Here is a 55,571-nt window from a genome sequence, read left to right on the forward strand (position 1 = left end):
TGTCATCGACCCTGTGTCCACACGCTCTATTCAATCCAGTAGTTAACCAAAGCGGCTTCCGCAAATTCACCAAGCTCAGGATGGTCGCTGAAATGGTACAGAAACTTTAACACGGCCTCGTTCTGTGCCCGCGTCAATTGGTTGTGTCTGACGTCAGCGCCAATGGGACAGTTTAGGTCGATTTGATAAGAGAGGGTTTCTGGCTCATCGTAACCGCCAAGGAGTGGAGATGAGAAAGAAACCCGGAACCAAGCAGAGCCATGGTGAGAAGATCGCATGCGCTCACCATAGATGAAAACATACTTAAACAACAAATACGGTCGGTTGCGCGAAGTGGTTCCGATCTTCAGCCGCTGTCATCGAACCCTTGGCGTTCACAGCCGAAGTTGGAGCGGAGGCATTAACGTTTTACCCAAAGCTACTGAAGTTTCCCATTCGCCGGCCGTGGGCTATGCTTCATCCATGTCAAACGCCTCTGAACGACGGCTGACCGCTATTCTGGCTGCGGATGTGGCAAACTATTCCAAACTCATGGGGGAGGATGAAGCTGCCACATTGACCGCGTTGCGCCGTTTTCGGAACGACATTCTTACTCCGGCAATTGGTGCGCATCGCGGCAGGGTGATAAAAAGCATGGGAGACGGCTGGCTGGTTGAATTTCCCAGCGTGGTCAATGGCATCGAGTGCGCGATGGCTGTCCAAAACGCACTGACCGATGATCCCCGGATCACGTTGAGGATGGGATTGCACAGCGGCGATGTAAGTTTTGCCGATGAAGACGTCTATGGCGACGGCGTCAACGTGGCCGCACGCCTTCAGAATCTGGCAGAGCCAGGTTCACTGGTGATTTCGGAAACTGCGCGGCGCAGTCTTGACGCCAGGCTTTCGGATCACTTCACCTGTCTCGGTTCCCAGAAACTCAAAAACATCGCAGAGCCTTTGGTCGCTTATGGTTGGGGAATGTCAGCGTCAGCCGTCCAGAGCTACCTTTTTGCGGTGCCGGAACGACCTTCGATTGCAGTTCTGGCCTTTGACAATTTATCCGACGACGCGGATCAGACCTTTTTTGCCGAAGGTATCGCCGAAGAAGTCATTGCCGCGTTGTCCCGGTTTCACTGGTTCTTCGTGATCTCTCGAAATACCAGCTTTTCCTACCAGGGCCGCGCCATCGGGACAGAGCAAATCGCCCGCGATCTGGGCGTGCAGTACGTACTTGAGGGCAGCGTTCGAAGAGTCGGCAACAGGGTTCGTGTCTCGGTGCAACTGATCGACGCGATTGCAAACCACTATGTCTGGACCGATCGATTTGACGGCGTGATTGAAGACATCTTCGATCTGCAGGACGAGATCACGCAGAAAATTGTGGGCGCTGTTGCACCTGAATACCTGACTGCTGAAATGCAACGCGCAAGGCGCAAGGTGATCCCCCGGATGGATGCCTGGGAATTGTCCGCGCGCGCCCATTGGCATATCTCGCAGTTCACAAAAGCAGACGTAGCCGAAGCCCAGAACCTGCTCATGAAAGCCATCGAGTTGGACCCGCAAAGCTCATTCGGGCTGGCGGATTTGTCATTTACGCATCTGATGCAATGCGTGAACGGCTGGAGTGTTGATCCTGACGCTTCCAAGGCCGAGGCGGTGAGGCTGGCGCAACGGGCGGTTTCGATGAACGGCCGCGACGCGTATGCCATGGCCCTACTTGGTGCGGCAGATTTGTTTTCAGGCCATCATCAGGACGCCGTAAGAAAGTTGCGGGAGGCCATTGACCTCAACCCCAACGACCCACATGCCTATGCTTTGCTTGCCAGAGCTCAGGTGTATCTGGGCGACGGCAAGGAAGCGCTCAATAGTATCATGGCCGCGATCAGGCTCAGCCCGCGCGACCCTTTGATAGCTTTGTGGTACTCCATTCACTCACTTTGCGGGTTTGTGGCAGGCCGGCACGAAGAAGCCATCGCGTGGGCCGAGGCGTCAATCCGGGCCCAGCCAAACCGCAGCAGCACTTATCTTGATCTTGTCGTGAACAATGCCATTTGCGGCAAGCTCGATGAGGCGAGGCAGGCTGTTCTCGACCTAAAGCGTCTTGACCCCGGCGCCTCTCTTCAGTTGGCAGAGCGCACACATCCCTTCGCACGATTGGAAGATCGCGAACGCTATCAACAGGGTTTGCGCGCAGCCGGGTTGAACCGGTGAACGCGGCCCAAACCAGCCGTTCATCACGAGATAAGTTGCCGCATTGCAGCTTCCCCAAAGCGGAAGTTGATCGATTGCGCAGCATTTCCAACATTAACGTACACTCATCGGACAAAACGAACTCGTGCAAGCGCAGCTTCAACTATTGCCACGCGACCTTACTTGCTCCGGGTTCGGCGCTTTTGCACCTGTTAATCGCCACCACTTCGGCGCTTCGCAACGTCTGACAGACCCCGGGCCAGCAGGTCGAATACGATCCGGATACGACGGCTGGTCTGTAACTCCCGATGGGTGACCAGCCAGATTGGAAACTCAAGCGAAGGGAAATCCGGCAAGACCTTCTCTATGCCAGATTCAGCCTCGCCCAACGTTTCGGGCTGCATAGAGACGCCGTAGCCCGCTTTCACCAATTCCCATGCGACGACACCGCTCTCGCTCGACATCACGAAGCTCTCTGCGCGAACGGGCACGCCCATGTTGTGCAGTGGGGCCATTAGCCGCTCGGGGTCGGCATTGCCGACGAAATCGAGTGCAGCCACATCGCGCGGTGTCCGTGGGCGGCTTGCACGATCGAGATAGTCGGTCGCGGCATAGAGAGTGGCGCGAAAGTCGCCCAAGTGCCGTGCGATCAGGTCCGGCTGATCTGGACGGACGTGGCGTATCGCGATGTCCGCCTCGCGCTGCGTCAAATTCTGCATTTCACTCGACGCAAGAATGCGGACGCGGATGCCCGGCGCCATCTGTCTCAACGGCTTGAGAACGCCCGGCAGGATCGCTGCTGACAAGAGGTCCGTTCCCGTGACCGTTACCTCTCCGGTGACATCCTGAGATTTACCGTCGGCCACCATCGAGATGAGCGTCGCAGCCTCGCCCATCGTGCGCATGTGATCAATCAGGTCGCGCCCTGCTTCCGTCAAGGTAAGACCACGGACGCTGCGTTCTACCAGCGTGACGCCAAGTGCCTCCTCCAACGCACCGATCTGCCGTCCTATCGTCGGCTGTGTTGTCTTTAGCACGCGCGCCGCGCCGCTGAACGAGCCTTCCTCCGCTGTCGCGAGGAAGGCGCGCACCTGGTTCCAATCGAAGGAGATGGCCTGCCAGTTCATTCATGAGCGTATAGCAGGTGGACGAATTTAAGCAATCGACCTTTCATGAGCGCATGGATGATACCGGCTGCGAAACGAGATCGGCCCGGTCTCGGCAACCGAAAGCGACACAGTGTATTCCGCAGTTTCTTACGACTGGCACATCCGCGCTGCTTCAAACCTTAAGTGTAACATGCAAAGGAAACCGACATGACTGCCCAAGCCTTCTGGGACCGGCATGCGCCCAAGTACGCAAAAAAGCCCATCGCCGATATCACCGCCTACAAAGAAAAGCTGGAAGGCGTCACTGAGCTTCTTCGATCGACCGATCGCGTTCTTGAAATCGGCTGCGGCACAGGCGGCACAGCCAGGAAGATCGCCCCTGTCGTCGCTCATGTGACCGCAACCGACCTCTCTGCCGAGATGATCCGGATCGCCCGGTCACGATCAGGAGGAGATGCCGCGGGAAACCTAGAATTTCTTCAGGCGGAGGCGGCGCAACACTTTCATGGCCCACCATTCGAGGTCATTTGCGCGTTCAGCCTACTTCACCTGGTGGATGACATACCCACCGTGCTGGATTCAGCATTCCACCAAATGAAACCCGGCGGTCACTTCATATCAAAGACGGTTTGTCTGAAGGACGCGCCGCGCTGGATGCGAGCCATGGTTCGTTTGCTCATGGCCCTGCGGATCGCGCCTAATGTGATCATCTTGAGTCGCGCTGAATTGACCCGGCACCTGATCCGGGCCGGGTTCGAAATCGAGCAGACGCGGTACTTCGGAAAGAACCGACTGAGCCCCTTTATCGTTGCCCGCAAGCCCGCCTGAGGCAGAACGACACCTTATTCTGAGAGACTGAAGCATGTACTTTATCAGCCGTCGCGAATGGGCGTTCTTTGCCCTCGTGTTCCTCTACTCTTTCATTCCGGCAGTCGTCGGGCTGGTCCGGATTCCAGAACTTTTCGGCGCTCCGGCGATCATACCGCCGAACCCGCGTGCGGTGATCGAGCCCCTCCCGATCACATTGCATATCCTCGGCAGTTCAGTTTTCTGCCTTGTGGGGGCTGTGCAGTTTTTGCCGAGCCTGAGGCGCTACCGCCCCGCCCCGCATAGGACCCTCGGGCGGGTCGTAGTGATAGCGGGATGCGTCAGTGCGCTCACCGGGCTTTGGATGACCTTAGCTTACGCATTTCCCGAAGCCCTGCAGGGTCCACTTCTTTACGGGGCGAGGGTCACGCTTAGCCTTGCAATGGTCGCCCTCATCGCATGGGCCATCGTCGCGATCCGGTCGCGAAACGTCGCTGCGCACCGCGCTGCGATGCTGCGCGCTTATGCCATCGGCCAAGGGGCCTCAACGCAGACCGCGCTCTTTCTGGTCACGATGGGCCTCTTTGACACTGAGCCGTCGGGGTTTTCGCGAGACCTCCTGATGGTTGGGGCGTGGGCCATCAACCTTGCGATTGCGGAACTCCTGATCCCCCGCGCCTTTGCAACGCGCACATCCGGTGCCGTGATCTGAACCCAATCGTGCTCCCGGCCTGATACCGGCAAACTCCAGAAACACAGAAAGAAGACACCAAAATGAGACGGCTCGATCCCCATATTCTTCTTTCGGCCCTGTGGCTATTCATACTGCTCAACATCATCTTTCGTGACATTCACCAGTTTGTTCTCGCGTCCCATATCGAGACACTGCTGACAGGCCATTATAACGGCATCGAGATCACCGAAGGGCTGATGCTTCTCGGCGGTTTCCTGGTCCAGGTGCCGATTGCGATGGTGCTCTTTTCGCTCCTGCTAACCCGCAGGATCGGTCGCCCTGTCACCTTCCTTGCAGTGATCGTCACGACGGGTACGCTCCTTTCCTCGGCCCCCACCGACATGGATGACACCTTCCACCTCGCTATCGAGATCGTGGCTCTAATGGCAATTCTCTGGACTGCATGGACGTGGCCCGAGCACGAACACACCGCGCCGCAATCCGACGCAAGTTCTTCGTAAAAAAATGTGTGCGCACCGCGGACACTATGAATGAGTAATAGGACTAAAGAGATGTTGGCAGAAACGCCTTTAGACGATGCGGTCGATCTTTATGACAAACTCGCACCTCGCTATGACAAACTTCATCATCGCTGGCTGCGTCATGCAGGCGGCGAGGCGCAGGCCGCCCTGGAAGGCCTGGTGCGTGCACTTGCGTTGCCGAATTCGAAATTTTTGGACGCTGGCTGCGGCACCGGCAACCTGGCACGTAGATTGATTGCCGAGGGCATGCCGCCGAATTTGATGACCCTTCTCGACCCGTCTGTGGCCATGCTTGCGCGCTGCGCCGACATTCCTGTGCCAAAGATACAAGGACGGTTGGAGTCCTTGCCGTTTGAGGATGGCACCTTCGATCTTGTGACGTGTGCTTGGGCTTTGGAAACCGTCCCCGATCCCCATCTGGCTTTGAGTGAGCTTTGCAGGGTTGTTCGAGCCGGCGGCGCGCTTTGTCTCGCGTTCTGCGCAGATGAGCCTGCCCGTGGCTTTGCCGACAGCCTAATGCGCCAAGCGCTTTTGTTTCGCGGGACTGGCCGGTTTATATCCCGCTCCCGATTGATGCAGGCAATCGAGCGTTTCGAAAATTTTGAAGTGCGGGCAATTCCGAGCCATGGTCCGGCCTCGACCCTGCTTGCAAGGCGGTCTGGCGCAGCAACCCAGGCGCCTTTGTAGCCGGGCTTAGAGTAGAAAATAACGCCCACAGAATCACGGAGAGCATGCATGATCGGATATGTTACCCTCGGAACCAACAACTTCGAGGCCGCGCTGAAATTCTACGACGCCTTGTTTTCAAGCGTGGGCGCAAACCGCCTTTGGAAACACGGCGATATGGCCGCATGGGGGCGCTCGCGGGCCGAGCCTGCGTTATGCCTTGCTTGTCCGTTCAATGGGGAACCGGCAAGTGTTGGAAACGGGGTGATGGTCGCTTTGAAAATGACCAACAGAAAAGCCGTCGATACGCTTCACGCCAAGTGCCTCGAACTTGGCGGAACAGATGAGGGCCCCCCCGGCCCGCGCGGAGATCATGGTTTCTACGGAGGGTATTTCCGGGATCTGGATGGCAACAAACTGAATGCCTATGTCGCAGCGTGACAGCAGGCATAGAGTTGGCTGCTGAAATATCGCGTTCAGAGGATAATGAGCGACGAGCACATCGAAAGACGCCGCAATGAGATCTGAAATAAAATTCGTCCGATTGTCGGAAATCGACCCAGCCGAAATCTTGGCGCACATGTCCGACCCTCGTGTGGCCGAGCATATGCCGCTTCTGAAATTTACTTGGAATGCCGAGACAGTGGCGCGGTTTGTCGCCAAAAAGGAAGAGTGTTGGCGCCGTGATGGACTTGGACATTGGGCATTTTTGTCCGATGACCGATATGTCGGCTGGGGTGGATTTCAAAAAGAAGGAGTCGAGTGGGATTTCGGACTGGTCTTGCGGCCCGACACGTTTGGCCTCGGGCCGCGCATCTCGCGAAAGGCGATCGACTTTGCAATTTCCGATGAACGCATCCCGTATGTGACCTTCCTTTTACCACCGTCACGCACGAACCTGCGGGCACTCGACAGACTTGGTGCTTGGCGGGTTGGCGAAGTCGATTATGACGGCGCGACCTTCCTCAAATTTCAACTTGCGACAGAGTGACAGCATTGTCCGATTTCTGGTACATCGCCAGCTCCAGAGTGTGTTGTAACTCGCGGCCCTTTACCGACATTCGACATTTTTTCAGATGTTACTAGTCGACTTCCTGAATGCCGCCGTTGTGCACAGAGCAACATTTTGAGTTGCTGAGCGACAGCAATGCCTGAAAAGTGCTGTTCGAAGTAATAGCACAAACGGACTGGTGAACAAAAAGCCTCGTCAACCCTCTTACAACAATGCTCACTTGATGAGATATGAAGAGAGTAGTTAAGCGGCTAGCATGCCGAGCCGTGAAACAGTATAAAACGTTTCTTGCACAACAAGACAGGGATCGCGGGTCACCGCCATGAGGTCATTATCGAACCCCGCCGTGGCAGTCGATAATGTTGTCCGTCCGAAAGTCCGTGAATACTTTACGGACCGGCGGGCTGAGGTGGATGTGTTTGTGGCAAGGCATTTCACCTGGCCCGGAACACTTCTCCTTCACCGGTCGGCACTCGGCTGGGACATTTTGCGCGCCCCGATGAATGTGGTGCTGTCGCCAATCCTGGTGCTGACGCGGATCGCGGCATACCTTTGCCGCCGTGCCCAGTGGCGTGGCGGCTCGGACTGGCTGACCTCACGGCGAATCCTTCTGCGCACCACTGTTGCGCGCAGGGTCGAGGCCTGCGTCCTGACCGATCTTCTCCAACTGTCGTTGGTGCAGGGGGCTGCGGCTCGTAGTTCGGACGAGCTTTCGCGTGCCATCCTTGCTGCACCGAAGTTTCGCGAAATGATCCGAAAACGTGAGAGCGCGGCCGATGCGGAGGCCCTCGGCCATCGAATGGCGGGTGCGATTTCCGAGTATGCAGCTACTCGGTCTGCCGTTGCCGAGATGACTACTGTGCTCTGTGCACTTGTTGTCGGTGCACTGGTCTTTCAGGCGCTAACACCGGGCATGATCTCGATGGCGCCGGGTGTTGCTGATGCCATGGCAAGCACAAATGCTATCACGGAGTTTCCGCTGGGTCAGACAATTGGCGGGATTTGGTACGGTTTTTTCCCGACGGGCGCATCGCCCTGGCTTACCACCGTCACCATGGCGGGGCTTGTCATGATCGGATCGGTTTTTGCCGCGTTCGCAGGTGTGTTTGCCGACCCTGTTCAGAGTCGCCTTGGCATTCACCGCCGCCGCCTTCTTCGTCTAATCGATACGCTCGAGGTGGAACTTACCGGGCTAGGACAGAGCCCTTTCGTCGCGCGTGAGCATTTCTACGCCCGGCTTTTGGACCTCTGGGATGCCGGTGCGGGCGTATTCCGCATTTTCCGGAACTGACGCGCAGACTTGGAGGCGAGGCTCGGGCCGTTACCAGTCATTCATCGTGCCCCTCACCGTCGCAGCGCAGCTTTCGTATTGCGCCATTCGTGCAGAGCGCAGCATTTCCACCTCGGCAATGACCGGGTCGCAGGGACAAAGCTGCCGTTTGGTTAAATATTATGTGCTTGGCATCCGACCCCATGTTTTGAATCACGCTATTGAATGTCCATACCGTTTCTGGGTGAGATAAATGCTCTCTGACGTCAGCGATCAACTTTTCCAGATGAGCCTTTGGCACACCCAAATCATCAATAATCCTTTTTTTCATCGACTCGACGGTTGATGGCATGTAGTCCCGCCAAGCATCCTGCGCACGCGTACCAATGAGGACCGGATTGTAACAAACATTCTCGAGACCGGCGCGCATCAGAAGCCGATATAGCCGATGTGCGATGGGATCGCCGCCGCCATCAGGAAAGCACGCGACAAATATGTCTGCCAGTTCGCGCCAAGCCGGATGTTCTGGATAGCACATAAGCGTGTGAAAATCTGCTTCTTGTATTGCCACGACGCCTCCGGGTGCTACCAGTCGAACTGCCTCGCCAACAAGCTTCTCCGGACTCCCCGCAGTGCTTGCCAAGAATCGGATATGCACCAGATCGAATGTTTTGTCCGGAAGACCGGTTGCATACGCGTCGCCCAAAATGAACTCGCAATTATCGGGCGCGTCGGCGCGCGCTATCGCGAGAAATTCTTCGTCACCATCAAGTCCTGTGACGTGACCGCTGGAGCCAACGAGTTCAAGGAGATAATGTGTAATACCTTCAGGGCCGCAGGCTAGGTCTAGACATTTCCAGCCCGAGGTCACACCAATGGATTTAAGCAGCCTTATTGTCGATTCCGACAAAGCAGTGTCTTGGGCTTTCAGGCGCTCTACCTCGCCCTTGCGATGCTGAATTGGATACTGACCTGACGAATACTCTACGTGTTCCATACTAGCCTTCCCTGTTCCAACACATCTAGGAATATCACTTTGCGTTCAATGGGGCTATTGGTTCACGAAGTCTGCTTTGCCCAAATACAATTAACCGGGCTCATTCCGGACCTCAGTGTTGTTGCAGCACAGGCCCCTGCCCCCCCTGTCAACTGGCCACGCAGACGGCCCAAAGGAGACATCCACCACCAGGTCGAGATGCTGTGGCGCGGCCCTTCGATCCGGGCATTCGCTGCGAACGCGAAACTTGAAACCGATCGAACTCACAAAACGCAGGACAAACCGGACTTGTGCGATTGCGGCAATTGCTGACGCAGCATTGATTTGCTGTCGCAGCGCATTCATCGCTGCGTTGCAGCTGTTGTCGCCAGACCGGTCATTCAAAGCTATGATGATGCGATACTATCAAACTCTAGTTTCGCGGCACATAGGATCAGCAACTTAGACACCGAACAAAGCCAACGTTTGCGTTGTCGCAGGCAGCGCAGCAGGACTGGCCATGCGGGCCTTCAGCCAGTAAGCAAATTCTCGTTGTGGCTCACGCAGGTGGCGGGGAAGAGGGAGTAAGTCGCGGTCGTGGAATTTTTCATTAAGTCGAGATATTGCAGAGATTGGAACTTTGGTTCCTGCTTCGTGTTTGAATTGATCAGGAACGAGGCACCAATAGTGCTCCTATTTGTTGTTATGCTTTTTTGACGAGCGTAATCTTGTTTTTCTGACAGGAAATTAACGTTACTGCCGAACGCGATAGCCGGAAGCAATGATCTTGTTTATCAGAACAGCGGCGGCCTGGTGCATGTCCTTTTCATCGTTATTGCCGACCGCTGCTTCGTGGGCAGCGGCTGCGTCACGCAAAACTCCCACTATCTCATGTTCGGGCAGGAGCTCACGATCTTTTATTGCAAGCAAAAGCGCTTCGCAGATTGAGAGTGCGGCCATTCCTGAGTGGTCTTGCCGGTCGGCCATGGTAGAGGTCCTTTTGTAACAGGCGTCCAAGCAAGGAAGCGCCACGATGAATTGCATCATACTGGCATAGATTGCTGTATACTTAACTGATCGAAAGCAGTCTTGGCGTCGGATAGTTTCGCGGGCTGCTCATCGATGAAGGAAGAACACTTGCGCGCTATCAAAAACAGTCCACTCACCCGAAAGCTCTTAAACTTCGTCGCTCTGACTGAGGTTGAACTTGCGGTATTAGCACGCCTGCACAAACGCCGCAGAACCTTTGAAGCGGGACGTGATCTTGTGCATCAAGGGCAATCAGAGCAGGCTGCCTACATTCTGGCCTCGGGCTGGGTTTGTTCCTACAAAACCCAGACAGACGGGTCGCGTCAGATCGTCGATTTCCAAATACCGGGTGACTTTCTGGGCTTGCGGAGCGTTCTGCTGCACACCTCGGATCACAGCATAGAACCAATTATGGAAATCCAAGCCATTGAGGTAGTAGTGGATGATCTCCTGGAAGCATTTGCGCAAACGCCCCGGCTGGCGACAGCAATTCTTTGGGCGGTCTCCCGAGATGAAGCGATGGTGGTTGAGCACCTGGTCAACATAGGACGGCGCGATGCGGGTGAGCGCATGGCGCATTTTCTTTTAGAACTTGGTGTGAGGCTGACTCAGGTCGGGATGGCAACCAAGACGGGATTCACTTGCCCCCTGACACAATACCATCTTGCCGATGCGCTGGGACTGAGTGCTGTACATGTTAATCGTGTCCTAAGGCAACTGCGGGAGAAGGGGCTGGTTACTTTTCAATCCGGGCAAGTGGCATTTGATGATTATGACGGACTGGTGACGTTGGCAGGTTTTGACCCCGCTTATCTGGATCAGGCCGGGCCACTGTTGAAGCAATAGGTTCACCCCTCGGGCGATGCCGGGATTTTGATGATAGTTGCCTGGTTAGAGACGCCATTCGCTTCGGTAGATTCGGGATTTCACTGAAAAAGAAGCGCAAGATAAATACAGTCCGATTGCGGTACTGGATTTCCTGCGCTTCTCAAATACTCGTTAAGAACACGCCAGCAAATATCCCGCCAACACACATCAGGTTGCCGGAATCCAAACATCGTTGCACTGACGCAGGTTAGTCAATTTTTGGCAGTACCTGATCCTCGGGCACCAAATGCATTTGAGATTCCAACAAAATCTCAGGTCTTTGGTCGCAGACTAACATCGATCAGCGCGCGTCTGCCATTTGCACATTATTCTAAATTACAACGCCAGTACTACCGCGGCGCTTACGAGCGTGTACCGCGGCAGACTGCGCGGGGAAGATCCAACAAACTATATGGAGGACCAAGGTGAGCACGAGATCGTCCAGTTCCTTGGTGACGTTTTCAAATCCGTTCTCTTTGTCCGGCTACCCGGATGAACTTCCTGCAGGCGAGTATGAAGTAGTCGTTGAAGAAGAACTACTACAGGGCCTGAGTTTCGAAGCATATCGCAGAACCGGAACCTACCTGACAGTTCAGGGCAAAGGCAGCAAGCCAGGCCGCACGGAAATGCGCCCAATTGACCCAGAAGATTTTGAACTGGCGCTCAAGCACGACCAGGCCTTGGCCACATCTAACAATGACAGCGATGCGGCGCTTTCCCCGCAGGAGGAATAGATTATGAACACGCCCGAATGGCTTAAACCCGGAATCTACGGCGCCGTGGTCGGAGGGGTTTTCGTAGGCGTCGTTGGGTTTTCTTGGGGTGGATGGATGACCGGCGGTGGTGCGGACAAGATGGCCAACGCCATGTCCCGCGACAATGTAATCGCTGCGTTGGTTCCGATCTGCGTCGACATGGCGAGAACTGACGCCCAACGCGCCGAAAAAATAATTACGATCAAAGAAGCTTCTTCTTTCAAGCGAAAGGATGCCGTTATGGCAGCCGGCTGGGCAACGGTACCGGGATCCCAAACCCCTAACAAAGATCTGGCGCAGGCCTGCATTGAGGGGCTGAACCTGGATGGATCGTAACTCAATCACTCAACATTCGGACAACGCCGTTTGCACCAGGTCAAATCGAAAAAGTCAGCACTGGTTTTACTCTCACTTCATGACGGCGCTGTTTGTTGGCGTTTTCAGCTGCTTGACGGGCTCCCTTATCTCATCAAATCCCGCATCGGCCGAAACAAATTCGATCCCGGATAACGCGCATCCCAAAAAGTATGGCGACGGTTGGGAATGCGATTTGTCCTATCGGTTGGAAGGCGAAGAATGCGTGGCCATTGCCGTCCCAGAAAATGCCTACCCGACAAACAGAACCTATGGTTCGGGCTGGGCATGTACACATGGCTTTGTTGAAGTTGGTGGCACGTCATGCATTGAAGTAATTGTGCCTGAGGGCGGATACCTCGATCCATCAGGTGAGAGGTGGCGGTGCCTGCGTGGGTACACAAGGGTAGACGATAGCTGCCAGAAAATCGTGGTGCCGGACAACGCCTACCTAGCGAACAGCACTTATGGATCTGTATGGATTTGCAATCGTGGCTACGAGATAGACGGAGAAGCGTGCGTTGCAGTAGCAGTGCCGGAAAACGCTTTTCTGAACGCATCAACCAGCGGGCGCCCCTGGACCTGCGAGCGTGGATATTTTGAGCGCGACGGAAGGTGCGATGCCGTCATCGTGCCTGAAAATGCTTTCTACGATGACGCGATCCATGGAGTTGGATGGAAATGCGAACGTGGCTACAAGGCGTCCGGTGATCGCTGCAACGCAATCGAGCTACCGGCAAATGCCCATCTCGACCGATCCGGCAATGGGTGGCAATGCCACAGAAATTATCATCGGTCAGAAGGGCTGTGTGTTCTGAACAAGTGAGGTTTCAGGCAGAGAGCCCACTTTTCCAAACTTCACAATTTGCGCCCGTTCTTACACAGGACGGCGCGTTTCACACTCCAAAAAGGAACAGATATGAAACCCGTACCTATTGCGTCGGATGCCAAGCAGTTCAGTGCCAGCGATGCGCAAAAGCTACCACCTGCACAAGCAGTTATTCCAGAGCTTCACCGCAAGACACTTGTGACAGATACACCGACTGCAATTGTGTATTGCGAAGGAAACTTCGCAAAGATCGATGGCAAGACGGCTAATGGTCTCGTTCGACATTCACAGGCCTATCGCGTTCTTTCGGTGATCGACAGCACGTATGGCGGTTGTGACAGTGGCAAAGTGCTTGATAATGTCGCCAATCAGGTTCCCATCTTCGATGATCTTGATGCCGCTGTCGCTAATGAAGCTACAATCCCCGACACGTTTATTTACGGAATGGCGCCAGCCAGCGGAAGAATGTCCCTTGAGGATCGCGAAGTTGTTGTAGATGCGATAACGCTCGGAATGAACATCGTGAGTGGACTGCATGAATTCCTTAGTGATGATAAAGAGCTCGCCGGATTTGCCAAAATTCACGATGTCACGATACGGGACATTCGCAAGCCGCGGCCCAATCGCGACCTGCGCCTGCTAGATGGCAGTGTTGGCGACGTCCAAGCGATCCGCATCGCGGTGTTCGGCACCGATTGTGCAATCGGAAAGCGAACAACCGCGACAATCCTGACAAATGCTCTTAACGCGCATGGGATCAAAACAGTTTTGGTCGGCACCGGCCAGACAGGATTGATGCAGGGCGCCAAGTATGGTGTCGCGATGGATTCGGTACCGCCGCAGTTTTGTTGTGGCGAGCTTGAGCGCGCTGTTGTTGCGGCATCTGAAGGTGAGCGCCCCGATGTCATAGTGATCGAGGGTCAGGGCGCGTTAAGCCATCCGGCCTTTTGCACATCAGCCTTCATTCTTCGAGGCAGTCAGCCACATGCAGTAATTCTTCAACACGCGCCTAAGCGAGAACGTCGATGCGACTTCCCAAACATGACTATGCCCGATCCTTGCGATGAAATCACCCTGATCGAGGCGTTTGCGAACACAGAGGTAATTGGCATGACGATCAACCATGAAGGAATGAATGAAGTTGAGATTTCAAAGGCGATCACAGACTATAACTGCAAATTGTACCTCCCGGTCACTGACGCATTGAACCGTCCTTCATCAAACTTGGTGAACATGGTTCTTTCTGCCTTTCCGCACTTGCAGCCCGCACCTGTAAGGTCGATTGAATGAACAAGCTGCGTATCGACGTTGATCTAGAAAAAATCCGGTACAACACACGGTTCCTGGTCGACCACCTTAGACCCCGCGGAATTACGGTGACAGGTGTGACAAAAGCCGTTTGCGGTCATCCGGCGATTGCGAATGCTATGCTTGAAGGTGGCGCGACAGGGCTGGCAGACGCGCGGATCAGCAATGTCATGCGTATGCGCAATGCTGGAATCTCGCGCTCCATTTCCTTGATCCGAACACCCATGCTGAGCCAGGTCGCGCAAGTCGTTGATAACTGCGATGTCAGCTTCAACACAGAGATGGACATTATCGCCAGCCTGGCCATCAATGCGCTGGGAAAGAACATTACTCACAATATTATCCTGATGGTGGAAATGGGGGATATGCGGGAAGGCATCTTGCCTGAACACCTTGGAAGCACTGTGTCCCAAATTCTTAGAATGGAAGGTATTTCTCTGAAGGGGGTTGGCGCAAACTTTGCCTGTCTGGGTCATGTGGCACCCTCTGTAGGAGCAATGGAAATGCTTTCGTCGCTTGCCGTCGACACCGAACTTGCAAGTGGACCCGCTCTGGAAACAGTGTCAGGCGGCGGCTCTGCCAGTTTGCTATAGGCGCTTGGAACGGGGGCGACCGGAAAGATCAACAATCTGCGTCTGGGTGAGGCCATCCTGCTGGGAACTGATCCCGTATCGGGATACGCGATCGACGGGCTTTACTCAGATGTTTTTACGCTTTGGGCGGAAGTGATCGAAACGAAGACCAAATCAAATCCAAATCCCATGCAAATGAATTATCCTATACCTTCAATGCAGTGTGTGACTTTAGACAGTCCTTCGAATGCTCGGTCGATCCTTGCCATTGGACTCCAGGACACCGATGCGGCGGGTCTAGTTTTCCCTGCTGGCGTCACGTTCGTCGGAGCCACCAGTGATCATATCGTTGTTGAAACCACTGATTGTCCGGCTCGCGCTGGTGGCGAGATGAAGCTACGAATGAAGTATAGCGCGCTTTCGCGTAGCATGGCAGCACCTGATGTTGCAAAGGTCTTCCGTGGTGCTAGCGCATTGGCAGAAATCAGCGCTGCGAACAATGATCGCCCATACTCGAAGTGAAGGTAGCGCACCAAGATCGTCGGCGATTAAACCCAAACCTAAGTCAACCGTCTTATTCTACAGCTTTGCGTAGTAAATTAGGCCATCAATGCCTATATTGGTGGTATCCGCATTCACTTTTCACACCCCATCTGGGCTCGTGGGTGTTGCGGACAATCAAAGGATCAAAATGATGTCTTTCAAAGACCTGACGACCAGAGCGGCTGCCGCGCTGAAGGAAAACGATGCGAGCGCACCGAAAAAAGAAGTTACGTCTGAAGCGCCTGACGTCGTCCCCGAAAAACCAAAGCCTAAACCTCAAAACTGATAATTCCCTGCCGGGAGTGGGTGGCTTGTTCTTGTTTACATCTCCGAGCGAGCGCTATCAGCAAAGGAGAACTACTTAGATGGAACAAATAGTCAGCAAGACAATCGCAGTCTTTTCCAGGCCGTTTACTTTCCCTGGCTTCGACGAATTACTCCCGGCGGGCGAATACGAAATAGAAACTGAGCTTTCCGCACCACCAGATTATTTGGATCCAGAAGCCTGGAAAGCATCAGTGCTAATCGGTCTGCATCCACGGAAATCTCATCCCGGTCTGGCGCGTACCTTGACCGTTTCTCTTGCTGATTTGGACAGAGCACGCGCAAAAGATAAATTGTCTGCGAAAGAGTTGTCACAATTCCTGCTCGACCAACTTTTGGACGATCCGATGGTGCAGCTGATCATGGAAGCTGATGGTGTGTCTGAGACACAACTTCGGCACCTCTACTCGGGCTCGTTCATTTCTGAAGCAGACGACAAATCATCAAGTAAACGAGCCCTGCGGCAAGTGTGCGGAAGCGGCTCTCGGTATGCCTTCGCTGTCCAAGCTGCCGAGAATGACGGAATGCCGGTTCGTCCGAATAAGACCCCTCGGATTGTAGGCCGCCCGATAGGACAGACTGAAATGGGCAGCTCTTTCAAACTCAAGGCATAGGACTCGGTACTTTCATTTCCAGCTGCAGAGTAAACCAAAACAGAATCCGAGGCCAAGAACTGATGGAAGACTTCGACAACGATGCAGATACGATCATGGCTCGCGCCCACAACGACGTGCCGCAAGAACGCCCGTGCCTACGTTGCAGAACGCCATTCTGGAGTGAAGGGTTCGGAGAGCGGATTTGTCGACGCTGCAAGGGGTTGAACGCGTGGCGAAACGGCGTGTCGGTAAGCCCCGGGCTAGCTCGGCGTCGCTGATGAACTGACGACAGCCAACCGGCTTCTTTGATCATATCCCATTTTAACTTATTGGTACTGATCCGGGCCTTTTAACGTGGAACCCGATCGGTAATCGGTGCTGAAGACGAAGCGTACGCGCGGTTTGGACTCAAACCGTTCTTATGCGTAGTGATATGGGCTCAAGCCGCCTAATGCACACACTTAAACCATGCCAGTATTCATAATCGGACAGCAGGCATTCACGCCGCTTGTACTATTCGGTGGTCAGCGCGGTGCTGTTGCTTGGGTGCGGAGGGTGGATCGGAGTGCAAAATATGCCAAGAGTCCAACTACCTGCAGTCACCCCAAAACCCAGAGCTTGGAACAAGGGGCGGATCATCGGTCAGAAACGACCGCTACTCCCAAAACAGGTCTGGGCGATCCGTGCCCGGCTCGAACTGTCGGGCAACCTGCGCGATCTTGCGCTTTTCAACGTGGCCATCGACAGCAAACTGCGAGGGTGCGATCTGGTGAAACTGGCGGTTTCTGATCTCGTCAAAGATGACCGCGTGCGAGAGCGAGTTTCTGTGATCCAGAGCAAAACCAAGCGGCCCGTTCAATTCGAACTGACGGAAAACACGCGCGAAACTGTATTGGTATGGGTAAAATCACCGGAAATGTTTGCTAGCCGGTTCATGTTTCCAAGCCGATTCCATGATCGACCACACATCTCGACGCGCCAGTATGGCAGGCTGGTTCGAGACTGGGTGACCGCAATCGGATTGGAACCGAGCGGATATGGCACGCATTCGCTTCGCCGAACCAAAGTAGCTGAGATCCACCGCAAGACAGGAAATCTCCGCGCGGTCCAACTTCTGCTTGGGCACACAAAGGTCGATAGCACCGTGCGATACCTGGGCGTTGAATTGGAAGACGCGCTAAGCATTGCAGAGCGCATAGACATCTGAGACAGTTTGGCGAGCGGCGCTGTCGGTCGCCAATCCATAGTGGTTCTAGTTCTTTTACGCAGGAGTGGGACGTAGCGTGCCCTGAGCGGAAGTGTCAAAATCTTGTTGCGTACGCTCGCAGCACAGTTTTCTCGGCTCAGGCGCAATTTACAGGGTGCGGGACCGAGCGGCCATTTGATCACGCCGCGAGTACTTGTGCAGAAGCGGCGCGAAAATCGCTGCGTTGCAGCCAATGTTATCAGGCCAGTCATTCATAGTCACGGGGAAGCCTTGATCACATACTCCTCTTTCGCCGCACTCAGGCCAGACAATTTCTTTCGGTAGTTCACCAAGGATCTTGGTCACCGGCAGTTTCAAAAACTACCTGCCCTGGCGGTACTTGCATTGCGACAAGGGAAACTTCCTTGACTCTATTCTGGCTAAGGACCACAAAAGTGCATTGGTGAAAGTTACTCGTCGCCGCGATGCTGCCGGCTTCGATGATCCAATGGCCTTCAGAATAACTGTAGCATGTGCCCCAGCATAGGAACGGGTTTCGCTGGGGTCTTCGCTATGAGCTCGTTCCTCGCAAGCATTCGCAACTGTCACCTGACAAGCCCCAGTCATCGCGTGAACCATGAAAGAAGGCGCCGTATGAACTGCACATGGCTCATAAATTGCGTGTTTGATGCCCGATAGATCAGGTCTCAGGCTCCTTTTCAATCAGTCATTCATCGTGTTTACGCGCTGCATTCTTTGTTTGATCCCGACACTCTTGGTGTTGCTCTCCGGAACGCAGCTTCCTGCCCAAGTCGCAGGCAATGCTGATGGATCGGTCTGTGACGAAGGCTTCGAAAACAAGAACGGATCGTGTCAAAGAACAGACGTACCAAAAAACGCATATTTGACGGGTAGCTCCTATGGCAGCGGCTGGGAATGCAATCATGGTTTTCAAAACGTTGGAGAACTCTGTGAGGAAATAAGAGTTCCGGAAAATGCCTATCTTGCCTCAACCGGAGATCGGTGGGAATGCAACCGGTTGTTCCAGCGTATCGGGGACGAGTGTGAAGAGGTGATTTCACCTCAAAATGGGTACGTCGAAACTAGGTTTGGCGTACAAGAAATACACTGCAACTGGGGATTTCGTAAGGAGGATCAGGATTGTGTTGCGATTAATGTCCCGAGCAACGGCCGCCTGACTGACAAAAACAGCGCGGATGGTTGGGTGTGCCTCAGAGGTTACAGGGCAGCGGAGAGTAGCTGTGAACCTGTGGCAATTCCACAGCATGCATATCTTGCGCCTGAAACCTTTTCTGGATGGAAATGCAAACGAGGTTATCGCGCAAACCGGGACAGATGCATTGCGATCCTTGTCCCTTCAAATGCTCACTTGAATCGGAGAGGTGACGGTTGGGAATGCAATCGGCCGTTTACACGACAGAACGATAAGTGCACCGAAAATGTGCCGCGACAATAGGTTGGTGGGAACCAATACCTCCTGACATATCCGGAAGGACGAATCCGTGAACCATAACTCGATTGACGAAAACCTGGGTAAAATACTCAAAGCCGAAAAGGCGCAACGCTGGTCCTACAGCATAAAGATGTTTGTCGCATTGGCGGTGATTGTTGCGGCCATAATTGTGGTGGTGTTTCTCTGATGCGTAAAAGCACCCCTCAGGTTAGCCTCCGGCACCCAATATCGGCAATTCGCGACCTAGAACAAAGAGCATTTCAGGAACGCAGTGTTCGTAAGTCGCGGAACGCTGACGTAGCCGGTGTGATTGAGGAACAGTTTGGCAAGTACTTGATTAAGGCCGGCATTCTGAGCGGTAACAGCGTTGCGCGCGCATTCCCCAAGCCACCAGCTAAAACGCAGGCAATGATTGCCGATGCAGTTGGTGAAACACCAGCGTTGGCCATTGAAGCCTTAAAAGGAATTCTCGAAGAACGAGACAGGAAACGTAGCGGTCAACGACGTTTGGAAGGAAACTCAGGCACGCTCGTTCCCAGTGAAAGAGAATATGCCGAGGCATTGCGACAGATTAGGCTCACCCCTGCGCAGGTCACAATGCTCAAAGCACTTACAATCGCAGGCAAGGACGGTCTGACCATTGGTCATTTGTCTCAGGCGGCCGGTTACAAATCGCGCGAGGCCTCCATCAAGGTTTTCAAGAAAATCGGACTATTGATCGCAGAATATCTGGAACTGGACCTACCCGAAGCCGGATCGGTGCAGAATGATGGCGCCGCTCAGGTCCTGGCGTTTTCTCACATCGAAAGTGACGATGAGCCAGCAACTTGGATTATGCATCAGGAACTGCGCGACGCTGTTCGTTCGGTTCTATGACGTACGTTCCAGCCCCCGCTTTTGTAGAGAACTCTGAACCGGAACAAATGCACGAAAGGTTGCACACGTAGCTTATGCTGGAGAAGAAACCATACCCGCTCGACCTGATCTATGTACCTGTGAAGCGTGCAAAAACACTTGAACAGCAAAAAGTCCTGACGCTGGCCGAAGATATCCTGAAGAACGGCCAGAAGACCCCGATTCAGATACGCGCGGACAACAAGAGGTTCGTGCTGATTGAAGGCCTTCACCGGTTAGAGGCCATTCGCGCCCTCGGCGGTGATACGGTCGACGCCTTTTTGGTGCGCGCCAGATTACACTAAACTCTTGTTGGGATTGGCGTTCGACAAAGCCTGAGAAAACGTCAGCAGGCGCTGACTTTCTTCATCCCAAAGATGCAATCGTGCGCAATGAAGGCTCTCATATAGAGTAATACGCTGGCAATTTTCCAACTCGGAATGGTCACGCAAAACCTCGTTTAGCCGATAAAACGGTATGCGGCTGGCAAGGTGGTGAACATGGTGCACACCGATATTGGCAGAGAACCACCGCAGGATGCCTGGCAGGGCGTAGTGAGAACTTCCATAGAATGCGGCGTTCTGAAGATTCCACACTTCTTCCCGTTCCCAGGTCGTGTGTTCAAACTGGTGTTGAATATAGAATAGCCAAATACCAATCGATGCGGCGACGATCATGGTTGGCAGGAAAACATACGCTAAAACCTCAATGCCTCCGGCCCAAAAAATCAGAGCCAGGACCACCGCAATCGCGGCGTTTGTTCCCATTGCACTTGCCCAATACAGCCAGCCTGACCGCATGAAACCAAAGGGCAAGCGATTTTGAAAAAAGAACGTGTAGACCGGTACGATACAGAACAGGAAGAAGGGGTTCCGGATTAACCTGTAAGCGGCACGCCCGAACCAATTCCGTTTCAGGTATTCCTCAATGGTCAATGTAGGAATGTCACCCATACCACGCCGATCAAGGTTACCGGTTGAGGCATGGTGAATCGCATGGCTTTGCCGCCAGACGTCATAGGGTGTCAGGGCGAGAACACCCAGAACCCGGCCGGTCCAATTGCAAACGGTGCGGCTTCTAAAGAAAGATCCGTGACCACAATCATGCATGATGATGAAGATACGCACCAGAAATGCGGCGTCCAGGATGGCCAATAGAACAGTGACCCAGATACTAAGGGATAGCGCAAACCACGCTGCGCCCCATAGCGCGAAAAAGGGGATGACAGTGATTGTCAGTTCAAAAACGCTACGCTTCGTATCGGGCACACGGTATTGCGCGAGCGCCCGGGTCAATTCCTGCTGTTGCAACTGACTTGTTCTCCAAGGGCTTTTAGCAGCCCATTGTGCAAACGGGCACCCCATAAGGGTGCCCGTAAAAGGTCAGGCCAGTGCCAGATTGGCGGCGCTGTCGCGCCCGTCACGGCCAGCTTCGACGTCAAAAGTGACCTTCTGGCCGTCCTTCAATTCGCTGATGCCGGAACGCTCAAGTGCTGAGATATGCACGAACACATCGCGCTTGCCATCTTCAGGTTCGATAAAGCCAAAACCTTTGGTCGAGTTGAACCATTTTACTGTGCCATTTGCCATGGTGGAAGTCTCCTAATACTTGCCGCCCGCATCATTGCGGCGACTCGGCGTGGTCGGTCTGAATCGAAAGACTGAACGCCGAGTTTGGGAGACAGCAGGTCGAAAAAGAAAAACGTAAGCCCTGTGTATATGGACTTCGAGTACACACGATACAAGCCTTGATACAACGGAAAGCAACAGAAGACCTAAGTCTGCCCAGCCCAATTTGGGACAAAGATAAGCAGAACCATTGCTCTGTGGTTCGGAAATCAGAGGTCGGCTTCCGATAAAACCTGCCGAATGCGTATGCAGCAAATTGATTGCTCAGGCACGGCAGGTAGGGCTCACTGTCCGAAATCGCCGCGTGCTTCAAGAACACCGCGGCAAGGCACAAATGTTCATTGAGTGATTGAAACATTGCTAAATCAACGAGTTGACCTCTCTAACGAACGGTAGATTCTGCGCGGCCCGAATCTTGGGTCATGCTGCGTTGGCATAGGGCGACTGCGAGCCTCAAAGTGCCATTAGTAGGTCCGTATCTGCGCAAGCATCGGGCAAGAAACGTTCCCGATGTTACAGTTGGCCGTAAGTTCATTCAGGGCGGCCTCCAATCGCTTAAGTTCGATTATCTTCATACGCACATTGGAGATATGAAGCTCGGCCAGTTCCTTAACGGATTGGCAATCCTCGCTATCACCTTCGGATAGGTTGAGAAGCACCTTTGCATCGGCAAGCGAAAAACCCATGTCTCGGCACTTCCTTAGAAAACGAAGCCGTCCAACATCGTGCGCGGAGTACATGCGTCGATTATTCGATGCCCTTTCTGGTTTCGGCACGATCCCTTCGCGTTCGTAATAGCGGATAGTTTCAATTCCGACTCCGCTTTGCCGGGATGCTTCCCCAATCGCAAACATGTGAGATTTCCTGCCTTGATCCTGTAGTGGCTACAGACGTTATACGAGAAGTTGCTGTCTCTACAACTCCGCGCGTCATGGTTCTGAGGGAAACGGAATGCAGAAATACCTTAGCCTCAGCTATTTGGGATCGCTATCAGCGCTTGGCGTCGCGACTTGCTGCGTTTTGCCCATGACAATGATGTTTCTGGGGCTGGGCGGCAGTTGGTTGGCAATCTTTGGGAAGGTTGCGGCAGCGAGTTACCATGTGCTGACGATTTCAACGGCGCTCGTCGCGATATCGTGGCTGGTATCTTATCGGCGCGGTTCCTTGCCGACGTTGAAATGGCGGCTTGCAGGAACAACTCTAATGACCGGCGTGGCTTGGGTTGTTGTGTTTAACGAGGCACGGATTAACGATTACCTGATTATGCAGATGTGAGACTATGACAAAACAAACTGTAGTCCTAGAAAGCACCCTGATTTGCCCGAAGTGCGGCCACAGCGAAACCGAGCAAATGCCAACGGATGCTTGCCAGTGGTTCTATGAATGCAAGTCGTGCAAAACAGTTTTGAAGCCGTTGGAAGGCGACTGTTGTGTTTACTGTTCATATGCCACGGTCCCGTGTCCACCAATTCAGCTAGGCGATAGCTGTTGCGGATGAAGTGAAGGACGGTTTTGTTGAGCGAACTGTGAGCTGCCGCCGCGAGCATCGCTGCTATTTGCATGAATGACAGTTTTTTCCGCTGCTTGGCCGCACAAGATATTCGGCAGTTGCAGTGTTGTTACTGCTGCAAACGCATGCAGCAATAAAATCCAGGGTACAGGTTGGGCTCAGTGCTGACCTCGGAGCCAGCGCGGCATTGGATCACATGTCGGCGGAACCAGCGACAGGCCGGCCCAGAGCCGACATCCAACCCGCTATGTTGATGCTGCGGTTGTAACCCGCTTTGCGGACTTTCGCTGCGTCTATGTGACGGTACCGAATGCAAACGCATCAAATCGTTAGACTTTGGTGCTGGGAGTAAGACTAACCAATAAGCACCCATCCAGGACGCGCAGAAACTCGTGTCGAATTTACCAGAGTTGATCCGTTTGACAGGCCCAACAATCCATTGATTATGTGCGCATGACCAAAGCTCAACGACCGCCAAAGCCGAAAACTGTTCCCTACACCCCGGAGCCGGACCGCTATGAGAGGATGGTGTATCGGCGATGTGGGCGGTCAGGTATTAAACTCCCTGTTGTCAGCCTGGGTCTGTGGCACAATTTCGGTGCAGACTCCACACACGAAAACAAGCGCGCCATGTGTCGGACGGCGTTCGACTATGGGATCACACACTTTGATCTGGCGAACAACTACGGACCTCCACCCGGTTCGGCCGAAGAGGCATTTGGTGAAATCCTCAAATCGGATTTCGCGGGCCACAGGGATGAATTGATAATTTCCTCTAAAGCGGGCTACGACATGTGGCCCGGACCTTATGGCGAATGGGGGTCGCGCAAGTACATGATCGCTTCTTGTGATCAATCACTCGCGCGCATGGGGCTTGATTACGTCGACATCTTTTATTCCCACCGTTTTGATCCCGATACTCCGCTCGAAGAAACGATGGGCGCGTTGGATCATATCGTGCGGTCGGGTCGCGCACTGTATGCAGGAATCTCGAGCTATAACTCCCAACGCACGCGCGAGGCGGCGAAGATTCTCAACGACCTTGGGACGCCTTGTCTGATTCACCAGCCTTCCTACAATTTACTCAACCGGTGGGTAGAACGGGACGGATTGCTCGATACGCTGGACGATCTGGGTGTAGGATCAATTGCGTTCACGCCGTTGGCACAAGGCATTCTGACGTCAAAATACCTGCGCCATATTCCGGATGGCAGCCGTGCCACGCAAGGAAAGTCACTGCTTGACGGCATGATCAACGAGCGGTCTTTGGCAAGTGTCCGAGCTCTGAACGACATGGCCGAGGCACGTGGGCAGACCCTGGCACAATTGGCGCTGGCCTGGGTGCTAAGAGGCGGTCGCGTGACGACCGCACTTATTGGTGCGTCCCGCCCGGAACAAATCGTCGATTGCGCAGGCGTCGTCGAAAATCTCGACTTCAGTGCTGACGAGTTGGCCAGGATCGACGAAATCAGTTCGGAAGAAGATATCAATTTGTGGGCGCGGTCGTCTGAAACAGAATGACCAATCTTAGAAGTGCTAAAACCCGAGACCATTTGGAGTTTGAGATTATTGGCGGCTTCAACTTATGCAGCTCGGCCAAATTACTATCGAGACTGACCGGCCCAGAGCTCCTGCCCACCACCGGTCTCCGCTACTGCATTGCGGCCCGTGAGTCAGGGCATTCGCTGCGCCTGCTAAATCGGGCGGCTTTCGAATTCACACTGTGCGGAAGGAGCTGGCGTTCGCCGCGGGTGTGACGTAGTGAAGGCTGAACGGCGGTTACCGCCATATTGCTTTCGCCAACGATAGAATGTCTGCTCTGCAATCTGCACCTGACGGATGGCATCCACGCGTGGCATCCCCTGTCCGCAAAGCACCTCAACCTGCCGTAACTTAGTGACAATCTCTTCCGACTTGTGACGCTTGATTCCCATATTTGATCCTCCGTTTCCTAACTATACGGGCGGACCAACTCAGGGGGGGAGGATCAAGATGTTGCTAGTTTTCAGCTTGGACGCTCATTGTTGTTCGTCGTCAGAGTTTTCCGAAGAGTAAGGGCCAAATGTTCAAGGACAACGCGCAGTTCTTCAACTCTGGAAGTGACACGTCAGAGCATTTCTGTGAAGCAGACCGGATTGCATTGGATTCAAAAAAAGAAGTGCATTTCAGCGCCGGACACCGCGTTTGGCTTTCGCGGGGCGCATAAATTTCTTTTTGGGGCGTATATTCGACACTAAAAGTTTCCAAAGCTGGATTAAGGAGAAGTGCATGCCAGTATCTGGGCCGCCGCTAACTGTATCGGCGGATTTGACAGACTTGCTTCGCCAGGGTTTGTCAACAAACCCCGACGGGGTCGCGCTTTATGCGTTGGGTAGAGCTCTGACTTGGCGAAAGGTTGATGCCGCCTGTACTCGGCTTTCTCGGAGTTATCTGAACCTAGGATTGCGGCCAGGTGACCGCGTGGCATCTATTATGCCGAACCGAGTGGCGCTGGTGATCCACTATCTGGCATGTATGCGGGCTGGTTTGGTGGCAATGCCACTCAATTATCGTTACGCGGCTGCGGACATTGACTATGCGCTCGGTTTGGCGACGCCCGCAGCGCTTTTGGTGCATAGTGAGCGGGTCAATGATATTTCCGCTGTCTCTGGCATCGCGCGATTGTCAGTGGGGTTGATAGCGCATGCTGGCAAAATGGAGGGCGCGTTTGACTTTGAAGACCTTTTGGACGCTGACAGTGAAGAAGCTCTGCCTGAAGTTTCGGCGGAGGCTCCGGCCTTCATATTTTTCACCTCCGGGACCACTGGCAAGCCGAAAGGTGTAACGCATAGCCACGCCAGTATGGGAAGTATGGTGGCGAGCAATGCCCAAGGGTTGGGACTGGGTCCTCAGGACGTTGTGCTGCCGGCTTCGTGGATTTCTCATACCGCCGGGCTGCGGCTTACGTTCGCGGGGCTTTGGTCCGGTGCCAAAACGAATGTCGCACGGAGTTTTACCCCTGACGAGCTTTTGGGGTTGTTGCGAAAGACTCGACCGACAGTTGCGCAAATCCTGCCCGCACCCTTGGCGTCATTGCTTACCGCGCCCGGCGCAGTACGAAAGGATTTTACTTCTCTGAAAACAATGATGGCGGGAGGCGACAAACCCTCGCAAGCGGTGGTCAAAGCGTTCGACGCGCTGGCTGGTGTGCCGATTGGATCTTTCTACGGAATGACGGAGATGGGAACGTCGCATTCTAACACACATGGAGGAACCAATAAGGTTGGCGCAGTAGGACTGAACAATCCGGGATATGTCTCGGAACTGCGCAATGAGGCCGGGCAGGAGGTTTCCGTTGGGGCGGACGGTCGGCACTGGGTCAAGAGCCCCAGTATGATGACCGGGTATTGGAACAATCCGGAGGCAACAACAGGGGCGTTTCGGGACGGTTGGCTCGACACCGGTGATCTGATGCAGCGGGACGCGGATGGCTATTTCTGGTTCCGTGGGCGCCAGAAACAGATCATTGTGCATGATGGCTCGAATATCAGCCCGGCAGAGGTTGAAGATGCGTTAACAGCGCATCCAGCCGTCGAGGCAGCAGCGGTGGTTGGTGTGCGAGACGAGATGCATGGCGAGGATGTTTGGGCCTTTGTGAGTTTGGCCGAAGGCCTCGCACAAGTTGACTCCAACGATATAATTGACTTCGCGCGGGACCGCATTGGCTACAAAGCGCCAGATGTCGTAAAGGTATTGAATACACTCCCGCTAACAATGGGTGGCAAACTTGACCGGATGGCGCTGAAGCAACTGGCCGCAGAAGAGAGCGGTCCTGCGCACGTGTTTTAAGTCTTCGTCAGTCGGAAGGTAGTCGCAGCCAAATCCCGCGCTATTCTCTGCGGGAAAGATTGTGCAATGTCTTGAGTACCAAGCACCGAATGCTGCATCATTTAACCAATGGCCAATGCCGCCAAAAGCTAACACTGCTAAAAGAGCAAAGGCGGCCCAAAGCGGACGCTAGCATTTCTCTCAAATGCTGCTGCTGCGCCCGCAATGCGGACATTCGCTGTGTGAACGACGTCGAAGCAAGTAAAACATCAATTGGCGAACAAACTGCCGAATTTCACGCCGCAAAGCTCAAGGCTTACATAACGGCTACCTGCCGAGCGAGTTCCTGAAATCGTACGAAAAGGGCAAAACGCTGTTTGTGTTTTCCAACTGTCGGACCGGCAACCGGTGCGTATCTTTTTGCAACGCTAGACATTGCGTCCATACTCATGGCTAGGTCGCTGTAACAACCGGAGGCACAGGCGCCAAGCATTGCGGCACCGAGTAGAACCGGTTCTTCGGAGTCCGGGCCGGCAACCGCAACACCTACCGAGTCTGCAAGCATTTGTCGCACGGCGTCGTTCCGCCCCGCACCGCCAGAGACTACAACATTCGAAATGGGCGCACCTTCGCGGGCTTGCGTTTCGATGATTTGGCGCAATCCGTAACCGAGCCCGCAAAGCCCGGCAACATAAAGCGCGACCAGACTGTCGAGTGAAGTGTCCATGTCTAGACCCGCGATGACTGCTCGTGTGCGGGGATCTGCATACGGTGCGCGATTTCCAAGGAACTCCGGAACGACATGTAGACCATCGGCAAGGTCGACCAAATCGCTGGCAGACCCGACTTGCATCAATGCCCTGTCCATCAACCAGTCCGGCAGAGACTTTCCGTCTTGAACCGCCACCTTCGCCGCATCAACTGCAGCGGGGTGCATGCTGATCAACCTGTCGATGGCCGCCCCTGCAGCGGACTGGCCGCCTTCGTTCAACCACATGCCGGGGATCATCGCCGAGTGGTATGGCCCCCAGACGCCAGGAACGAACACCGCCTCGGACGTTGTAGTCATGGTGCAAGAGGACGTACCAAAAACGTAGGCCATATTCTCGGTCACCGGTCCGAGGCCTGTGGCCCCGACCGTACCAACACCTCCAGCGTGAGCATCGATGAGCCCCGCACCAACGGCTGTGCCCGGTCGGAGACCAAGCACCTCGGCTGCCTCCTCCGTCACGCCTTGTGCGAGTCGTGTCCCCGGCTCAACAATCTCCGTACCGACACGACGATACTGCTCATCAACCAACTCTCCGAGACCAATCTGCCGAAAATACCCGTCGTTCCACCCGCCCGTGCCCGCGACATAGGTCCACTTGCATGTGACCGTACAGGATGACCGCGCGAGCGATCCGGTCGCCTTCCACGTCAGGAAGTCGGTTAAATCCAAGAAATGCCCCGCCTGTGCAAAGGTCTTAGGCCGATGGCGCTTTAGCCAGAGAAGTTTGGGGGTCTGCATTTCTGGCGAGATGGTGCCGCCGACATAGGAAAGGACATCGTGATTTGTAGCGTTGATGTCTTCCGCCTCGGCAACGGCGCGGTGATCCATCCACACGATGATGTCGCGCTCTTGGTCCTCGCTTGATCCAACTGGCAGCGGCTCACCAGAGCTGTCCAGAACAACAAGAGAACACGTCGCGTCGAACCCAACGCCGTCAATTTCACGCGGAGCAATTCCGGCGGCTGCAATCGCAGTGCGCGAGGCGTCGCCGACTGCTGCCCAAATCTGTGAAGACGATTGTTCGACAAAATCAGCGCCGTCCCGGTAGACCTCGACGTCGGAATTTCCGGTCCCAAGCAGTCGGCCGTCTTCATCGAAAACGCCCGCACGCGCGCTGCCAGTTCCAACATCGATTCCCATAAAACAGGGCATTTTGCTCCTCCTCTTCCCGGTCAGTTGCGTGGACGAGCCGCGTCTTCACTGCCCTCCGGCTCCGGACCTTGGCCGTAGCTCATGCGCTGCATCTGATCGATCACTCGCTTCATTTCTGCGTCCGAAAGGATCGGAGGATCACCCAACGGCAAAGCCTGCACGTATAACCTTGCCAAGGTTTCGACCTCGGTCGCCAACCAAAGCGCGGAATCCAAAGTCTTACCGAGCGAGATCTGGCCATGTTGACCAAGCAGGCACGCAAGACGCCCATCAAGTGCACTGAGCGCCGTATCGGACAGTTCCTGCGTGCCGAAGGTGGCATATTCGGAACAGCGAATGGTGGTGCCTCCGGCGATCCCGACCATGTAGTGAAAGGCGGGGATCTCGCGATGATGACAAGCCAGGGTTGTGGCATACACCGAATGGCAGTGCAGAACGACTTCGATATCAGTGCGGTTCTGCAAAATGTCACGGTGAAAGCGCCATTCCGAAGAGGGCCGTCGCCCCGCGTAAGTGCCAGCAAAGTCCATTTCGACAAGGTCTTCTGGTGTCATGGTGTCATATGGCAGCGATGATGGCGTGATTAGAAAGCCCTGGCCGCAACGGGCCGACAGATTGCCTGACGTGCCCTGATTGATGCCTGTGGCGTTCATCTGCCTGCAAGTTTCAACCATACGCTCCCGTAATTCGGCTTCAGTCATTCTCTGCTATTCCTTTTTCGTCTGCGGCTCTGCGCCAGTGTTGGAAGTACGCTGCCAGGCCGGGTATGGCGAGGGGCTCCACCGGTTCAATCGATACGCACCGTGGGTTTTTCCGGACCTCGTGGTCGGCCAGGCGCACAGCACCTGTAACAACGCCGTGCGGTTCATCCGAAAGAACGGTTTCTCTGGTGCCACGCAAGGCGGCGACAAGTGGCGCAAAAAGTGGTTCTTTCAGGAACGTTCCATCCAGGACGAGAGTTTCGCCACCATTTAACACGTCGGCACAGGTTGTCGTCAGAATCGCAGTGTACAGTAGGGCCAGCGCTGTACGCTCCTTCTGATCTTTCGGCGGAGGACCAAGAAAATGTCCGCGGCAGCCGCTTCCGGGAAACTGGCCCTCGTTGTTGCTGAAGCTTGGAATTGCCAAGGTTTTCCGGGTAACGAGCCGAGCTAAAACCTCTGCGTCCGCGGACCCACCGCTCCAGTCTTTGCCGGCAATGGACGAGAACTCACGCCCCCCCATCACCAGCGCACCACCAACGGCGTTGCCGTCCAAGTCTGAATTGATCGTCATGCTGCGCGCCTCATCCAGTGAGGACAGATCGACATCCTGTGACAGCCCCACGATCCAGGTGCCCGTCGAGACCAATGTAAAGTCGCGCATCCCGTCGGCGATGTATCGATAGAAATTCGCAGTTGAGTCATGAGCCCCTGTCAGGACCGTGATGTCGTCAGGCAAGCCGAACTTCCGGACAAGCGGCTGCCGTATCGTGCCGAGTGCTGTCCAGGCGGGCCTAAATTCCGGCATCAGCCGTTGCCAGTCCTGGCCCTTTACAATTGGGGTCCAACGGCGTTGACGGACATTCCAAAGGTGCGATTGCGCCCCCATGGCCGAGTATTCCGACGCCGCCACTCCGGTCAGCCACCAACCCCAGTATTGCGCAATGTTGAGATAATGGCGTGCCGACTTGAACCTCTTGGGCTGGGCGTATTCCATCCACAAAAGCTGCCGCGCGGCGTGGGTCGAAGCCATCATCACGGGACTGCCGCGATCCTCGAACGAACCGGCTTTCTGTCGGTACTCTGCATTGATCTCGGATGGGCACGGCTGTTCGTAGTCGATCATCGGCAGGACAAGACCGGCACCGTTCGCATCAGGGTGATCACCCGTAAGAACACCGCCCGAGCCGTGTCCCACGGGCACAACAACCCGGATTGGATGCTCCCGACAGAAATACGCCAGCGTTTCACCTACCCAAACGGAAAGAGCTCCAAGGTCATGATGCTGCCAGGGCGGCCCGGCGAGCACCTGGTTCGGCGTAGACCTTTTCTCGAGCAGGGTGCTATCGGCAGCGGCCACCCACAGATCGACATTGGTCTTGCCGATATCGAGAACTGCGATTTCGCCGGTTTTCGTCACGTGTTGCCGCCGATCATATCAGGCGATATTGCGCGGCCTTGTTTCGCAGGAAAGGCAGACCCTTGTCCATTACTTCTTCAAACGATGGGGCGACCGGACGCCAGATAGCCAGACCATATGCGACCTGCGGCGGCATGTTGATGAAGCTTTCCATTGCTAACCCACCCTTGAAGCCGATGGCCGCGAGCGTCGCGTAAATCTCATCCCAGTCGCAGGTTCCCTCGCCCGGTGTACCACGGTCGCTTTCAGACAGATGGATGTAGCGAAGGTGTTCGCGCGCATCGAGGATGCCATTGCCTGCGCCCTTCTCTTCGATGTTCATGTGATAGGTGTCGAGATGGACAAAAATATTATCTGCGCCAACCTTCTCGATCATTTCGACCGCTTGCCACCCGGTGTTGATCAAGTGGTTCTCGTAGCGGTTCACCGGTTCGATCCCGAATGCAATTCCGATGCTTTTCGCGTGCTTGGCGGCGGCTTCCAGTGCGTGTGCGATATTGTCGTACTCACTTTGAGTCGGCGGCACACCCGTACGTTCCCCTATCCCTCCGTAGGTGACGCCCGACAATGCCTCAGCGCCCATTTCCTTGGTTTTGTTCATGGCGTCGATCAGATGCTCTATGGCACCATCAGGATTCACCGAGGCCCAGTTAACCTCGGGCAAACCCAGCGAACAGACCGCGCGCATTTCGTGCTCTGCAAGAAGATCACGGGTGTGTTCCGCGTCGACAACGCTTGTATCCAAAAGGGCGATCTCGATGAAATCCATCTTGTAAGCTGCAGCGGCAGGAATCGTCCTCTCGGCACCCTCGCGATCCCAATGCATGGTCCACATGCTGGTGTGTACGCCGAAACCTTCCATCGTCACGCTCCTTTTCGTTATCTGCTTCGCCATCGCATCCCGACCCACCTGAGCGCCATGACAGCAATCAGAAAGAGGCCCCAAACAGCGGTAGAAAGATGCTGGTTTGCTCCTATCAAATTCAGGCCGGAGGACAGCGCTTGCAAGATGATCAGTGCGAGGACAACGGGCAGCACACGTCCGAACCCGCCGAACGGGTCGATTCCTCCAAGAAAGCAGGCCAAAACCGTCACAAGCAAAAGCGCCTCGCCGTGACCGACGCGAACCGAATTGAAACGCGCTGCCATCACAATCCCCGCGACGGCACAGATCACGCCCGATATCGCATAAATCAGCACAAGCGTCCGGCGCGTGTGCAGGCCTGAATATTCCGACGCCTCAATGTTGGACCCGATCATGTAGACCGAAAATCCGTGCCGCGACCGCTTCAACATGACATGCCAAAGGAACGCGGCAATGATAAAGGTAATCATCGGAACCGGGATGCCGAGAAGGCTGCCGTGGCCAAGAACGTTCATGTATTCGGGAAAGCCTGAGATATCGCCACCGCGCGTCAGAAACTCGCCAAGACCCCGCAGGAAGATCATCATCGCCAGCGATACCAGGATGGGATGCGCACCGACATAAGCCACCACCGCACCCATGACTGCACCTGAAGCAGCACCAGCCAAAACTGCAAGCGCGGCTCCAAGTACGAAAGCGCCTGGACCGGCGTCAGGTCCGCCAAACTGAATCAGGACCCAGGCAAGCGCCAGCCCCGAGATGTTTGCCTGAAAGATGATTGCCAAGTTTAGCCCACCCGACAGGATCGGAACAAGCATTGCCAGGGTTAGCAGCCCTAGCACCGGCATTTGAAAGGCCATTGAACGCAGGTTCGCACCCGTCAAGAACAAAGGCGTCGCCAAAGAGAAACCCAAGAAGACCACGCAAAGAAAAGCCAAAAGTGTCGGTGTCTCAGCCCCGAATAGGGCGTTTATCCTATCGCGCATTGTCATGCCGTGGCTTCCGACGGCCGGCGCGAATTCTTACGACCGCCAAAGCTCAGGTTCGAAGACGATATTGCCACAAGTATTGCCGCGCCAATGATCATCTGGAAGGCGAACGGCGAGATACCGAGCAGGTTCAGCCCATTTTGTGTGACAGCCACGAACATGACACCGAGAATGCAGCCAACCACCGTGCCGCGACCTCCTCCAAGCCGCGCGCCACCCAGAACGACGGCCGCCAGCACGTCCAGTTCCCGGCCATAGAGCGCGTTTGGTACGACTTCCTGAGCGATATTCACCTGCATCAACCCGCCGATCCCGGCCATCATCCCGCACCAGCCGAACGCGACAATTTGCATTTGCCAGATGCTGACACCAGCACGGCGAGCGCCCTCCGGATTGTCACCAAAGGCATAAAGCTGTCGGCCCAGCGTCGTAAGGCGGATCAACCCCCAGGTTGCCAGAACACAGACGATCATGACCCCGACCGACAGGTTCAGTTCGGACCATGTCCCGTCTGCCGCCTGCCGCTCGAAGATGAAAATTCGGTCTGTCCACCAGTCAGGTAAATTGTAGATGTTCCGACCCTTCGTGAAAAACATCAGAAGCCCAAAGAATGCGTTGAATGTGGCGATCGTGATGACAATCGAAATCACTCGGAATCCGTGGATCAGAAAGGCATTTATTAGCCCTAGTCCAATCCCAAGCGTGCCCGCGACAAGGAACCCGATGGCCCAGTTGCCCCCGCCTAACGCCATGAAAACCTGTGCTGCCACGTACTGAACGACCGAGGCTGCGACAGCGAACGATATGTCGATCCCACCTGCAATCAAAACGACCAGAAGACCCACTGCCCAGATAAGATTCACGGCATTGTTGTTCAGCAGCGACGTGATGTTGCCCATTGTCAGGAACGTGTCGGTGGCCAACGAAAGCCCGATGACAATCAAAAGCAGAACAACCGAAAGGCGGGCCTCGACGGGATATGTGCGAAACACGTCACGCATAAATCCGCGCCTCAAGGTCAGGAACGCTGGTTGTTTTTGGATCGTATTCGCCAACAAGCTTGCCATCCGCCATATGCAAAACGCGGTCGGCGTTGTAAACGACCTCGGTTACTTCGTCGGAAATCAGCAGGATCGCCAACCCCTCTTCAGCGAGTTGCCGTACGATCCGGAATATGCCTGCCCGCGCGCCGACATCAACGCCAACGGTCGGGCTGTCGAGGATCAGGAGCCGGGGTTCCGTTGCCAGCCATTTGGCCAACACCACCCGCTGCTGATTGCCACCCGACAAGGTCGACACTGCATCCTCAGGCTTTCCGATCTTCACCGCCAATTGGCAGATCCAGTGTCGCACAAGGTCGGATTGACTGGAGGGTGAGATCAAGCCCAGATCGCCCAGAATGCGATCGAGCACGGAAATAACTGTATTGTCCGAAATGGACTGTGGCTGGATCAACCCAAGTGACAGCCGATCTTCCGAAACATACGCCACGCCGCGCGCAATCGCGTCCCGAATTGAATGCATGCGTATCGAAGCGCCATCCAATCTGATGTCTCCAGCGTCCGGTTGGTGCATTCCAATGAGCGCATGCGCCAACTCGGTCCTACCCGAGCCAATTAATCCGGTAAGCCCAACGACTTCGCCTTCCCGGATTGTCAGGTTGATATCGTCGAACTCTCCGTGCCGGGTTAGCCCTGCGACTTCCAAGACCGGTGCCGCGTCTGAACGATCGCGCGCTGTTATCGAATGTTCGTGCATCGAGCCGGTCATTAACTCGCCAAGCCGGAATTGGGTCATGCCCTCGGTCGGAAAAACACCCACCAGTTTACCGTCCCGAACCACCGTTACGCGTTCTGAAACGTCGATCACTTCGGCCAACCTATGGCTGACGAAGACAACAGCGATCCCTTGCGCAGACAGAGTGCGCACTACAGCCAGCAGTGCATCCGTCTCGCTTTGGGTCAGCGACGCGGTTGGTTCGTCCATAAAAACCAGCCGCGCCTCTCCCATCAAGGCGCGTGCGATAGCGACGACTTGACGCTCTGCAATCGGCAAGTCCAGAAGCCGAGCGTCCAGATCAAGCTGTACGCCCAACCGGTCCAGCACAGCTTGCGTCTGAGCTCGATGGCGCCGGCCCAAATTGAGACGCGGGACAAGGCCAACCATCTCGTCGAACGCAATATTTTCGGCAACGGTCATGTGCGGGAATAGAGCAAGGTCCTGCCAGATTACGGCGATCCCAAGTGCACGCGCCCGGGACGGTGAAATCGTTGCAATCGGTTCACCGAAAAGCTCAATCTCGGCCCCAGGGTCCGGAGTGTAAACACCGGTTACAATCTTGATAAGCGTAGACTTACCACAGCCGTTTTCGCCGGCGAGGCAATGTACTTCACCCAGCTGCACCTCGAAATCCACTGACTGGAGGGCTTTCACTCCGCCAAAGGTTTTCGAGACATTGCGAAGCCGCAATGCGGCGGGCAATTCGGTTTCTGTTGTCACGGAATTCTGCTTTTCGAAAAAGGGGGCCCGTAGATCGCACGGCCCCCCGTTTTGATGAGGTAGCCTCAGAGGCCCTTGGCTGCCAGCTCGTCTACCGTACTCTTGTTAATTTCCAAGAGGTTGTCGGTGATGATGTTGGTGCCGGTCGGGCTAACCACGCCAAGGCCTTCAATGTCGGTCCCGTCGGTGATCTCTTCACCTTCGACCAGCATGTTGCCAATGGTGACGAATACACGGCCAGCTTCGGCCGGGTTCCACATGAAGCCACCCGAAATGACATCATCTTTCAGAAGCTTCTGGCCCTGACCTGGGGAGAACGGCCCAAGGACATGAACCTTTCCGCCCAAACGACGTTCTTCGATAGCGCGCCCGGCGCCAATCGGACCCTGGCTGCCGAAGGCCAGGAAACCGCGCAGATCTGGATTGGCCGCGATCAAGTCAAGCGCAGTCGAGCGACTGTCGTCGACACTTTCGGCCACGCCATAGCGATCACCCACCGGCTTAAGCTTGTCGGCACAATTTTCGGCAAGCCACGCGATCCCCGCATCGGCCCAGGCATTGTGCAGCGGCACTGTCAGCGAACCGACATAGACCGCATAGGTGCCAGGTTCCTCGGTCTTTTCGCAAAGCAGCTTTGCATGCGCTTCGCCAAAACCATCCGCCGAGGCCAGTTCGAAGTTCCAGTCGACATTGTTCAAGCCGGGACCTTCGTGTGCGACCACTTTGATACCGGCGTCCATCGCTTTCTGCAAAACAGGCTCAAGAGCCGCCTCATCGTTCGGCACGACGCCAATCACATCGACACCCTTAGCAATCAAATCCTCGATCGCACGCACCTGAAGAGCTGGGTCGGCTGAGGTCGGGCCAATCATCTCTGCACTAACGCCCAATTCAGCAGCACGCTCCTTAATGCCTTCCTCCATGGCGTTGAACCACGGGATGCCACCGATCTTAACTACGATACCCATGGTCGTTTCCGCAGCAGCGTAGGTTGCGGTCAAAGTGAATGCGCAGACGGATGCTGCAAGTATTGTTTTGAGTTTCATACTTTCCTCCCAGAAAGATCCACGCTGAAAAAGCGCGGCCGTGCATTTTGCACCATCGATTGTTCTAGTTGCGCAATCGATGGTGCTGAGGCTATAGGGAAACAGGCGATTGTGTCAAAGGGGAATCGTTCATGGCCAAAGACGCTGTGAAAAAACAGGTCACGATCTACGATATCGCGAACCGCGCCGGTACGTCGGCAAGCACCGTGGGTGCTGTTTTGAACGGCAGTTGGCGCAATCGACGGATCAGCGAAAGACGTGCCGAAACCGTGCGGAAGATTGCGAACGAGATGGGCTATGCCCCCAATATGCAGGCCCGAGCACTTCGAAGTGTGCAGTCACGGATGATCGGCATGATTCTCCCGATGTATGACAACCGGTATTTCGGGGCAATCGCCGAACGGTTTGAGGTTGAAGCCCGAGCACGGGGTCTTTTGCCTATGACCTCCTGCACCTGGCGCGATCCGGAACTCGAACTCGCGACCGTGCGTCAGATGCTCTCTTACAACGTTGACCGTATCGTGTGTACAGGTGCAACCGACCCGGACGGCATCGCGCTGATTTGTGGAGAACAGGGCGTACCGACGATAAACCTCGATCTGCCCGGCACAGTTGCAACCTCGATCATCTCGGACAATTACGCGGGTGCCTACAAGGTCACGGCAGCCCTAATCGAACGCGCAAACGCCGATGGTCGGGAATGGCAGGACAGCCTGCTCTGCGTCGGCGGACGCCCTGCAGATCACAACACGAGCGAACGCATTCGTGGGTTTAGAGACGCCATTTCGGGTGCAGGCGCGTCGCCGATCGACGACCATATCCTCGCCTGCGGCTATGCAGCGAACAAGGCGAAAGCGGCTTTTTCAGCCAAGGTTGAAGCGCTTGGGCGCATGCCAACTGCCGTTTTCGTCAACTCCACGATCTCGCTGGAAGGTGTGTTCGACTGGCTGGCGCAGAACGAACGATCCGCGTTGGACACGATCCTTTTTGCTAGTTTCGACTGGGACCCATTTGCCCAGTATATGGCCCAAAACCTGTTTTCGGTTCGCCAGGATGTCGGGGCCATGCTGGAAGCCATGTTCCAGGTGATCGACAGCGAACGCACTCATCCGCCAGAAGTCATCCAGATTCCACCTATTGTGTTGGCTGAAGGTAAAGGCCGCATGGACCAGCTTGATAGGGCCAAACTTCGCCCTTCAGCACAGTGCAAGACCGAAACTCACAAAGTTCGTCAATCACGTCCGGACAAACCAAAGAACAGATAAAATTATTTCCCGGCAAAAGGTTAGTCGGATTTGTAATCGCAAGCGCAATTGAAACATGGCCAAGACGACCGACTGCTGGAAGCGGCCCCAAGCAGGCATCCAACGTATTGTCTCAATGCTGCGGTCGCGGCCCGGTTAGCCGTCATTCGCCGCAAGTGCGAAGTCAGCGGTCGGGTTGACCCACAGTCTGCGTACAAAGTAACCGCCAGTGTTAGCATAGCTCGTCGGTCGGCGATGACCTGCTAAACGCTCTTGCCTCGGCGCGCGAGCCGCTCGCTGAGGCCATGCGCCAGTGTATCAAAGACAATCCGGATGCGACGGCTCGTGTGCAATTCGCGGTGGGTGACAAGCCAAACTGGGAACTCCAGAAAAGGACAGTTGGGAAGGACCTTTTCGACAGTTGGCTCTGCTTCACCAAGCGGCTCAGGGAGTAACGAAACACCGTAGCCAGCTTTTACATGTTCCCAAGCGACTACACCGTTCGCGTTCGAGATTACAAAGTTCTCGTGCCGAATGGGAATGCCCATGCCATTAAGGCGCTCGATCAAAGTGGAATCTGCATTTCCGACATACTCCAGGTTTGCGACATCGAGTAGTGTGCGGGGACGGCCAACGCGCTCAAGATAGTCCGAAGCAGCGTAGAGGCTGGCGCGAAAGTCCCCAAGCTGCCGCGCAATAAGATCGGGCTGATCTGGCCTTACATGGCGGATTGCGATGTCTGCGGCACGTTCCGTGAGATCTTCGACCTTGCGAGAGGCAAGAACGCGGACCTGGATGCCCGGCGCAGTTTCACGCAGGGGCTTGAGCACTCGGGGCAGGATCGTCGTGGACATCAGATCGGTACAGGTGACCGTGACCTCGCCTGTGACATCTTGTGACTTCCCTTCGGCGACCATCGAGATCAACGTGGCCGCTTCCCCCATGACACGGACGTGGTCGATGAGGTCCCGACCAGTTTCAGTCAGTGTCAGACCCCTGACGCTCCGTTCGAATAGCGTGACACCTAGCGTTTCCTCCAGACCGCCGATCTGTCGGCTCATTGTCGGTTGGCTGGTTTTCAGAACGCGCGCCGCCGCGCTAAAGGACCCTTCCTCGGCAATCACAAGGAAGGCGCGCATTTGGTTCCAGTCGAAGGCAACAGCCTGCCAGTTCATACATCTGCGTATAGCAGATGAAGAGATTCCTGCAATTTTCAGGTCTCCAACGCCGAGCTAGAGGTGTTTCGAACCAGGAGACCAAGCCTATGCATACCGATAAGCCCACTCTACACATCCTTTGCGGTAAGATCGCTTCAGGCAAGTCCACACTGGCAGCAAGGCTCGGCAGCCAACCGGAAACCGTCGTCATCGCCGAGGACGCTTGGCTCGGCGCTCTCTTCTCAAACGAACTACGGTCTGTCGAAGATTACGTTCGGTGCTCGTCCAAGCTCAAAGGCGTCATGGGCCCACACGTGGAAGAATTGCTTTCTTCTGGCTTGTCGGTTGTCCTCGATTTCCCGGCAAACACCCCCGGCCAGCGTCGCTGGTTCAAGGGCCTCCTCGAGGCCACCGGCGTTCCACACACCCTTCATTTCCTCGACGTCTCGGACGAGGTCTGCCTGGCGCGGCTCCACGCGCGCAACGCCGCCGGAGACCATCCGTTCGGCGTGACAGACGCTCAGTTCCACGAGATCACATGCTACTTTGTGGCGCCGACGGCGGATGAAGGGTTCAACATCGTTCGCGTTGGCGATGGGTACGAGGACCAGACTGAAAGTCCATTACCGTGACCGGCGCTCCACAAAACCCATTTCTCGAAAGGCCTCTGTTTGTCCTCTACCTGCGCACGGCCCTGCCGATCATCATGCTGCTTTCGGTTCATGGCTTCATTGCCATCGCCGATGCGTGGTTTCTCGGCCGTTTCGTGGGATCGGACGCCCTTGCGGCCGTGACGCTGATCTTCCCGTTCTACATGGGGATCGTCGCAATTTCCTCGCTTGTGTCCGCTGGATCTTCGAGCCTGATGGCGCGGCACCTCGGCGCCGGCAGGTGGGATCGTGCACGCGAGGTTTTCGCCGAGGCGCATGGCCTTTTGCTGGTGCTGTGCCTTGGACTGCTCGTGCTCTTCTCGCTTTTCGGCGATGCAGCCGTGCGCCTTGCGGCAGACGGCAATGACGCGCTCGTCGTTCTGGCCATGCCTTACCTGCAGATCACCATCCTGTCCGCCCCGCTGACCTTCCTGCTCGCGCTCAACACCCGGGCACTGCAGAACCAGGGCCGGATCCGCTTCATGACCGGGATGAGCCTGACCGTGTCTGCGGCGAATATCGGCTTTAACTATGCCTTCATCGTCGGGATGGGACTCGGTGTGGCCGGCTCTGCCCTTGGTACGGCCGCAGCACAGGCTCTGGGCCTGGGGATCATCTATGCGTTGGGCCTTTCCAAGGCCACGACCCTGTCGCCAACGAACGTATTCCGCGGTCGGGTTCTTGCGACCTGGCGCAGCATCCTCGCACTTGGGGCCTCGCATAGCTTGGGCCTTCTGAGCGTTTCGATCGCGTCGCTGTCAATCATCACTGTGCTGCACGGGCTTGCTATCGATACCTACGCAGACACCGTCTCGGCCTACGGCATCGTTACGCGGCTCCAGACCTTTGCGTTTCTGCCCCTCTTGGGGTTGAGCCAAGCCATGCAGTCGATCACCGGCAACAATTACGGCGCAGGGCTTACATCCCGTGTCGGCACGAGCCTGCGCATCGCACTTGTTGCCGCGCTCGCTTATGGCGCGGTGGTACAGTTGGGGCTGTTTCTTTTGGCCGAATGGCTTGGCTTCATGTTCGTCGATGATCCTGCCGTTGTGGCGGAGCTGACGGGCATGCTGCCGCTCGTCTTTCTGACGTTTGTCCTCACCGGGCCATTGATGATCGTCAGCGCGCATTTCCAAGCCATCGGCAAGGCGCGCATGTCGATCCTGCTCGGTCTGTCAAAGCCGTATCTCTTCGTCATTCCGATGATCTACCTTCTGCCACTTGCTCTCGGTGAGATGGGCCTTTGGCTCGCCTGGGCCTTGGGCGACGCCTTGCTACTCGCACTAACCGTCCTCGTCCTTTTCTGGCGCACGCGCGCGACCTCTGCGCTCGCCAATTCTCTAACCGCTGGAGCGGGTAATGCTTCGTAATGTCGAACAACCCACCCTCGTGATCTGCCTCATCGCCATGCTGAATTCGATGGGGCTCGGGCTCATTGTGCCCGTAATGCCCGAATTACTATCGGAACTCGGCGACGGTTCGATCGCAAACGCAGCAGCGATCGGCGGCTATCTGTCTTTAGTTTTCGCCGCAATGCAGTTTGTTTTCAGCCCAATTCTGGGTGCGCTATCCGACCGGTTCGGCCGCCGCCCAGTGCTCATCGGATCGCTCGGGCTTGCTGCTGCCGATTACCTTCTTATGGCGATGGCGCCGCATCTCTGGATGATCTTCATCGGCCGAATGCTCTCTGGGGCAAGCTCGGCGACCTTCTCGGTTGCGAACGCCTATCTCGCCGACCGATCTTCCGAACAAGACCGCGCCAGGTCCTTCGGGATCGTTGGGGCAGCCGCGGGCATCGGTTTTGTTATGGGACCTTTCATCGGGGGGCTGTTGGGCGTGATAGGTCCGCGTGCGCCGTTCTTGGCGGCGTCTGTCCTTTCCCTGCTGGCCCTACTGGGCACACTGAAGGTCCTGCGCGAGTCATTGTCCGAAGAGGATCGGCGTCCGATCTCCTGGGGCATTGTCAATCCGTTTGCCCCTCTACTGCGGCGCGCGGAGGGCACGTCATCGCTCCTCTTCGCTGTCTTCTTCCTTGATGCATTCGCAGGCTTCGTCTTCCCGGCGGTCTGGGTCTATTTCGGGGCTGTTCGGTTTGGCTGGGACAGCACAATGATCGGACTAAGCCTGGGCCTGATGGGGCTTTACTATGCGCTATTCCAAGCTTTTCTGTTGGGCCGCCTTACCAATTGGATGGGCAACCTGCACACCGCCCGACTGGCGATTTTCACGGGAACGATCGGGTTTCTTGCGCTGGTCTGGCTCCAGTCCAGTTGGATCGCCTTGGCCCTACTTCCACTCTTTGCTTTCCGCGGGATCGCCGCGACAGCGATCATCAGCGAAAGCTCGGTTCATGTGGACCAAACACGGCAAGGAGAGCTGCAGGGCGCCTTTGCCAGCATCTTGGCGCTGGCTTCCCTGGTCGCCTACCCGCTCATGACACAGCTATTTGCCACTCAACTCTCCGGCGCCCCAGGCGATACCTGGACCTCTGGCATGCCGTTCCTCCTGGCAGCAGCCCTTTCTGCACTTGCTCTGACGCTGCTGGTCTTTGCGGGAGTTTGGCGACGGCGGGCGCTTGAACGGGCCGGTGGGCAGACCAGCGCCGCCGAACTTCCCTCATAATTGCAGACCATTAACCATCCTTCCGCTTACAAAACGCAATCCAAAACAGAGAGAGACTGATCATGATTACGCCCCTCATTGTCGTCAGCATACTCCTGATTCCCCTATTGGGCGCCTGGAAGCTCGGAGGCCCAGACAAGGCCCGTCTCGGAGGGCTTCTGGGTATCTCCTCAGCCTTCGCCTTTTTCGGGATCGGTCATTTCATACAGACTGATGCGATGGTTGCGATGCTGCCTGACATCGTTCCTGCGCGCCGGCCACTTGTCCTGTTAACCGGTGTGCTGGAGCTCGCCATCGCCATTGGGTTTCTGCTTCCAAAGACCAAGAAGATCGCAGGTCTCGCTGCGATTGGGGTTCTGATCGGTTTCTTCCCAGCGAACATCTATGCCGCGGTCAATCACACAGGTATGGGCGGCCATGCTTGGGGGCCGGAGTACCTAATGATCAGATTGCCCTTACAGGCCCTCTTGGTCGCTTGGACATGGATGTTCGTTGTGCGAACGAGAGCCGAAGCGCGCACTCCAGTCATCTAGAAACCGAGGTTGCCTGCTCGTTTATGCTGGTAGTTGGCTCTATATGCTGCATTGACTTGGGCTGCTTTGGGCTCACGACCACCATTAAATCGGTCGCAGCATACCTACCGGAGCAATGACACCACCTCAGGATTGACCGGCCCAAAGCTGCCGTCCGTTTTGGGTGTCGAATGCTGCGGTGCGACCCGTCAGACCGGACCTTCGCCGCAGGTACGAAACCTTGCGCAGCTAAGCCACAGCTCGCAGGACAAAGCAGACACTCACGTGGAATGATGCTTTGAGAATGTGCGCCATTGACGCCTCGCGGTGAGGCGTACTTGCGTAAAACGGCCTCAGACATGCGGCTCGCCCTGCGACGGATCAACTCTCTTCGTCCGGCCTAGTCCGGAACAATCTTCACGCCGCTAATACTGACTTCAGGCGTTTCTTCGGGCACGATGGCGACCTTCAACTTCTTCTCGGTTGACCGATCGACGATCGATATCGCGCTGCCCTGTTCCGCAAAGTGCGCGTCCCCCCATGCCATCAAAGCAAGTAAGGGCAGACCAAAGCTCACACCGATGTCTGTAAGCGCATATCCGTACCTGGTTCGAGAATTGCCTTCTCGGTAGGGAATGCGCTTGAGCATCTTGGCGTCAACCAGACGCTTGAGACGGTCCGTCAACACGGAACGCGGTATGCCGATGTCCGCGCGGAAGTCATCGTACCGCATCACACCATAGAACGCCTCGCGCATAATCAAAATTGTCCACCGGTCCGACATGATGTCGGTCGCCAGAGCTGCCCCGCACTTGTCTATGGGAACGGGAGATTGCCGACGATATGTACTATCTGGGTTTGACATCCGGTTTTAGCTCCTATACTCGCCACTTGAGTTCACAATAGAGTTTCAGCTTATGTCTGCAATATCGTTGATTCTTACAGCGAAGATCGTGGTGACAGTTGTTCTGGCGTCGGGGCCGTTCTTACTGTTGCCGCGGCACCGGCTTGAGACCATGGCCGGCGTCTCCGCTGCGTCACCCACCCTTTTCCGGCTTTACGGAATGGCCGCTACAGCCTTGCTCGTTGGCTACGGCGTGGGGCTTTGGCAAAGCGCGGATGGGGTGTTTCCCTGGGCGGCAGTCCTGATGGGTATCGTGTCCAATGTTGGTGCTGCGGGAATTCTGGCCGTCGCTCCCTCCGCGTCGTCAAGGGTTTATGCCGCTATTTTTGGTGCACTCGCGCTTCTTCTGATTTGGGCAGCGCTGGCGCCCGCCGCGGCTACTCAACCCTTGTTCACCGGGTAGCGAGAACAGATGCGCACGACCATACATTCGCGCATGGCCGATGTCCGTTTTTCAGTAATCGACCGTTCGTGCACGCCAGAAGAAAAGTGGCCCAGCGAATTCGGTGCATTTCAGTTCCGAACAGACTGACGAGGCAACAGGAGAACACAATGAACATGCTTGCAAAGGTCGAACCTTGGGACCAGGTCGCTCAGGGTTACGCCGCAAGAGCTGGCGATCTTTTTCGCGCCCATGCACGCGAGGCGCTTTCACACGCGCAGGTTACACGCGGGATGCATGTGGCGGACATTGCCTGTGGTCCTGGGACGCTCACGACGTTTCTTGCGGATCAGGGCGCGAAAGTGGCCGCAGTCGATTTCTCGCGCGAGATGTTGGCCATGCTCCAGCAGAACCTGAGCGAAAGGGGCACCCATGGCGTCATGGTGCACGAAGCCGACGGGCAGGATCTGCCGTTTTCTGATAACACATTCGACGCGTCGTTTTCGCTCTTTGGGCTCATGTTCTTTCCAGACAGGTCCAAAGGCTTCGCCGAGATGTTCAGAACCCTTAGGTCGGGTGGGTGGGCCTACGTGTCGAGTTGGTCAAAAATGTCGGACTCGCCATTGTTTATGGTGATGTCTGAGGTGCTGCAACGGCTGGAGCTTACACGTTCCGCGCCATCCTACGACGTCGCTTCGCTTGAAAATCCCGATTTGCTTGTCTCTGAAATGACGGTCGCGGGTTTTGAACAAGTGAACATCCACAAACTGGAGCATGTCAGCACTTTCGCGACGGCTGAAGAACTCTGGGAGAGCCTGGTCGCTGCAAGCGCGCCCGTCTCGGTGATCAAGTCACGCATGTCAGACGAAACCTGGCGCACGAAATCCGAAGATGCGCTGACCTTTATTCGCGCAAATGCGGGCCCGTTTCCAGCACAGCTCGGTACAAAGGCTTGGCTGGGGACCGGCAGAAAACCTGGCGACCGAAGCGTCCAATCCTAAGCTGCGTCCCCTTAAGTACAGAAGAAAGACGATCAAGATGCGTCCTGCAGAGACTCATATCAAACTCGCAGCCCTTTGGCTCTTCATCCTACTCAACATTATCTTTCGCGATCTCCACCAGTTCGTGATGCCCGGGTTCCTCGAAACTATCATGACGGGCCAGTTCAACGGCATGGAGATCACGCCGGAATTGATGTTGATCGGCGGTCTCGTGGTCTCGGTGCCAATTTCCATGGTGCCGCTGTCACTTATGCTGGAGCGTCGCTTCGCCCGACCTCTCACGTTCGTCGCGGCGCTTGTCACGACGATCACCATGATCCCGCCCGCGCCCATCGACCTGGATGACGCTTACCACCTAGCTCTTCAACTCATCGCGATGTCAGCCATCGTCGTCATGGCTTGGCGATGGAAACCGGCACTGACCGCCGGTGCTGCGCACTACACCTAACCCCAACCACGAATGGAAAATCCATGACTGACACGAATCCTCCACTCACGCACGAGAAAAACCAATCGGAGATATTCGGCCACCTCGGCCACACCCATGCATTGATGGCCAATCAGGGCCTCGAGCATGGACTGTCGGTGCTGATCGAGCTTCGGGCGTCTCAAATCAATCAATGCGCCTACTGTGTGGCCATGCATCTCAACCAAGCACGCAAAGCAGGTGTTGCACAAGAAAAGCTGGATACACTCGTCGTCTGGCGCGAGGTGGACCATTTCTCGCCGGCCGAACAAGCGGTCCTCGCATGGACCGAAGCGTTGACATACCTCGACCGGGACAGGGATCTGTCGGACCTCCGGCAGGACTTGCGAAAGCACTACTCCGATGAGGAGATCTCGGTCATCACAGCTGACATCGGCATGATCAATCTTTGGAACCGGGTTCAGAAGTCAAAGCACTGACGGAGGCTTGCCCAGCAACCGTTACCAAGTAGGTGAGACCCGGTAATCTGGGCCTCACCCTCAACCCGACTGGAAACGTGCCTTGCATGATCTGGGAAGGCCGCAAATTAACGCCAAAGGAGGCGACCTTGAAAAACGACATCACATTCGCAAGGCTCACCGAAGTTGAGCCCGCCGAGATTGCAGATCACATGTCCGACCCTCGGGTCGCTGAGCATATGCCGCTTTTGACGTCTGCTTGGGATATCAATGTCGCGGCTGGGTTCGTCGCTAAGAAGGAGGAATACTGGGCCAAGGACGGTCTTGGACATTGGGCGTTTCTGGCCGACGGCACATATGTCGGATGGGGTGGTTTTCAGAAGGAAGACGAGGAGTGGGACTTCGGACTCGTCCTACGACCGGATTCGTTCGGCCTCGGGCGGCGCATTGCAATGAAGGCAATTGATTTCGCTATGACGGACGACCGCATTCCATTTGTGACCTTCCTATTGCCGCCCTCCCGCAAAAACCTGGGGGCGCTCGGAAGACTGGGTGCAAAGCCGGTTGGCCAGATCGAGTATGATGGCGAGAAGTTCCTTAAATTCCGTCTTGAGACAATATGACAGCGTTGTCCGATTGTAACCGACCGACGGCTTCAGAATATGTCGTAGGTCGGCCCATACCGGTCACTCAACTGTGGACTGGAATGCTGCAGTCGCAGCCCGCATTGCGGCCGTTCGCTGCATTTGCTCAATTTTAGTAATGATCGAGGTCTGAACAGCGGACGAAGCTGACCTCGCCGATAGAATCTTAGGTGTCTGCTTTTGGGTGCGAAGAAATAATGGACACACGTACAACACTCAGAATGACATCTTTAGCGTCCGTCCGACAACAGATCGGAATTTCTATTGATTACAGTTTCGAAATGATCTGCCACAGCCCGAATACGTTGAGAATGCGCAAGATCAGAATGCAGAACCAACCAAATATCCTGCGAAATGGAAACCTCGACGCTTATTTGTTGTAAGGACGTTCCCTTAGTGACAAAGTGCGGAAGAACAGCAAGTCCGAGGCCGGCTATCGTGGCCGCGATTTGATTTGCCAGACTTGTGGTAACGAGCACCGGTGCATTCGTACCGATTGTGCTTTCGAGCCACTCAGCCTGCGGTAATCCGCTATAACGTTCGGACCATACTATGAATTTGTCCGATGAAAGGTCTTCTCCACTCTTTTTGTTTGCGCGCTTCTCGACGTAAGACTGGGAGCCGTACAGACCGTAGCCTAACGCTCCAATTCGCTTCACCGTCACGTTCCCGCGTTCTGGTCGAACCATTCGTATCGCAAGGTCCGCGTCTCTTTTGTGGAGGTTGATCGTTGCGACGTCGGTCACGAACTCAATAGAAAGTCTTGGGTTGGATTTTAGAAGATCGGTCAAAGACGGGATGAACAGGGTGTTCGCAAAAGTCTCCGCCGTCGCAACACGTACACGCCCCGAGACACCCAACTCCGCGGACTCCGCTAGTGCAAACGCTGCCGCCTCCAGCGCCTCGGCTTTTGGAATGAGTTGCTCACCATCGTCTGTGAGGCGGTAGCCGGTTTGATGCCGGCTGAATAAGACCACTCCGAGGCTTTGCTCAAATCTGGTGATCTGCCGCGAAAGAGTCGCAATTCCGCACTGCAGTTCAGATGAGGCCGCCGTCAGCGTGCCGTGCCTCGCGATCGCAAGAAAGGCTCGTGCGTCGTTCCAATCAAGCATTGTAACCAGATTTCCAATTTTGAAAAATGAGTTGCCGGAAATTGGCATACCACGCGCGGTTTTGGAAAGCTATCTTTGTCTCAAACCAGAAGTAGGGGTTGGAGACATGCTGCAACGAAAACTCACGGAAGAGCTATCAGCGTCGATGCTCGGTCTCGGATGCATGGGCATGAGCGAGTTCTACGGTGCCACCAGCTTCGAAGACTCGCTTAAAGTGCTACACGATGCGGCCGCCTTGGGCGTCGACTTTTTCGATACGGCTGATACATATGGCGCAGGTGAGAACGAAGCCCTTCTCGGGCAGTTCCTTAAGGAAACGTCAGCCGACGTTAAGATCGCAACCAAGTTTGGGATAGTTCGTACTCCAGGTGAGTACAGACGATCAATCGACAACAGCCCCACATATATCGAACGTGCTTGCGAACAGTCCCTTATCCGTCTGGGGGTAGAGTGTATCGACGTCTACTATGTGCATCGCGTCAACGCCGACCAGCCAATTGAAGAGACTATGGAAGCGTTGGCGAAGCTAAAACGTGCCGGCAAAATCCAAAACATCGGTTTGTGCGAAGTAAGCGCTTCAACACTGCGTCAAGCGCATTTCGTTCACCCAGTGTCCGTTGTTCAATCGGAATACTCGATCTGGACGCGTGATGTTGAACATGAAGTTCTTCCCGTTTGTCGAGAACTCGGCACGGGCTTCGTGGCATACTCCCCGCTTGGCCGGGGCTTCTTGACTGGTGCTATTGGGAAAAGTGCACGGTTTGGTCCAGGCGACTTTCGCGCAGGTCTCCCGCGATTTTCAGCTGAGAACTTGTCTCGGAATCAAGCCATCGTAGAAGTCATCAAAGGGATTGCGGTCGAACACAAATGTGAACCCAGTCAAATAGCGTTGGCTTGGGTGCTGGCCCAAGGCGAAGACATCATCCCCATACCAGGCACGAAAAGATCGACCTATCTCAAGGAGAATTGCGCTGCGGTCAACATCCGGCTTGATCCCCACGACATCCATCAACTTGATCTGGCAATGGTCGAAAACCCAGTTTCCGGTGCTCGGTATACTGAAGAGGGGATGAAGGGGGTAAACGTATGAGAACTGGCCGCCGCCAAAGAGCACTCGACATACTGGGCCAACTCGATCCAAGTGCTCCGGACAAGGTGTGCTCAAACCTTGACTCCTTTTCCAAAGAGTACGTGGAAATTGTGTTAGGCTTTGCGTTCGCAGATGTTGTGGCCCGTCCGGCCCTTGACCTTCGCACACGGGAGTTACTGACGGTTGCGATGCTTGCAGCGATGGGAACTGCTCCGGATCAGTTGGCATTTCATATCAAAGCGGCGGCGAACATCGGCGTTCAGCGGCAAGAAATTCTGGAAGCAATCCTACAAGTGTCTGTCTATGCAGGCGTTCCTGCGTTCATCAACGCGCTTACTGCCGCGCGCGGCGCCGGGCTTGCCGCCGAAACAAGCCAAGTGCCACAAAAATCCTGAAAAGAAGACATCTTGCCAAAACGCGGAAGACTTTGGTTTTCATCCGTTCGCTTTGGCCGCCCCTTTTTCCCGCTCACCAAACACAGAAGAAAAGGATCACTCACCATGTTGGACACCGATGTCTGGAACCAGTCGCCGCACGTGCGTGTTGCCCAGCCCTCCGAGAGAAAACAGGTCCTCCAAGCAGTAACACTGGGTTTTTCCGCTGATCCAGTCGCTCGATGGATTTGGCCGGAAGCAAAGACTTACCTTGAGGCAATGCCCCGATTTGCCGACGCTTTTGGAGGTAGGGCAATTGATAGTGGAACTGCCTTGGTGACAGAAGGCTTTTGCTCAGCGTCACTTTGGTTGGAGCCCGGTGTTGAACCCGACAACGACACCATCGAGATGATCCTCAAAGAAACGGTTCGAGAGGAGATTTCGGATAACCTTGACGAGATGTTTGCCCAAATGGACGCGTACCATCCTCACGAACCGCACTGGTATCTGCCGATGATTGCAGCAGACCCAAGATTTATTGGTCGCGGTCACGGAGCGGCACTTCTCAAGCAGATGCTAACAAAATGCGATCAGATGGGAACGGTCGCATATCTGGAATCCTCTAATGAGAGAAACCTATCCCTGTATCTTCGCTTTGGGTTCGAGGTGATTGGCGAGATCGCGCCGGGAGATGCACCATCAATGTATCCCATGCTGCGCCAACCGCGAACTTAAAGAATGAATAATACCAGCCCGGAATGTGAAGGCTACCCGGCTGATAAGATCGCGTGGTCGATCCGGGTGACAATCGCGACGGCGCTGGCGTGTAGATTGAAACGGCTGCAAGGAAGAAAGTCTCCGAAAGGACCAACGCAATGGACCCGATACACGCTATTGCCGCTCGCCAAGTTTCGATTGCCCGCAAATCCACCAAGACGGAGATCGATGATTTCTACCGCGATAACGCCTTCGAAGGCCTTCACGCCTTCCGGAGTGCGCTAGTGCACTTCGCCACATGGCCAAGAGCCTTCCGCAGGGGTCTTGACAGGGCAGTCCAGCAGGGACCAAAAATTGCCAGCCTGCGGCAGCGGACGTAGAATGAGGGCGCAACAAACCCTTGGCAATAATCTGTTTTGTTCCGCAAGGTCATTGGCCAAGTCTTGAAAGACCGGACGTTCGTGCACAGCGCAGCATCGGTGATTTTGGCCTCTCCGCGGCCGCTAGGGCGAATGCAGCATTTCAGCCAAAAGCACCAATACCTCACGCAAGGACGGCCCTAACCGGTCATTTAACTTTGCCAACCGATGCTGCAACGCGGTCCGTCGAAGCTGCAGTTCGCTGCAAGCTCAAAATCAGAGACCGGCTAAACTCTACAGTTCGGACAATTGCTGAATTTCTGCTATCCTATTCGAAAGCCCTATCTCTCTGCGCTAATGCTTCCTGCAAATGCCTTGTAAAGGCGTGGGCAGAAGGCTTAGTATGACGACCACCTGCCAGCAATGCATTCACATCAACAGTCCCGATTTTCCAATTTGGCAGCAATTGAACGAGAATTCCTGCCTCCAGTTCGTTTCTGCAACTCCAGTACGACGTGCTGATAACACCCATACCGGCAACGGCGGCGGTGGTCGTGCTTTCGTTGACGGAGATCATCAATTGACTTTCGACACGAATGGACTGGACCTTTCCATCCTCCTCAAAGCTCCAACCCGCTTTGCCGATACTTGATGGGCCGAGGATGATTTGATGGTCCACTAAATCAGTGGGTTGCTTCGGGTGGCCAGCTTTTTCCAGATAGGATGGTGCTGCGACTACGACTCGAGGCGTCGTGCCAAGTTTACGAGCGACCATCGTTGAGTCGTCCAGCGGACCAAATCGGATGGCTACGTCGATAGCCTCGTCAATCAAGTCCTGCATCGAGTCTGTCAGAACAAGATCCACCTTCAGCTTGGGATGCAGTTCCAGAAACGGTGGCAGGGCGGGTATGATCTCTCTTTGCGCAAAGCTGGCCGGCGCGCCGACCCGCAGACGACCGCGTAGCTCGCCCGTGCCCCGCACAAAGTGGTTTGCTTCTTCAATGTCGGACAGGATCGGCTCGATGCGCGTCAGGTATTCTTCCCCGGCTTCCGTTAACCGGACGGCGTGGGTGGACCGCACAAACAGCTGCACCCCAAGATCTTTTTCAAGATTGGATATGATCCGGGAAACCGAAGGCTGGGACTTGCCGGTTTCTTTTCCCGCAGCGGTAAAGCTACCAGTGCGCGCAACTCGCGAGAACAAACGCAGCGTTGAGAAGTTGTCGGACATTCATATTTCGAATAACTGTTAGGCTTTTTGGCAATCTACCCTTCAATCTCCTTATAAGCAACATTTGAGTACAACTGCGGCCACCCACACATCCCAGCGGTCAGTACCAGAAAATTGTAGCCGCAAAAGCTTTCGGAGAAGGAACACTCGAAATGGCAAACTCCTTGATGAGCAGACGGCATTTTCTTAGCAGTTCACTTGCCGGGGCGACGCTTGCGTTGGCCCCAAAAGCGGTTGCTGCCACAAGCATCAACGTTGGTGAAAAGCAGATCGTTGCTCTTTCCGATGGTCACTTCGATATGCCTGCCAGCATGTTTCTGGGAACGCCTGACAGCGTGAAGGCGCAGATCGGTGATCCTGCTCGGATCGCGGCTAACACGTATGCATATCGGGCTGGGAGCCGTACTATCCTGTTCGACGCGGGTGCTGGCACCAGCGAATTCATTACGAACGCTTTTCCATCAGTCGGCGAACTGCCGGGGGACCTCACCTCAGTTGGTATCTCAGCAGAGGAGGTAACCGACATCGTGATCACGCACATTCACCCGGATCACGTTGGTGGTCTTGCCATCGGTGATCATTTGGCATTTCCGAACGCTCAAATTCACATTGCCGCCGCCGAATGGAACTTTTGGAACGCCGTTGGCTTCGCAACCACCGCACCGAAACCGATGCGGCCTATGGTGGACAACGTTCAATCGCTTTCAAATGTCATCAAAAGCAATGTCTCCCTTCACAGCGGATCAGCCAATCTGGGCGATGGCGTGAACGTCTTGCCTGCGCCGGGTCACACGCCTGGTCATACTGCTATCGTCCTCGATGGTGGGCGCGAGCAGTTCATTGTTGTTGGAGACCTGACGGTTCATGAAGACGTGCATTTTGCCAATCCGAACTACGGGTGGGCATTGGACGTTGACGGTGAGCAGGCCGTGGTCACGCGGGTTTCCATGCTCGACATGATCGCCACCGATGGCCTGCTCATAGGAGCGGCACATGTCACGAAGCCCGGCTTGGGCCGCGTGGAGCACAAAGGCTCCGGGTTCAATTTCCAACCTCTCTAACCTCAATCTTCAAAGGAACAGCAAATGACAACGTACTCCCAGCACACGGTAGACACGGCCCCGGAAGGGTCCAAACCGATCCTCTCTGCGATCAAAGGCAAAATGGGCTTTGTTCCAAACCTGATGGCCACGATGGCTGAATCCCCTGTTTTGGTCGAAAGTTACATGACCATGATGGGCATTTTCGAGAAGACTGATCTGACGCCTACCGAACGCGAAATCATTCTGATGACGAACAACCGTCTGAACGGCTGTACCTATTGCATGGCCGCGCACACAACCGTGGCAAAGATGGCTGGTGTGGATGACAATGTGATCGAGGCATTGCGGGCGGGCGCTCCAATTGCAGACCCCAAACTTGAAGCGCTCCGCATCTTCGCTGAAACCATCAACGAAACACGTGGATGGGCCAGCGATGAGCAGGTCGATTCCCTAGTCGACGCCGGGTATACAAGGCAGACCGTTCTGGAAGTCATTGCCGGGACCGCACTCAAAGTCTTGTCCAACTACACGACCCATATAGTGAACCCGCCGCTCGACAAGGCTTTCGAGCCGATGGCATGGGACCCCAAATCCACCGTAGGGGCAGAGTAAGAAAGAATACCTCTCGCCACCCTGCTGTTCCGGAGTGTTCGGCTCGCCGGGGAGAATGTCTATTGCCCAATCAAACTGGTTCTATGTGATCGAATTTGCCTTGGACTAGCCAAGGGAACAGAACAAAGCAGAAAGCTTAAAACAATGTCTCAGATAAGTGCAAACGCGATAGTTCATGGGATGAATTGGCGCTACGCTACCAAGGCCTTTGACGGCTCGAAGAAGCTTACGCAAGAGGCCCGTGACGCCCTCTTGGCAACTCTTCACCTCGCACCTTCATCCTATGGTCTACAGCCATGGAAATTTGTTGTGGTGGACGACCCCGAGATACGCGAAACCCTTGGCTCTTTCGTGCCTGCAAACAAATCTAAGATCGAAGACAGCGCGTTATTCGTCGTGCTGGCCCGTCGTAAGGCCACATCGGCAGAGGATGTGACTCGCCATGTCGATCTGCTGCAAGCCGAACGCGGAGTATCCCCGGAAGTGCTGCATCCATTCCGAGAAATGGTGACAAAGAGCGTTGCAAGCAAAGAGGCTACGGCAGCAGACAATTGGAATGCGCGACAGGTCTATGTCGCATTGGGATGTGCTGTTACTGCTGCTGCGATGCTCAAAGTCGACGCCTGCCCGATGGAGGGAGTCGATCCGCAAGGTTTTGACGAAACTCTTGGTTTGACGGGAACCGAGTTCACAACAACTGTCGGTATTGCATTCGGATACCGTGATGAAGGGGATCCGTTTGCATCATTCCCGCGAACCCGTCGTCCTATTGATGAAGTGATCAAAGTCGTTTGACACATCGTCACGCGCTGCCATCGAATTGGCTGCAATTGGGAATCTCAGGAAGCAAGCGCCGCGTCTATTAACGCGGCGCTTTTTCGTCGTGCAGGCCTAATTTTCCAAATGGAAGCCCGGGTGCAGACCATTCACTTTCTGAATAACCATTACACAATTTAGCCAACTACCACCGTTTTCCCAACTGACCGATATTACCAACAGGCGGCACAAATGACGTCACGACCAGCCGCAGAACACAACCTACGAAGTGGAAAACGTTATGACCCTCCAAGACCAACTCGACGGTTTCAAAGCCCAATTCAAAACCATGGCCCCAGAAGGTGCTTTTGAAGCCTTCGCCAAATCGACCCAGGAACTGATCGACAGCGGCCAAGCCGAACGCGCTCTGAAAGCCGGCGACACTGTACCTGATTTCGTGTTGACGGACTCGGACCGCAAAGAAGTCTCTCTGAGGGACCTGCTTGCCGAAGGCCCGGTCGTTATGACCTTCTATCGCGGTGTCTGGTGCCCCTATTGCAACATCGAGCTGAAAGCGCTTGAAGAAGTTGCAGCGGACATTCGTGCGCGCGGAGCGACGTTGGTTGCAATTTCCATGCAAGGGGCGGCTGACAGCCGGAAGTCCCAGAAAGACAACGCACTGAGCTTTCCGATTTTGACGGACAAGAACGGCGAGTTGGCCGCAAAACTCGGCATCCGTTGGACACTGCAAGATTACGTCATTCCCGTTCACGACGGCTTTGGTGTTCACCTGCCGCGCATCCATGGCGATGGTCAGTGGAACCTTCCTATGCCTGCACGGTATGTCGTCGATACCGATGGCAACATCGCCTATGCGGAAGTGAACCTCGACTACACCCGCCGTCCTGAACCTGCGGACCTGTTTCCTGTTCTCGACAATCTGACAGAAACCGCAACCGCTTAATTTGATTGCACGCCTCGTGCTGCGAGGCGTGCGCCACTCAACCTCATCGAGACACTGCGTCAATACGGGCCAATGAGCCGCCGTAGGCAACTCGATCGAACCTCGAAAGGACCAAGAAAATGAAGGGTAAACTTATCCTCCCGTATATCATGTCGAACATGCTGTCAGGGGTCGGCTCAGCAGTCATGTACTACCTGTCAGGCTTCGATCCAATCTGGATCGGGACATTCTTTGCGACGTTCACCATGCCGTTCTTCCTGATGGTACTGGCTGGAGCGTTGGGAATTTCCCGGACCTCTAAGAACCTGCCTGTCATCCAACTGATCAACCTGGCCGCAGTGGCTTGGGTGGTCTACCAAATCAGTGCACGCGGCGGCTTCACTGCCACCAGCGAATACGTGGCCGTGGGTCTGGCGCTGTACGGTGCCGTCACCATGCAATGGTACATCCACATTTTTTCGAACTATGGCCGCAAGCCAAGCGCTGCCATCGTTAAAGGTGAAGCGCTGCCCGATCTGCCGCTGCAACGTCTGGATGAAACCAACATAACATCCACGGCTTTCGCGGGTGAAAAGACGCTGCTGGTGTTCTTCCGAGCCAACTGGTGCCCATTCTGTATGAACCAGCTCAAAGAGGTGAAGGCAAAGGCTGATCAACTGGCGAAGGCAGGTGTGAAGGTGAAGTTCATCTCAAATCAGGGCGTCAAGAACTCTACGAAGCTCGCCAAGGACCTGGATCTGCCTGCGCATTTAGAGATTTTCCAGGACAACGATCTGGCCGCAGCAAGGATCCTGGGCATCGAAGATTTAGGTGGCGCTCCTTCCGGTATGCCAGGCTATCCCGTCGACACCGTCAAAGCGACCGTCGTTGCGCTCGGTGAGGACGGAAAGGTGATCTTCGGTGATGAGACGGACAACTACCGCATTCGCCCTCATCCCGACACGTTCCTGCATGTCTTCGAACCG

General features: G+C 55.2%; 60 protein-coding genes and 1 pseudogene (1 of these 61 running past the window's edge). 42 read left to right on the plus strand and 19 right to left on the minus strand.

Annotated features, from left to right (window positions below; translation table 11 throughout):
• Positions 1 to 333: 333 nt before the first annotated feature.
• A complete protein-coding gene (locus ACR0D8_RS20775; protein WP_480649446.1) occupies positions 334 to 2,193 on the plus strand; it encodes a tetratricopeptide repeat protein in 1,860 nt (619 codons plus the stop codon).
• 191 nt (positions 2,194 to 2,384) lie between these two features.
• Here ACR0D8_RS20775 and ACR0D8_RS20780 read toward each other — a convergent pair whose 3' ends face one another.
• The gene (locus ACR0D8_RS20780; protein ID WP_480649447.1) at positions 2,385 to 3,299 is read right to left on the minus strand and encodes a LysR family transcriptional regulator; all 915 of its coding nucleotides are present in this window, start codon (positions 3,297 to 3,299) and stop codon (positions 2,385 to 2,387) included.
• Between the two features lie 189 nt (positions 3,300 to 3,488).
• Between ACR0D8_RS20780 and ACR0D8_RS20785 the strand changes: the two genes are divergently transcribed.
• From ACR0D8_RS20785 to ACR0D8_RS20815, 7 genes are all read left to right on the plus strand, one after another.
• The gene (locus ACR0D8_RS20785; RefSeq protein WP_480649448.1) at positions 3,489 to 4,109 is read left to right on the plus strand and encodes a class I SAM-dependent methyltransferase; all 621 of its coding nucleotides are present in this window, start codon (positions 3,489 to 3,491) and stop codon (positions 4,107 to 4,109) included.
• 34 nt (positions 4,110 to 4,143) lie between these two features.
• Entirely contained in the window at positions 4,144 to 4,800 is a 657-nt protein-coding gene (locus tag ACR0D8_RS20790; RefSeq protein WP_480649449.1) for a DUF2306 domain-containing protein, read from the plus strand.
• A 62-nt stretch (positions 4,801 to 4,862) separates the two neighbouring features.
• Positions 4,863 to 5,282 (plus strand): DUF6326 family protein, encoded by a 420-nt coding sequence (locus ACR0D8_RS20795; RefSeq protein WP_480649450.1) that lies wholly within the window; start codon positions 4,863 to 4,865, stop codon positions 5,280 to 5,282.
• A gap of 30 nt (positions 5,283 to 5,312) precedes the next feature.
• Complete coding sequence (locus ACR0D8_RS20800; protein ID WP_480649451.1) at positions 5,313 to 5,990, plus strand: methyltransferase domain-containing protein; 678 nt, start codon at positions 5,313 to 5,315, stop codon at positions 5,988 to 5,990.
• 48 nt (positions 5,991 to 6,038) lie between these two features.
• On the plus strand, positions 6,039 to 6,410 hold the full coding sequence (locus tag ACR0D8_RS20805; protein ID WP_170410333.1) for a VOC family protein: 372 nt from the start codon (positions 6,039 to 6,041) through the stop codon (positions 6,408 to 6,410).
• Between the two features lie 76 nt (positions 6,411 to 6,486).
• Positions 6,487 to 6,960: a GNAT family N-acetyltransferase gene (locus tag ACR0D8_RS20810; RefSeq protein WP_170410345.1), complete on the plus strand. Its 474-nt coding sequence runs from the start codon at positions 6,487 to 6,489 to the stop codon at positions 6,958 to 6,960.
• Between the two features lie 367 nt (positions 6,961 to 7,327).
• On the plus strand, positions 7,328 to 8,272 hold the full coding sequence (locus ACR0D8_RS20815) for a DUF6635 family protein (RefSeq protein ID WP_480649452.1): 945 nt from the start codon (positions 7,328 to 7,330) through the stop codon (positions 8,270 to 8,272).
• A gap of 37 nt (positions 8,273 to 8,309) precedes the next feature.
• On the opposite strand, the gene ACR0D8_RS20820 is transcribed toward ACR0D8_RS20815, so the two are convergent.
• Positions 8,310 to 9,248: a class I SAM-dependent methyltransferase gene (locus ACR0D8_RS20820; protein WP_480649453.1), complete on the minus strand. Its 939-nt coding sequence runs from the start codon at positions 9,246 to 9,248 to the stop codon at positions 8,310 to 8,312.
• Between the two features lie 732 nt (positions 9,249 to 9,980).
• On the minus strand, positions 9,981 to 10,214 hold the full coding sequence (locus ACR0D8_RS20825) for a hypothetical protein (protein WP_480649454.1): 234 nt from the start codon (positions 10,212 to 10,214) through the stop codon (positions 9,981 to 9,983).
• 135 nt (positions 10,215 to 10,349) lie between these two features.
• Between ACR0D8_RS20825 and ACR0D8_RS20830 the strand changes: the two genes are divergently transcribed.
• From ACR0D8_RS20830 to ACR0D8_RS20885, 12 genes are all read left to right on the plus strand, one after another.
• Positions 10,350 to 11,102 carry a Crp/Fnr family transcriptional regulator gene (locus ACR0D8_RS20830; protein ID WP_421597688.1) on the plus strand — a complete coding sequence of 251 codons (753 nt, stop codon included), beginning with the start codon at positions 10,350 to 10,352 and terminating at the stop codon, positions 11,100 to 11,102.
• A 446-nt stretch (positions 11,103 to 11,548) separates the two neighbouring features.
• Positions 11,549 to 11,857 (plus strand): hypothetical protein, encoded by a 309-nt coding sequence (locus tag ACR0D8_RS20835; protein ID WP_480649455.1) that lies wholly within the window; start codon positions 11,549 to 11,551, stop codon positions 11,855 to 11,857.
• A gap of 3 nt (positions 11,858 to 11,860) precedes the next feature.
• Complete coding sequence (locus ACR0D8_RS20840; RefSeq protein ID WP_480649456.1) at positions 11,861 to 12,214, plus strand: hypothetical protein; 354 nt, start codon at positions 11,861 to 11,863, stop codon at positions 12,212 to 12,214.
• Positions 12,204 to 13,058: a hypothetical protein gene (locus ACR0D8_RS20845; RefSeq protein ID WP_480649457.1), complete on the plus strand. Its 855-nt coding sequence runs from the start codon at positions 12,204 to 12,206 to the stop codon at positions 13,056 to 13,058. The genes ACR0D8_RS20840 and ACR0D8_RS20845 overlap by 11 nt, the downstream gene beginning before the upstream one ends.
• 93 nt (positions 13,059 to 13,151) lie before the next feature.
• The gene (locus tag ACR0D8_RS20850) at positions 13,152 to 14,351 is read left to right on the plus strand and encodes an N-acetyltransferase DgcN family protein (RefSeq protein ID WP_480649458.1); all 1,200 of its coding nucleotides are present in this window, start codon (positions 13,152 to 13,154) and stop codon (positions 14,349 to 14,351) included.
• A complete protein-coding gene (locus tag ACR0D8_RS20855) occupies positions 14,348 to 14,962 on the plus strand; it encodes an alanine racemase (RefSeq protein WP_480649459.1) in 615 nt (204 codons plus the stop codon). The genes ACR0D8_RS20850 and ACR0D8_RS20855 overlap by 4 nt, the downstream gene beginning before the upstream one ends.
• Positions 14,963 to 15,635: 673 nt before the next feature.
• Positions 15,636 to 15,770 carry a hypothetical protein gene (locus ACR0D8_RS20860; protein ID WP_480649460.1) on the plus strand — a complete coding sequence of 45 codons (135 nt, stop codon included), beginning with the start codon at positions 15,636 to 15,638 and terminating at the stop codon, positions 15,768 to 15,770.
• A 79-nt stretch (positions 15,771 to 15,849) separates the two neighbouring features.
• Complete coding sequence (locus ACR0D8_RS20865) at positions 15,850 to 16,422, plus strand: hypothetical protein (RefSeq protein WP_480649461.1); 573 nt, start codon at positions 15,850 to 15,852, stop codon at positions 16,420 to 16,422.
• Positions 16,423 to 16,978: 556 nt separating this feature from the next.
• The gene (locus ACR0D8_RS20870) at positions 16,979 to 17,611 is read left to right on the plus strand and encodes a tyrosine-type recombinase/integrase (protein WP_480649462.1); all 633 of its coding nucleotides are present in this window, start codon (positions 16,979 to 16,981) and stop codon (positions 17,609 to 17,611) included.
• Between the two features lie 1,502 nt (positions 17,612 to 19,113).
• Positions 19,114 to 19,251: a hypothetical protein gene (locus tag ACR0D8_RS20875; protein WP_170743319.1), complete on the plus strand. Its 138-nt coding sequence runs from the start codon at positions 19,114 to 19,116 to the stop codon at positions 19,249 to 19,251.
• Complete coding sequence (locus tag ACR0D8_RS20880; RefSeq protein WP_480649463.1) at positions 19,251 to 19,940, plus strand: hypothetical protein; 690 nt, start codon at positions 19,251 to 19,253, stop codon at positions 19,938 to 19,940. Before ACR0D8_RS20875 ends, ACR0D8_RS20880 begins: the two co-directional genes overlap by 1 nt.
• A gap of 74 nt (positions 19,941 to 20,014) precedes the next feature.
• Positions 20,015 to 20,263: a ParB N-terminal domain-containing protein gene (locus ACR0D8_RS20885; protein WP_480649464.1), complete on the plus strand. Its 249-nt coding sequence runs from the start codon at positions 20,015 to 20,017 to the stop codon at positions 20,261 to 20,263.
• On the opposite strand, the gene ACR0D8_RS20890 is transcribed toward ACR0D8_RS20885, so the two are convergent.
• The 3 genes from ACR0D8_RS20890 to ACR0D8_RS20900 all read right to left on the minus strand — a co-directional run bounded on the left by ACR0D8_RS20890 (position 20,255) and on the right by ACR0D8_RS20900 (position 22,440).
• Positions 20,255 to 21,268, minus strand: coding sequence for a fatty acid desaturase (locus ACR0D8_RS20890; RefSeq protein WP_480649465.1), 1,014 nt, complete (start codon positions 21,266 to 21,268; stop codon positions 20,255 to 20,257). The genes ACR0D8_RS20885 and ACR0D8_RS20890 overlap by 9 nt on opposite strands.
• A gap of 72 nt (positions 21,269 to 21,340) precedes the next feature.
• Positions 21,341 to 21,547, minus strand: a complete 207-nt coding sequence (locus ACR0D8_RS20895; protein ID WP_170430361.1) for a cold-shock protein — start codon at positions 21,545 to 21,547, stop codon at positions 21,341 to 21,343.
• Positions 21,548 to 22,050: 503 nt separating this feature from the next.
• Complete coding sequence (locus ACR0D8_RS20900) at positions 22,051 to 22,440, minus strand: MerR family transcriptional regulator (RefSeq protein WP_480649466.1); 390 nt, start codon at positions 22,438 to 22,440, stop codon at positions 22,051 to 22,053.
• 97 nt (positions 22,441 to 22,537) lie between these two features.
• Between ACR0D8_RS20900 and ACR0D8_RS20905 the strand changes: the two genes are divergently transcribed.
• The 3 genes from ACR0D8_RS20905 to mgrA all read left to right on the plus strand — a co-directional run bounded on the left by ACR0D8_RS20905 (position 22,538) and on the right by mgrA (position 24,617).
• The gene (locus ACR0D8_RS20905) at positions 22,538 to 22,861 is read left to right on the plus strand and encodes a hypothetical protein (protein WP_480649467.1); all 324 of its coding nucleotides are present in this window, start codon (positions 22,538 to 22,540) and stop codon (positions 22,859 to 22,861) included.
• 4 nt (positions 22,862 to 22,865) lie between these two features.
• On the plus strand, positions 22,866 to 23,084 hold the full coding sequence (locus tag ACR0D8_RS20910; RefSeq protein WP_237217120.1) for a GDCCVxC domain-containing (seleno)protein: 219 nt from the start codon (positions 22,866 to 22,868) through the stop codon (positions 23,082 to 23,084).
• Between the two features lie 465 nt (positions 23,085 to 23,549).
• The gene (gene mgrA, locus ACR0D8_RS20915; protein WP_480649468.1) at positions 23,550 to 24,617 is read left to right on the plus strand and encodes an L-glyceraldehyde 3-phosphate reductase; all 1,068 of its coding nucleotides are present in this window, start codon (positions 23,550 to 23,552) and stop codon (positions 24,615 to 24,617) included.
• A 260-nt stretch (positions 24,618 to 24,877) separates the two neighbouring features.
• Here mgrA and ACR0D8_RS20920 read toward each other — a convergent pair.
• Positions 24,878 to 25,030 (minus strand): annotated as a pseudogene (locus tag ACR0D8_RS20920) (IS3 family transposase); the annotation flags it as partial.
• 334 nt (positions 25,031 to 25,364) lie between these two features.
• On the opposite strand from ACR0D8_RS20920, the gene ACR0D8_RS20925 reads away from it, so the two are divergent.
• Positions 25,365 to 26,924 carry a class I adenylate-forming enzyme family protein gene (locus tag ACR0D8_RS20925; protein ID WP_480649469.1) on the plus strand — a complete coding sequence of 520 codons (1,560 nt, stop codon included), beginning with the start codon at positions 25,365 to 25,367 and terminating at the stop codon, positions 26,922 to 26,924.
• Between the two features lie 295 nt (positions 26,925 to 27,219).
• On the opposite strand, the gene ACR0D8_RS20930 is transcribed toward ACR0D8_RS20925, so the two are convergent.
• From ACR0D8_RS20930 to ACR0D8_RS20965, 8 genes are all read right to left on the minus strand, one after another.
• Positions 27,220 to 28,827: an FGGY-family carbohydrate kinase gene (locus ACR0D8_RS20930; protein ID WP_480649470.1), complete on the minus strand. Its 1,608-nt coding sequence runs from the start codon at positions 28,825 to 28,827 to the stop codon at positions 27,220 to 27,222.
• 20 nt (positions 28,828 to 28,847) lie between these two features.
• A complete protein-coding gene (locus tag ACR0D8_RS20935; RefSeq protein ID WP_480649471.1) occupies positions 28,848 to 29,528 on the minus strand; it encodes a class II aldolase/adducin family protein in 681 nt (226 codons plus the stop codon).
• Entirely contained in the window at positions 29,521 to 30,948 is a 1,428-nt protein-coding gene (locus ACR0D8_RS20940; RefSeq protein WP_480649472.1) for an FGGY family carbohydrate kinase, read from the minus strand. The genes ACR0D8_RS20935 and ACR0D8_RS20940 overlap by 8 nt, the downstream gene beginning before the upstream one ends.
• Before the next feature lie 13 nt (positions 30,949 to 30,961).
• Positions 30,962 to 31,810, minus strand: a complete 849-nt coding sequence (locus tag ACR0D8_RS20945) for a sugar phosphate isomerase/epimerase family protein (protein WP_480649473.1) — start codon at positions 31,808 to 31,810, stop codon at positions 30,962 to 30,964.
• Positions 31,811 to 31,827: 17 nt separating this feature from the next.
• The gene (locus ACR0D8_RS20950) at positions 31,828 to 32,805 is read right to left on the minus strand and encodes an ABC transporter permease (protein WP_480649474.1); all 978 of its coding nucleotides are present in this window, start codon (positions 32,803 to 32,805) and stop codon (positions 31,828 to 31,830) included.
• Entirely contained in the window at positions 32,802 to 33,803 is a 1,002-nt protein-coding gene (locus ACR0D8_RS20955; RefSeq protein WP_480649475.1) for an ABC transporter permease, read from the minus strand. Before ACR0D8_RS20955 ends, ACR0D8_RS20950 begins: the two co-directional genes overlap by 4 nt.
• Positions 33,796 to 35,301 (minus strand): sugar ABC transporter ATP-binding protein, encoded by a 1,506-nt coding sequence (locus ACR0D8_RS20960; protein ID WP_480649476.1) that lies wholly within the window; start codon positions 35,299 to 35,301, stop codon positions 33,796 to 33,798. The genes ACR0D8_RS20955 and ACR0D8_RS20960 overlap by 8 nt, the downstream gene beginning before the upstream one ends.
• A gap of 65 nt (positions 35,302 to 35,366) precedes the next feature.
• Complete coding sequence (locus ACR0D8_RS20965; protein ID WP_475158238.1) at positions 35,367 to 36,347, minus strand: substrate-binding domain-containing protein; 981 nt, start codon at positions 36,345 to 36,347, stop codon at positions 35,367 to 35,369.
• A gap of 131 nt (positions 36,348 to 36,478) precedes the next feature.
• Between ACR0D8_RS20965 and ACR0D8_RS20970 the strand changes: the two genes are divergently transcribed.
• Entirely contained in the window at positions 36,479 to 37,612 is a 1,134-nt protein-coding gene (locus ACR0D8_RS20970) for a LacI family DNA-binding transcriptional regulator (RefSeq protein WP_480649477.1), read from the plus strand.
• Between the two features lie 242 nt (positions 37,613 to 37,854).
• Here ACR0D8_RS20970 and ACR0D8_RS20975 read toward each other — a convergent pair whose 3' ends face one another.
• Entirely contained in the window at positions 37,855 to 38,766 is a 912-nt protein-coding gene (locus ACR0D8_RS20975) for a LysR family transcriptional regulator (RefSeq protein ID WP_480649478.1), read from the minus strand.
• Between the two features lie 89 nt (positions 38,767 to 38,855).
• Here ACR0D8_RS20975 and ACR0D8_RS20980 point away from each other — a divergent pair, with 89 nt between their 5' ends.
• The 4 genes from ACR0D8_RS20980 to ACR0D8_RS20995 all read left to right on the plus strand — a co-directional run bounded on the left by ACR0D8_RS20980 (position 38,856) and on the right by ACR0D8_RS20995 (position 42,553).
• Positions 38,856 to 39,380, plus strand: coding sequence for a P-loop nucleotide/nucleoside kinase family protein (locus ACR0D8_RS20980; RefSeq protein ID WP_480649479.1), 525 nt, complete (start codon positions 38,856 to 38,858; stop codon positions 39,378 to 39,380).
• Positions 39,377 to 40,768 (plus strand): MATE family efflux transporter, encoded by a 1,392-nt coding sequence (locus ACR0D8_RS20985; RefSeq protein WP_480649480.1) that lies wholly within the window; start codon positions 39,377 to 39,379, stop codon positions 40,766 to 40,768. The genes ACR0D8_RS20980 and ACR0D8_RS20985 overlap by 4 nt, the downstream gene beginning before the upstream one ends.
• Positions 40,758 to 42,020 (plus strand): MFS transporter, encoded by a 1,263-nt coding sequence (locus ACR0D8_RS20990; RefSeq protein ID WP_480649481.1) that lies wholly within the window; start codon positions 40,758 to 40,760, stop codon positions 42,018 to 42,020. The genes ACR0D8_RS20985 and ACR0D8_RS20990 overlap by 11 nt, the downstream gene beginning before the upstream one ends.
• A gap of 62 nt (positions 42,021 to 42,082) precedes the next feature.
• Positions 42,083 to 42,553 (plus strand): DoxX family protein, encoded by a 471-nt coding sequence (locus ACR0D8_RS20995; protein WP_480649482.1) that lies wholly within the window; start codon positions 42,083 to 42,085, stop codon positions 42,551 to 42,553.
• A 379-nt stretch (positions 42,554 to 42,932) separates the two neighbouring features.
• On the opposite strand, the gene ACR0D8_RS21000 is transcribed toward ACR0D8_RS20995, so the two are convergent.
• The gene (locus ACR0D8_RS21000) at positions 42,933 to 43,397 is read right to left on the minus strand and encodes a winged helix-turn-helix transcriptional regulator (RefSeq protein WP_480649483.1); all 465 of its coding nucleotides are present in this window, start codon (positions 43,395 to 43,397) and stop codon (positions 42,933 to 42,935) included.
• Positions 43,398 to 43,449: 52 nt separating this feature from the next.
• On the opposite strand from ACR0D8_RS21000, the gene ACR0D8_RS21005 reads away from it, so the two are divergent.
• From ACR0D8_RS21005 to ACR0D8_RS21025, 5 genes are all read left to right on the plus strand, one after another.
• Positions 43,450 to 43,839 (plus strand): hypothetical protein, encoded by a 390-nt coding sequence (locus ACR0D8_RS21005; protein WP_480649484.1) that lies wholly within the window; start codon positions 43,450 to 43,452, stop codon positions 43,837 to 43,839.
• Positions 43,840 to 43,988: 149 nt separating this feature from the next.
• Positions 43,989 to 44,819, plus strand: coding sequence for a class I SAM-dependent methyltransferase (locus ACR0D8_RS21010; RefSeq protein ID WP_480649485.1), 831 nt, complete (start codon positions 43,989 to 43,991; stop codon positions 44,817 to 44,819).
• A 37-nt stretch (positions 44,820 to 44,856) separates the two neighbouring features.
• Entirely contained in the window at positions 44,857 to 45,267 is a 411-nt protein-coding gene (locus ACR0D8_RS21015; RefSeq protein ID WP_480649486.1) for a DUF6326 family protein, read from the plus strand.
• A 23-nt stretch (positions 45,268 to 45,290) separates the two neighbouring features.
• On the plus strand, positions 45,291 to 45,725 hold the full coding sequence (locus ACR0D8_RS21020) for a carboxymuconolactone decarboxylase family protein (RefSeq protein ID WP_480649487.1): 435 nt from the start codon (positions 45,291 to 45,293) through the stop codon (positions 45,723 to 45,725).
• Between the two features lie 86 nt (positions 45,726 to 45,811).
• Positions 45,812 to 46,327 (plus strand): GNAT family N-acetyltransferase, encoded by a 516-nt coding sequence (locus ACR0D8_RS21025; RefSeq protein WP_480649488.1) that lies wholly within the window; start codon positions 45,812 to 45,814, stop codon positions 46,325 to 46,327.
• A gap of 251 nt (positions 46,328 to 46,578) precedes the next feature.
• Here the strand turns inward: ACR0D8_RS21025 and ACR0D8_RS21030 are convergent, their stop codons facing one another.
• Complete coding sequence (locus ACR0D8_RS21030) at positions 46,579 to 47,460, minus strand: LysR family transcriptional regulator (protein WP_480649489.1); 882 nt, start codon at positions 47,458 to 47,460, stop codon at positions 46,579 to 46,581.
• A gap of 19 nt (positions 47,461 to 47,479) precedes the next feature.
• Here ACR0D8_RS21030 and ACR0D8_RS21035 point away from each other — a divergent pair, with 19 nt between their 5' ends.
• The 3 genes from ACR0D8_RS21035 to ACR0D8_RS21045 all read left to right on the plus strand — a co-directional run bounded on the left by ACR0D8_RS21035 (position 47,480) and on the right by ACR0D8_RS21045 (position 49,659).
• Positions 47,480 to 48,550 carry an aldo/keto reductase gene (locus ACR0D8_RS21035; protein ID WP_480649490.1) on the plus strand — a complete coding sequence of 357 codons (1,071 nt, stop codon included), beginning with the start codon at positions 47,480 to 47,482 and terminating at the stop codon, positions 48,548 to 48,550.
• Entirely contained in the window at positions 48,547 to 48,945 is a 399-nt protein-coding gene (locus ACR0D8_RS21040) for a carboxymuconolactone decarboxylase family protein (RefSeq protein ID WP_480649491.1), read from the plus strand. The genes ACR0D8_RS21035 and ACR0D8_RS21040 overlap by 4 nt, the downstream gene beginning before the upstream one ends.
• A gap of 105 nt (positions 48,946 to 49,050) precedes the next feature.
• Positions 49,051 to 49,659, plus strand: coding sequence for a GNAT family N-acetyltransferase (locus ACR0D8_RS21045; protein ID WP_480649492.1), 609 nt, complete (start codon positions 49,051 to 49,053; stop codon positions 49,657 to 49,659).
• A 669-nt stretch (positions 49,660 to 50,328) separates the two neighbouring features.
• Here the strand turns inward: ACR0D8_RS21045 and ACR0D8_RS21050 are convergent.
• Positions 50,329 to 51,231, minus strand: coding sequence for a LysR substrate-binding domain-containing protein (locus ACR0D8_RS21050; protein WP_480649493.1), 903 nt, complete (start codon positions 51,229 to 51,231; stop codon positions 50,329 to 50,331).
• A 152-nt stretch (positions 51,232 to 51,383) separates the two neighbouring features.
• Here ACR0D8_RS21050 and ACR0D8_RS21055 point away from each other — a divergent pair, with 152 nt between their 5' ends.
• From ACR0D8_RS21055 to ACR0D8_RS21075, 5 genes are all read left to right on the plus strand, one after another.
• Positions 51,384 to 52,292 carry an MBL fold metallo-hydrolase gene (locus tag ACR0D8_RS21055; protein ID WP_480649494.1) on the plus strand — a complete coding sequence of 303 codons (909 nt, stop codon included), beginning with the start codon at positions 51,384 to 51,386 and terminating at the stop codon, positions 52,290 to 52,292.
• A gap of 24 nt (positions 52,293 to 52,316) precedes the next feature.
• Positions 52,317 to 52,886, plus strand: coding sequence for a carboxymuconolactone decarboxylase family protein (locus ACR0D8_RS21060; RefSeq protein WP_480649495.1), 570 nt, complete (start codon positions 52,317 to 52,319; stop codon positions 52,884 to 52,886).
• A gap of 180 nt (positions 52,887 to 53,066) precedes the next feature.
• Positions 53,067 to 53,681, plus strand: a complete 615-nt coding sequence (locus tag ACR0D8_RS21065; protein WP_480649496.1) for an NAD(P)H-dependent oxidoreductase — start codon at positions 53,067 to 53,069, stop codon at positions 53,679 to 53,681.
• A gap of 250 nt (positions 53,682 to 53,931) precedes the next feature.
• Positions 53,932 to 54,606, plus strand: coding sequence for a peroxiredoxin-like family protein (locus ACR0D8_RS21070; protein ID WP_480649497.1), 675 nt, complete (start codon positions 53,932 to 53,934; stop codon positions 54,604 to 54,606).
• Positions 54,607 to 54,725: 119 nt separating this feature from the next.
• Positions 54,726 to 55,571 carry the 5' portion of a peroxiredoxin family protein gene (locus ACR0D8_RS21075; RefSeq protein WP_480649498.1) on the plus strand. It continues 33 nt past the right edge of the window, so 846 of the gene's 879 nt are visible here — the first part of the coding sequence; the start codon lies at positions 54,726 to 54,728; its stop codon lies beyond the right edge, outside the window.

The sequence above is a fragment of the Ruegeria sp. BG10 genome (assembly GCF_056538575.1).

Bases quoted from the DNA above. Each gene is read 5' to 3' on its own strand.
- ACR0D8_RS20825 (WP_480649454.1), bottom strand. From the start codon at position 10,214: ATGGCCGACCGGCAAGACCACTCAGGAATGGCCGCACTCTCAATCTGC.
- ACR0D8_RS20880 (WP_480649463.1), top strand. From the start codon at position 19,251: ATGCGTAAAAGCACCCCTCAGGTTAGCCTCCGGCACCCAATATCGGCA.
- ACR0D8_RS20970 (WP_480649477.1), top strand. From the start codon at position 36,479: ATGGCCAAAGACGCTGTGAAAAAACAGGTCACGATCTACGATATCGCG.
- ACR0D8_RS20805 (WP_170410333.1), top strand. From the start codon at position 6,039: ATGATCGGATATGTTACCCTCGGAACCAACAACTTCGAGGCCGCGCTG.
- ACR0D8_RS20800 (WP_480649451.1), top strand. From the start codon at position 5,313: ATGAGTAATAGGACTAAAGAGATGTTGGCAGAAACGCCTTTAGACGAT.
- ACR0D8_RS20930 (WP_480649470.1), bottom strand. From the start codon at position 28,827: ATGCCCTGTTTTATGGGAATCGATGTTGGAACTGGCAGCGCGCGTGCG.
- ACR0D8_RS21015 (WP_480649486.1), top strand. From the start codon at position 44,857: ATGCGTCCTGCAGAGACTCATATCAAACTCGCAGCCCTTTGGCTCTTC.
- ACR0D8_RS21025 (WP_480649488.1), top strand. From the start codon at position 45,812: ATGATCTGGGAAGGCCGCAAATTAACGCCAAAGGAGGCGACCTTGAAA.
- ACR0D8_RS21000 (WP_480649483.1), bottom strand. From the start codon at position 43,397: ATGTCAAACCCAGATAGTACATATCGTCGGCAATCTCCCGTTCCCATA.
- ACR0D8_RS21005 (WP_480649484.1), top strand. From the start codon at position 43,450: ATGTCTGCAATATCGTTGATTCTTACAGCGAAGATCGTGGTGACAGTT.
- ACR0D8_RS21040 (WP_480649491.1), top strand. From the start codon at position 48,547: ATGAGAACTGGCCGCCGCCAAAGAGCACTCGACATACTGGGCCAACTC.
- ACR0D8_RS20885 (WP_480649464.1), top strand. From the start codon at position 20,015: ATGCTGGAGAAGAAACCATACCCGCTCGACCTGATCTATGTACCTGTG.
- ACR0D8_RS21055 (WP_480649494.1), top strand. From the start codon at position 51,384: ATGGCAAACTCCTTGATGAGCAGACGGCATTTTCTTAGCAGTTCACTT.
- ACR0D8_RS20980 (WP_480649479.1), top strand. From the start codon at position 38,856: ATGCATACCGATAAGCCCACTCTACACATCCTTTGCGGTAAGATCGCT.
- ACR0D8_RS20975 (WP_480649478.1), bottom strand. From the start codon at position 38,766: ATGAACTGGCAGGCTGTTGCCTTCGACTGGAACCAAATGCGCGCCTTC.
- ACR0D8_RS20995 (WP_480649482.1), top strand. From the start codon at position 42,083: ATGATTACGCCCCTCATTGTCGTCAGCATACTCCTGATTCCCCTATTG.
- ACR0D8_RS20840 (WP_480649456.1), top strand. From the start codon at position 11,861: ATGAACACGCCCGAATGGCTTAAACCCGGAATCTACGGCGCCGTGGTC.
- ACR0D8_RS20860 (WP_480649460.1), top strand. From the start codon at position 15,636: ATGTCTTTCAAAGACCTGACGACCAGAGCGGCTGCCGCGCTGAAGGAA.
- ACR0D8_RS20910 (WP_237217120.1), top strand. From the start codon at position 22,866: ATGACAAAACAAACTGTAGTCCTAGAAAGCACCCTGATTTGCCCGAAG.
- ACR0D8_RS20895 (WP_170430361.1), bottom strand. From the start codon at position 21,547: ATGGCAAATGGCACAGTAAAATGGTTCAACTCGACCAAAGGTTTTGGC.
- ACR0D8_RS20905 (WP_480649467.1), top strand. From the start codon at position 22,538: ATGCAGAAATACCTTAGCCTCAGCTATTTGGGATCGCTATCAGCGCTT.
- ACR0D8_RS20925 (WP_480649469.1), top strand. From the start codon at position 25,365: ATGCCAGTATCTGGGCCGCCGCTAACTGTATCGGCGGATTTGACAGAC.
- ACR0D8_RS20820 (WP_480649453.1), bottom strand. From the start codon at position 9,248: ATGGAACACGTAGAGTATTCGTCAGGTCAGTATCCAATTCAGCATCGC.
- ACR0D8_RS20790 (WP_480649449.1), top strand. From the start codon at position 4,144: ATGTACTTTATCAGCCGTCGCGAATGGGCGTTCTTTGCCCTCGTGTTC.
- ACR0D8_RS21020 (WP_480649487.1), top strand. From the start codon at position 45,291: ATGACTGACACGAATCCTCCACTCACGCACGAGAAAAACCAATCGGAG.
- ACR0D8_RS20780 (WP_480649447.1), bottom strand. From the start codon at position 3,299: ATGAACTGGCAGGCCATCTCCTTCGATTGGAACCAGGTGCGCGCCTTC.
- ACR0D8_RS20845 (WP_480649457.1), top strand. From the start codon at position 12,204: ATGGATCGTAACTCAATCACTCAACATTCGGACAACGCCGTTTGCACC.
- ACR0D8_RS20830 (WP_421597688.1), top strand. From the start codon at position 10,350: ATGAAGGAAGAACACTTGCGCGCTATCAAAAACAGTCCACTCACCCGA.
- ACR0D8_RS21030 (WP_480649489.1), bottom strand. From the start codon at position 47,460: ATGCTTGATTGGAACGACGCACGAGCCTTTCTTGCGATCGCGAGGCAC.
- ACR0D8_RS20990 (WP_480649481.1), top strand. From the start codon at position 40,758: ATGCTTCGTAATGTCGAACAACCCACCCTCGTGATCTGCCTCATCGCC.
- ACR0D8_RS20850 (WP_480649458.1), top strand. From the start codon at position 13,152: ATGAAACCCGTACCTATTGCGTCGGATGCCAAGCAGTTCAGTGCCAGC.
- ACR0D8_RS20785 (WP_480649448.1), top strand. From the start codon at position 3,489: ATGACTGCCCAAGCCTTCTGGGACCGGCATGCGCCCAAGTACGCAAAA.
- ACR0D8_RS20865 (WP_480649461.1), top strand. From the start codon at position 15,850: ATGGAACAAATAGTCAGCAAGACAATCGCAGTCTTTTCCAGGCCGTTT.
- ACR0D8_RS20870 (WP_480649462.1), top strand. From the start codon at position 16,979: ATGCCAAGAGTCCAACTACCTGCAGTCACCCCAAAACCCAGAGCTTGG.
- ACR0D8_RS20795 (WP_480649450.1), top strand. From the start codon at position 4,863: ATGAGACGGCTCGATCCCCATATTCTTCTTTCGGCCCTGTGGCTATTC.
- ACR0D8_RS20900 (WP_480649466.1), bottom strand. From the start codon at position 22,440: ATGTTTGCGATTGGGGAAGCATCCCGGCAAAGCGGAGTCGGAATTGAA.
- ACR0D8_RS21065 (WP_480649496.1), top strand. From the start codon at position 53,067: ATGAATTGGCGCTACGCTACCAAGGCCTTTGACGGCTCGAAGAAGCTT.
- ACR0D8_RS21060 (WP_480649495.1), top strand. From the start codon at position 52,317: ATGACAACGTACTCCCAGCACACGGTAGACACGGCCCCGGAAGGGTCC.
- ACR0D8_RS20855 (WP_480649459.1), top strand. From the start codon at position 14,348: ATGAACAAGCTGCGTATCGACGTTGATCTAGAAAAAATCCGGTACAAC.
- ACR0D8_RS21050 (WP_480649493.1), bottom strand. From the start codon at position 51,231: ATGTCCGACAACTTCTCAACGCTGCGTTTGTTCTCGCGAGTTGCGCGC.
- ACR0D8_RS20965 (WP_475158238.1), bottom strand. From the start codon at position 36,347: ATGAAACTCAAAACAATACTTGCAGCATCCGTCTGCGCATTCACTTTG.
- ACR0D8_RS21010 (WP_480649485.1), top strand. From the start codon at position 43,989: ATGAACATGCTTGCAAAGGTCGAACCTTGGGACCAGGTCGCTCAGGGT.
- ACR0D8_RS20935 (WP_480649471.1), bottom strand. From the start codon at position 29,528: ATGACTGAAGCCGAATTACGGGAGCGTATGGTTGAAACTTGCAGGCAG.
- ACR0D8_RS20950 (WP_480649474.1), bottom strand. From the start codon at position 32,805: ATGACAATGCGCGATAGGATAAACGCCCTATTCGGGGCTGAGACACCG.
- ACR0D8_RS20810 (WP_170410345.1), top strand. From the start codon at position 6,487: ATGAGATCTGAAATAAAATTCGTCCGATTGTCGGAAATCGACCCAGCC.
- ACR0D8_RS20955 (WP_480649475.1), bottom strand. From the start codon at position 33,803: ATGCGTGACGTGTTTCGCACATATCCCGTCGAGGCCCGCCTTTCGGTT.
- ACR0D8_RS21045 (WP_480649492.1), top strand. From the start codon at position 49,051: ATGTTGGACACCGATGTCTGGAACCAGTCGCCGCACGTGCGTGTTGCC.
- ACR0D8_RS20945 (WP_480649473.1), bottom strand. From the start codon at position 31,810: ATGGAAGGTTTCGGCGTACACACCAGCATGTGGACCATGCATTGGGAT.
- mgrA (WP_480649468.1), top strand. From the start codon at position 23,550: ATGACCAAAGCTCAACGACCGCCAAAGCCGAAAACTGTTCCCTACACC.